Origin of the sequence: Legionella parisiensis (assembly GCF_001467945.1) — a bacterium.
Taxonomy (GTDB): domain Bacteria; phylum Pseudomonadota; class Gammaproteobacteria; order Legionellales; family Legionellaceae; genus Legionella; species Legionella parisiensis.
The window spans coordinates 922,263-979,933 of the sequence record NZ_LNYQ01000013.1; the positions used below are offsets into that span (position 1 = coordinate 922,263).

Sequence of the window (57,671 nt, forward strand, 5' to 3'; positions counted from 1 at the left end):
ACATTCTTACATGAATATGTGAGCCTACATATTGTTCATCCCCAAATAGCGACTCAGTTATTTTTAGCAGGAGGAAATTTTTTCAAAAAAAATCATCGTGGGGAGATGCCATTTGATCGAATGGCTGAACACGAAGTTAGATTTATTCATAATTTAATCCAGATGAATGATAAGGAACATCATGCCGCGTCAATAATTCAACGCAAGTGGCGCTCACACATTTCAAAAAAACAGTCCCCTGTTACTATTTCCCCCTTTGATCACCCATTTTTGAAAAAACCTGTCAAACTCCCTTTTTTTAACCCCCCTCAAGTTGAGAGGATGGAGGCATGGGTCGAACACCACCATGTAATGGATAGAGTCGTTGCCCGAGAGGTAATAGACTCGATACAGCATATTTCTCATCGTCACTTTATGTTTGGATTAAAACAGGCCATCCAAAAATTAAATGAATATCTTTCTTCTCTTCCAGAATCAAAAAGAAATTATGTGTTGCTTATGGATGACAGGCTAGATAAAAGTAATCTATGGGTTACTAAGTTAGCAGAACCGTATCTTGCTTTTGCACCGAAAGATTTTGTAACAATGTCTGAGCTTAATTCATTTAATCCTGGGCTGGATGTACTTCATCTTATTGCAATTGATGATGCAAGCTACACCGGAAATTTTTTCGTTCATTTTTTCATGGATTATTACAATAAGACATTGATTCAAAATAATAGATTAATGAATTTAAAATGCCATTTGGTTCTTCCTTTCACTACCAATGAATCCCGTTTAAGATTAAAAAAATATGATGTTCTAGTCCACACTCAAGAAACATTGCCTATTTTTTCAGTGAAAAATACAAAATTTAGCGGAAAAACAGCTACTTTTTTTGATCATAAAGTTCCTTGCCCTCAATCCACAATTGAATGTATCTCAAAAGGAACATTAATCACAGGAGAAAGAGGTCCAATGTTCATTGAGTCTATTGTGCCACCCTATAAATAATAGTGACAGATTTTACTTCTGTATCAGCGGTATGCTTGAATTAATACTGAAATAATGAAAATGATAAGAGCAAGTTCTAGCAGTTGAAAAGCGACCAGATGGTCTATATGTGACTCCAGATAATGCTTGTATGACGTGTTTCGACACTCCGAAATGAGGTCGTTTTGGTTTAAGATCATGAAATGGCAACAGACTTTAAGTGATTCCGGGTTTTGCTAAAAGGGGGATACGTGTTAAAATCCGCTTTTTTTGATTTCAATTATTCCTATGTGGAAATTATTATACCAACTGGCTTCACCTAAGCTTTTTTATAATTTTACTGGACGCTTTACTCCGGGTTTGGCTGTGGGCGCTTTAGTCACTTTAGCTGTTGGTATAATTTGGGGATTGGCATTTACCCCGCCTGACTATCAACAAGGAGACGCATTCCGCATTATTTACGTGCATGTACCCAGTGCTTTTCTGTCCATGATGCTCTATGGCTGGATGGGATTTTTAGCAGTATTGCTTTTGGTTTGGCGTATTAAAATAGCAGGTCTTTTAATTAATATTGTTGCCCAAGTTGGCCTTAGTATGGCTTTTCTTGCGTTGGTAACTGGAAGTATTTGGGGTAAACCCATGTGGGGTACCTGGTGGGTTTGGGATGCGCGTTTGACTTCAGAACTAATTCTTTTCTTGCTTTACGCTGGGATTTTAGCAACCCATTACGCGATAAAAAATAAAGATAATGGAGATAAAATTATTGCTATCTTAACTTTGGTAGGAATTATTGATCTACCGATTATTCATTATTCTGTCTATTGGTGGAATACTTTGCATCAAGGCTCTACATTGTCCGTCTTTGCCAAGCCCAAGATTGATGGAAGTATGTTATATCCTTTACTGTTGACCATATCTGGATTTTTTTTATACTGTTTGTGGATTATTGTAGAGAAAGCACGCCAAGAATTATTGCTTAGGGAAAAGAGGCAAGCTTGGGTCAAGATTCAATTTGAAGGGGAATTTAAATGAATCAATTTTTAGAGTGGCTGGCAATGGGGGGATACTCGATTTATGTCTGGCCGGCTTATGGTTTAGTTTGTGTTGTTTTAGTAATGAATTTATTAGGTATGAAATGGAAAGGAAAACAGACACGTCAAAAATTACAACAATGGTTTAAGCGATAAAAATGATTCCAGCACGCCGACGCAAGATAATGATTTTAGTATTTACCCTGTCTATTTTGTCCATTGCTGCAGCGTTGGTTTTATATGCGTTGAGACAAAATATAAGCTTGTTTTATACTCCCACCCAGGCTGTGGCAGGTGAGGCACCACAACATCATAATATTCGTATGGGGGGGATGGTTGAAAAGGGTTCCATTATCCGCTCGAAAAAGGGCTTGGATGTAGTGTTTAAAATCACCGATTATAATCAGACCATTACCGTAAAATATACGGGTATTCTTCCAGACTTGTTCAGAGAGGGGCAGGGAATAGTTGCTGAAGGGCAGCTGCTTGATAATCAGTATTTTCGTGCCTCCCAGGTATTGGCAAAACATGATGCGAATTATATGCCGCCGGAAGTGAAAGCAGCTTTATCTCAAAGGGTACGTTCATGATTGCAGAATTAGGGCTTTTTTCTTTGATTTTGGCTTTGCTTTCCTCCATAATGCTCGCATTAATTCCACTCGCTGGATTGCAATTAAAACGAAATAGTTGGATAGATGCAGCGGGTACTTATACAGCCTGCCAGTTCTTCTTTATCGCCTTATCCTATCTTTTCCTCACCTTTTGTTTTTTAAATGATGATTTTTCGGTAATTTATGTACTAAGTAATTCCAGCATTAACTTACCTTGGTTCTATAAACTCTGTGCTGTTTGGGGGGGGCATGAAGGATCAATGCTGTTATGGGTTTGTATTCTGAGCTTTTGGACGTTGCTGGTGGCTTTTTGCAGTACGGGTTTAGATAAGGAAATGCGTACTCGTGTTTTAGTTGTTCTTGGTTGGTTAGGCATTGGATTTATTCTTTTTTTGTTGACTACATCCAATCCCTTTTTACGCCAATTTCAAGTGTTAGATACCCAAGGTCGTGATTTGAATCCCTTATTGCAAGATCCGGGCTTTTTATTTCATCCGCCCATGTTGTATATGGGTTATGTAGGTTTTTCAGTAGCTTTTGCCTTTGCTATTGCAGCACTATGGGCTGGTAGAGTAGAAGCCAGTTGGTCAAAGTGGACAAGACCTTGGACATTGGCTGCCTGGTGTTGTTTAACGGCGGGGATCACTTTGGGAAGCTGGTGGGCTTATCGCGAATTAGGTTGGGGAGGATGGTGGTTTTGGGATCCAGTTGAAAATGCCTCTTTTATGCCTTGGTTAGTAGGTACTGCTTTATTGCATTCTTTGGCGGTAACTGAGCAGCGCCAGCAATTTAAAGCATGGACCATGTTGCTTGCCATCGCAGCTTTTTCTTTAAGCTTAATAGGTACTTTTCTTGTGCGCTCCGGTGTTTTGACTTCAGTTCATGCATTTGCTGTAGATCCACAGCGTGGATTATATATCTTAGGATTTTTAATATTTGTTATTGGCGGCTCTTTATTATTATTTCTTTTTAGAGCTCAAACTTTACATTCAGGCAGCAATCCCAGTCCTTTTTCCAGGGAGAGTGCTTTATTATTAAACAATGTATTTTTAGTAGTAATTATGCTCACTGTTTTGATGGGAACGGTGTATCCATTACTTGTTGAAGGTTTAGGCCTAGGAAAACTATCTGTGGGAGCCCCTTATTTTAATTCTGTTTTTGTTCCTTTAATGATTCCTCTGTTGTTATTAATGGGAATTGGTATTCATTTAAGATGGAACAGAGATCATTGGCAAAATGTATTAAAGAAGCTTTGGAAAACAATTATTCTTAGTTTTTTAATTCCTTTGGTTTTATTAATTACTACTTCTAAAGAATTTAATAGTACAGCCTTTATGGGGTTAAGCTTGGCTTTTTGGGTAATTTTAAGTACATTGCAAGCTGCTTATAGAAGAATTTTTGATCGTGGTTTATACAAAGTAGGGCAAGCTTTTTGGGGAATGATTCTCGCACATTTGGGTGTGGCAACTACGGTAATTGGTATTGCAGTTTCTACCGCATATGGTGTGCAAGATGATGTACAAATGGAGGCGGGAAAAAAAGTATTTTTACTTGGCTATTCTATTGAATTTATGCACCAGGAACCGCTAATCGGACCAAACTATAAAGGAACTAAGGCACAGTTTAAAATAAATTATCAAGGAAAGAGCAAGCTGATTTATCCAGAAAAAAGACTTTATACAGTGGGTCAAATGGCAATGACTGAGTCCGCAATTGATGTAACGCCCTTTAGAGATATTTATGTCGCTTTAGGTGAGCCATTAACAGATAACTCGTGGTCAGTAAGACTCTATTACAAACCCTTGATTCGTTGGATATGGGGTGGTGGGTTTATGATTTTGGCAGGTGGTTTTTTTGCACTGACAGATAGACGCTATTATCAAAAAAGACAGCAGGCACTAATTGCGGCCCGGGAGTTGAAAGCATGAAAAAAATAGGATGGAAAGTAATTCCAATTACTCTTTTTTTGCTGCTCTGTGTTTTTCTTTGGCGTGGTTTGTCCTTAAATCCACATGAATTACCTTCTGTGCAAATTGGAAAGTTATTACCTCACTTTAGTTTACCTGAATTACATCATCCGCGCTCTTTCTTTAGTTCCACAGAATTGCAGGGGCAGGTGGTTTTATTAAATGTTTGGGCTAGTTGGTGTGCGGCTTGTGTCGATGAGCAGGTTTTTATGTTGCAATTGGCGCGTGAAGGAGTTCCAATTTATGGGTTGAATTATAAAGACAAATCCAATGATGCCCTCCGATGGCTGAAACAATGGGGGAATCCTTATAAGCGCGTCATCCAAGATAAGGACGGAAAAGTTGCTATCGATTTGGGGGTTTATGGTGCACCAGAGACTTTTGTAATTGATAAGAAAGGAATAATCCGTTACCGACATGCTGGAATTATTACTCAAGAGATGTGGTTAAAAGAGATTGCACCTTTAATGAAAGAGTTGGAGACTGCATGAGAATAGACTTCTTCCGAAACGATACTACCAGGACTTGCTTCATCAATGCGGTGCTCGAATCCTCATACTTCACTCCTTCTCGTTTTGCAGCAAGTATCGGATGGGGACTATCCTTTTTTATTTTTTTTTGGGTTTTGCTTTTTTTAGGTTCACCAGTTTGGGCAAACAGTACTTATCCTTTGGATTCTGCTCAAAAGGAAGCTCAATTTAATCATCTGCTCAAAGATTTGCGCTGCCTGGTATGTCAAAATCAAGATTTGGCAGATTCTAACGCTGAATTAGCGAAAGATTTGCGTAATCAGGTGTATCAGATGGTGAAAGCGGGTAAGAGCGATAGTGAAATTAGCGATTATCTGACTGTTCGTTACGGAGATTTTATCCTGTTTAATCCTCCGGTTAAAGCGGTAACTCTTTTATTGTGGTTTGGACCTATTTTATTTTTACTTTTAGGGTTTGTTATTTTCTGGCGGACTTGTTTTGGAACGCGAGAGAAGGAGCATGCATAATTAGTGAGTTTCTTATGAACGAATGGTGGTTACTGGCATTATTAGCAGGTCTGACTGGATTAGCCTGCATATTCATGGTTTATCCATTCAGACGACGTTTTACCGCTAGTCTGTTGGTGGTTCCTATTGCTTTTTTAGGAGCATTTGCCGGATATTTTTATTGGGGTGGTTTTGGAGGATGGCAAGAATATGTACATCGCCTTAATTCCCATGAGCAAGCTAAAAAAATGTTGGAGTCGATTAAAAGTCCAAAAGAATTAATCGAAAAATTGCGAGCGAAGTTGGATGAGACCCCCAAAAGTGCTAAAGGTTGGTATCTCTTGGGACGTTTGTACAGTAGCCAAAATGAAAAACAAAATGCTGTAAATGCTTTTGCAAAAGCATATCAGTTTAATCCAAATGATGAACAATATGCAGTGAACTATGCACACAGTTTGTGGGTACTGAATAATCAGCAATTTACTGAACAGATCACCGAAATATTTAGCCGATTATTAAAAAGTAATCCAAATCAGCCAGATGCATTGGCGATGCTTGCGATGGATGCTTTTGTAAGCCATGCATATGAGGATGCAATAGTCTATTGGCAACGTTTGTTAAACCTGGCTCCAGAGCAATCAGAAGAAGCTCAAGCAATTCGGAAAGCAATCGCAAAAGCTGAAGAGCGTATTAAACTAAGAAATAAAAATCGAAATTGATATATGTCGATTAGCGTAGCGTAATCTCTCAAATGCTACTTGGGAATTTTTGTTCTTTTAACGAAAATGCATTTTGAACACAACCCATTCTTTTTATTGTTGCCAATTATTTTGTCCCTAAATTCTTTATATTCATGATGCGAAACAATAATTTTTTGTAATGCAATTAATTTTAAATCTGCTAGTCTATAAGTAGGCATCAGAATTATAAGGAGAAAATGATGTATAAGAGGGTATTGTTTGCTACTGACTTTGATGAAGTTGGCATTATAGCAGCGCATAAGGCGAAAAAAATTGCGGATGAGAACGGCGCTGATCTGATATTAGTTCATGTCGTAGAACCTATTCCTGCTTATGCTTACCCTGGATTTGCCGGATTTGCCGAAGTCGAATTATCTATTCGCGAACAAGCAGAAAAAGAACTCAGCGAATTAGGTGATAAGTTGGGGGTAGATGCAAAACATCGTTTTATAGAATTTGGCTCTACCAAAAATGAAATTTTAAGGGTTGCACACGAGCGCCATATCGATTTGATTGTTACAGGGAGCCATGGCAAGCATGGACTTTCCTTATTATTAGGTTCAACAGCAAATTCCATTTTGCATGGTGCTGAATGCGATGTTTTAATTGTCCGCTCTATACCTTCTGAGAAGAGTTCTAAAGAGTAAGAATTAAGTATAAAAGTTTAACCTGGGTACCCGCAAAGCGTACCCGGGGTCTATATTAATTCTGTTTCTCCAGGTTTTGCTTGAGTTCGTTGGCATAATACATGATGGTCATAGTTTGTGTCGACTCGCTTACTATTTCTCAACAGAGCAGAAAACAAGTATACTATTATGTTTCGAGTTACACGATTGAATTACTTATGAAATTGTTGCGCGGCATTCAGCATTTTTCTGCGTTTGATAAAGGCGTGGTCGCTACTATTGGTAATTTTGATGGCGTGCATTTGGGGCATCAAAATCTTATTAGAACTTTAGAAAAAAAAGCAAATGATTTAAAGTTGCCTTTAGTCCTCATCCTATTTGAACCTCAGCCTAGAGAGTATTTCCAACGGGAAAAAGCTCCGGCAAGACTCTCCAGTTTAAGAGAAAAATTGGATGTATTAGGTTCATGCCAGATTGATTATGTATACTGTTTTAAATTTAATAATACATTAGCTCAAACTTATGCGGCTGATTTCGCCCGCACTTATTTGTTTTTTACGCTCAATGTGAAATATCTGCTGGTAGGAGAGGATTTCCGTTTTGGCAAAGACAGAGAAGGTGATGTGAATTTGTTGAAAAAGCTTGGTTCGGAATATGCCTGCGATGTCAGCATTTATTCAAACTTTTGTATTAACGAAAATAGAATCAGCTCAACACGAATTAGAACGGCATTGCAGCATGGTGATCTCAATACGGCAGCAAAATATCTAGGTAGACCTTATAGTATTTGTGGTCGTATATTACATGGAGATGGGCGTGGACGACAGTGGGGGATCCCTACGGCAAATCTTGCCCTTCATCGCTATTCTTTGCCTTTGCAGGGAGTATTTGTAGTTCGAGCGCGAGTTGCCTCCCAAATGGTGTATGGAGTAGCAAATATTGGACGTCGTCCTACAGTAGATGGTAGCAAGAATATTTTGGAAGTGCATTTATTTGATTTTGATCTGTCAATATATGGTGAATTAATGCAGGTGTTTTTCTTGCACAAATTGCGTGATGAGGTTAAATTCACTTCGGTGGATGCTTTAATCGCACAGATTTATGATGATATTGTGGCGGCAAAAGAATTCCTCAGGAATTGTAATGAAAAGACCTCCATATCAACGTTGGGAGTAGATTTGAGTGCAGGTTGAATGAAAAAAAGTTTTGAAAATAGGGCAGTGATTATACTGTGTTATTTTTCCAAATTGTTATTCATTCAAAATACACATTAGATAGGGACAGCATCAGGGTGAATAATCACCAAACAATTTAACGATTTCGCAGAGTAAACTCTTATGGCAGAATACAAAGATACATTAAATCTCCCTAATACTTCATTTCCAATGAAGGCAAGCTTGGCTACTCGAGAACCAGAGGTTTTAGCTGACTGGCAAGCAAAAAAAATTTATGAAAAAATTCGTAATGCTCGTGCCGGAAGTAAACACTTTATTCTGCACGATGGCCCTCCTTATGCGAATGGCCATTTGCACTGCGGACATGCCTTAAACAAGATTCTTAAAGACATTATTATTAAATCCAAATCACTCAGCGGGTATGATGCGCCATTTGTTCCTGGTTGGGATTGTCATGGGTTGCCTATTGAACTCAATGTAGAGAAAAAAATAGGGCGAGTTGGTGATAAGGTATCTGCACGAGAGTTTCGTGCCAAATGCCGTGAGTATGCTGCCAGTCAAATCGATATTCAGCGAGATGAGTTCCAACGACTTGGGGTTTTTGGAGATTGGTATAATCCCTATGTCACTATGGATTTTCGTTATGAAGCCAATATCGTTCGTGCATTGGGAATGATGATCAAAAATGGCCATTTGCAGCAAGGTTTTAAACCAGTACATTGGTGTATTGATTGTGGTTCTGCTTTGGCTGAAGCAGAAGTTGATTATGATGAGAAAACCTCGCCTTCTATTGATGTTGCTTTTTTTGCAGTGAACCCCGAAGAGTTTATCCAGTTGTTTAAAAAGAATTCGGTAATAAAGCCAGTTAGCCTTCCTATTTGGACTACTACTCCCTGGACATTACCTGCTAATGAAGCAGTGTGCTTAAATCCTGCGATTGATTATTCTTTAGTCGACACAGATGATTCTTATTTAATAGTTGCCACCGAGTTAGTTGAATCTACCATGGCTCGTTACGGAGTGAGCCAATATACAATTTTGAGTTCGGCAAAAGGAAAAGTTTTTGAGTCTTTGAAATTAAAACATCCTTTCTATAATCGGGTTGTTCCAGTAGTGTTAGGTGAGCATGTAACTACTGAATCCGGTACTGGAAGCGTTCATACTGCTCCTGCACATGGACCAGATGATTATCTGGTTGGCCAAACTTATAATCTGCCTTTAATTAATCCCGTTAAAGCAAATGGTTGTTTTGCTGATGATGTTGAATTATTTGCTGGACTTTCCGTATTAAAAGCTAATGAGACAATCTTGGGTGTTTTGGCTGAAAAAGGAGTCCTTTTAGCAAAGGAGAATATTAGACATAGCTATCCTCATTGTTGGCGACATAAATCCCCGATGATTTTTTTAGCGACGCCTCAATGGTTTATTTCGATGGATAAGGGGCGGTTAAGAGAACATATTGTTAAAGAAATTGATAAAGTGACTTGGGTGCCTGACTGGGGTAAGGCTCGTATTAGCAATATGGTTGAAAACAGACCTGATTGGTGCATATCAAGACAAAGAGCTTGGGGCACTCCTATGCCCTTATTTGTACATAGTACGACTCGTGAATTGCATCCTAATACACTGGAGCTTATTGAAAAAGTTGCGTTACTTATTGAGAAATCTGGCATTGATGCCTGGTTCGAGATGGATGCGAGAGAGCTTCTGGGAGATGATGCTGAATTATATGACAAAATTAACGATACTATGGACGTTTGGTTTGACTCTGGTGTTACCCATTTCTGTGTTTTACAACAAAATAAAGACTTATATTTCCCTGCAGATATTTATTTTGAAGGTTCAGATCAGCATCGCGGCTGGTTTAACTCTTCATTGACCACTTCTGTCGCCATGTATGGTATTGCTCCCTATAAAACAGTATTGACTCATGGCTATACTGTGGATGCTGATGGTAAAAAACTTTCTAAATCTAAAGGGAATTATGTAGCTTTGGATAAGTTGGTTAACCAACACGGTGCCGATATTTTACGTTTATGGGTTGCCTCTACTGATTACCGACATGAAGTGAGTATTTCGGATGAAATTATCAAGCGAAATGCAGACGCTTATCGAAGAATTCGAAATACAGCCCGTTTTTTATTAGCAAACCTATTTGATTTTGATCCAGCAGTTGATAGTGTTCATGACAAAGAGCTGTTGGAATTGGATAAATGGGCATTAAAGCGAAGCCAGCTTCTACAAAAAGAAATTATCGAAGCTTATGACAGTTATCAATTTCATATTATTTACCAGAAGCTTCATAATTTCTGTGCTGTAGATATGGGGAGTTTTTATCTTGATTTGATTAAGGACAGACAATATACCTCTGCAAAAGAAAGCAAAGCCAGACGTTCTTGCCAAACTGCAATGTATCACATCATTAGGGCATTTACTCTTTGGTTGGCGCCTATTTTGTCTTTTACAGCGGAAGAGATAGGGCGCTATATACCTGGTTATAACCAGGGGTCAGTCTTTACTGAACTTTGGTATGATGTTTGGCCAAAGATTGATGATGTTACTATGGAAGATTGGGATGAGTTGCATTTAATCCGTGATGAAGTGAATAAGGCTTTGGAAGAAACACGTCAAAAAGGCGAAATTGGCTCTGCCTTGGCTGCAGAAGTCACTTTATATGCGGATAACAAAGTATTACCTAAACTAACTCGATTGGGTGAAGAATTGCGCTTTCTATTAATCACATCAGATGCCGCAGTACATCCTATGAATTCAGCTCCCACAGGCATAACGCCGACAGCATTCGGAGTTGCTATTGAGGTTTCGGCAAGTTCACATGAAAAATGTGCTCGCTGTTGGCACAGGCGGCCTGATGTTGGTCAAAATACCCAGTATCCTGAGCTCTGCCTGCGGTGTGTCGGCAATATAAGCGGCCAAGAGGAAATGAGGCAATTTATATGAAAAAATGGCCATGGTTTATGCTTAGTCTTATAGTGATTATTTTTGATCAGGCAAGTAAGTACTTGGTGAGTGTTTTTTTAACTCCATATAAACCATTACCTGTTTTTCCTATGTTTAACCTTACTTTGGCTTATAATTCTGGCGCTGCTTTTAGTTTTTTAAGCGGTGCCGGAGATTGGCATAGATGGTTTTTTGCTGGTTTTAGTTTAATTGTGAGCATAATGCTTGCTGTCTGGTTGTATCGTACTGAAGGCCACGCTCGATTACTTTCGGCTGGAATTAGTCTTATTTTAGGTGGTGCAGTTGGTAATTTGATCGATAGAGCCTTTGATGGTTATGTGATTGATTTTATTGATGTTTATTATAGACATCATCATTTTGCTACGTTTAATCTAGCGGATAGTGCGATTTGCATTGGTGCTGGATTTTTTCTTCTGGATTTATTGCTTAATAGACAATAACTCCAGTGCGAACTGGAGTTATTGATCTATCCTATATTGCAGGCCCTCGGAAGGACTGTCCTCAGGTTTTTCAGCCGATGTTTTTAATGTTTGTAATTCCTTTGCCTCATCAAACCACATTGCTACAGTACGTGTCTGAGCATATTCCTCTGCTTTTCCTACTAAAATACTTGCTATCTGGGTAGTGTCTTTATGCGCTACAGCATCTTTTAAAGACTCAAACATTTCTTTATAGGTTTTAGAGAAAAAGCATAACACCTGATGAAGAAAATTACTTTCATGTTTCTTAATGAATCGATCAGTGGCGTTAAGAATATCATTGCTGGAATCGCTATCTACCAGTTTGCGTATTTTAGCTACGTCTATATGGATTTTTTCTCCTAGCTCTTGTGCCTCTGTTATAGTTTCTTTTATTCCGCTAAGCAAAGCTTCTATTTTTTCTTCTGGTGATTTTCTATCTATTTGTTTATCTTCATGAGGAACTGTTTTAACTGCATGATCAAGCATTATTAGAAAATGTGTACGTAATTCATCAGTTACAACTCCAAGCTCATTTAACTTTGATATATTATCGTAAATTCTTTTAAGATGAGAGACATATTGCTCCTGAGCATTTAAATGTTGTATAAAAGCACCAATATCACTGACTACAACATCAATAGTATTTGCTTTAATACCTTTAGTTGATTGAATCTGTGACTGATGCGCTTTTAATGTTTGTATATCTTTTTTTTCTATATCTTTAAGTTTGTTAAATGCAGTTTCAATCTCTTGAATCAGCGGCATAGGAGTTTGGTATTTTTCCACGTCTACATTTAACTTTCCTAAGGCTGTATAGGCATTTCTAGCGAGTATATTTTGAGAGAACGTAACATTACTAACATATATCTTGAGATCGCCCCAAATTTTTGTCACGCCCTCGCTATGTTCTGCGTCAAAATAAGATTGCCATTGTTTTCTTTGAGCAGGTTCCAGCCCAAGATCGTCCATGAGCTGGTTAAACTCCTCCTGAGTGTTATATTTTTTCCAAAAGCCTTTCATGGGGTCGTCTATGCCTAGCTTAGAAATACTGAGTAAAGTCCAATGTAATTGCATCAGCCGTTCGACTTTAGCTTCGTGTTCTTTTATAGAGGCCAAATTTATCTTAAATTTCTCATATGCGACTTTTTCAGGAGCCAATTTTTGTAAAGCATCGTGTGATGATACGTTGCTATTCAACGAATTGCCATGGTTCCGTGCTAACTGGGTAAAATTTTCACCTATATTTTCCTTCATCATTTTTATGCGATCTAATGCATCGTCAGGGAGAAAGGCGGAGAATTGAGATAATTGACTTTCAAAAAAACAAGTGATGCAATAAAAGGCAAGCAAGACATTATGGCTCATTTCAGGATCATGGGGTTCATATGCTTTGAGCCAGTTGTAGAAACTTCCAATAATCTTCGTCATCAGATCGACTTTAGGAATCCCTAATCTAGTAAAACCATTGGTAAACCCTTCAGTTAAATGCCCCAATAGTTTATTAATAGGTGTTTGTTCCTGATGAGTATTTGGTAGTCTTGCATTACGTGCAGTTGCAATTGCAGCCAGAAAAAAAAGAAAGTGTTCTTTTTTATCAAGTGGAAGATTTTCTTTCAAATGTTCCTCAATGAATTTTAACTGCTTCTCAAGAGGTAGTTGTTTAGTTGAGCTAATAAAAACATTAAAGGTATCTTCCATCGACTTTTTATATTCATCTGCTTTCTTCTTCTGGCCGCTAATATTTACTTTGCCTGCTGTTGCATCTAAATCATCTTTTGAAAACATAATGGACCCACAATAAAACAAAGTGTATAAATTCATTATAACATGGTTATATTAAGGCAATATGAAATGCAAACAGGGATAAAACTAAAATCCTATTGAGTAGTATTTACAGGAAATAATTAGAATTAAGCCAAAATACTCGTTGTAAGTGCACTAAGCTGTATTGTATCAGGATTATGGATACTTACTGCTGCTACAGCGGGTAAATTGAGGAAGTGCTCTGCTTCTTCCCATTCAATTTCAGCAGGGAGCAATTTTAAATGTGGAAGACATTTATTTAAAAGAGTACAAAAAGCCAAGTCAGCTGGAAATGGACGAACATGCATATAGCCTATACTCATTACAGCCATTGCTTCTGAAATTGTTGCAACTCCAGGGAGGTAATTAAGCGAGTAAACATTTGCTGTTTGGGCAATGGCAGGTAAATAACCAGGGCTTGTGGCGAAATGCACATTAGCCTGATAACAATTTTCAAGTTGTTGTGTATCAATTACTCCGCCGGCACCGATTTTGAGGGAGGGGTAGCGAGTAATTGCCTGATTTAATAATTTTTGATCCGTTGAATTAATTTCAACCAGGTCAAAACCGGCTGACTTAATTTGATCTAACCGTTCAAACAAAAAATTGTCTACATCAAGGGATATAATTACAGATTGATTGCCCAGTAACTTATCTAAGATCATAGTGAGTCCTATGGTGATGTGTAGATCCACTCACCAAGTTCTAAATATCATTGCAAGCTGGTTTGGCTCAGTTATGTACTTCTTGAGTACGCTCCTTTCACTTTACTTGCGCGCCTTGTCTAGAACTTAGTGGATGACGCTCTATATATTTTTTAGTAAATTTTGTTTCAAATAGGTTAAATCACAAAACTTAATGTTAGAAGAGTTGGCTTGTGTTGGCAAGTATATTAGTTATTCTTATTGGAAATAAATTAGGGATATTGATTAGTTTGAAAAAAGGAAATTATAGAGTTTAAAAGCATGCACCGAGCATTCTCTGGATATGCTCGGATATAGGTGAGCTGCTTTGTTATCTAGGTGCAGATGGAGTGCTGACTTGCTCCTCTCGTTTTTCTACGGGACTCAATTCGGAAGTGACGTTATTTTTATAGGAATCTTCCCCAAATTTTGGCATATTTTTCAAGAGATCATTCATCGTTGTTGGAGGAACAGGTGCCATCTCTAACATACGTTTGATTTTTTCTTTTAATGTTTCCGGATTTTTATCCAATTCAGCTTGTTGGTCTTTTGATAAGGTTTTTTTTGCCTTATCTGTAACAAATTCATCCATTTGATCACGTGATTTTGGATCTTGTATTGTTTTAACTGTAGTAAATAGTGATCCCCATGTGACTGGTTTTTGTCCATTGTTCACAGTTTGAACGAATGCAGCAGCAGTTAAAATTTGTTGTGGTGATGGCATTGAAGGTGAAGTTCCTTTAGATTGTGTCGGTGTCGGAACGGATATTGCATTCAAGCCAAAGTTATTACTTGGAGTAATCGTGGATTGCGGGGGCTGCATAGACAAATCAGGGTTTAAAGAGTGTTCTGCCTTTGAGCGAGCAGAATGCATTAAATTAAGTTGGTTCTGTGCCATTATTTTTTCAGCTTTGGCTAGAGTGCTGCGTGCGGTATTGAGATTCAGCTCTTCTTTCTCCACATCATTAACTACATCTTTTACAATTTTGAGATCGTTTTTTTTATGCTGGAAGTCGTTCTTTGCCTGCTTTTTATCACTATCATTCATAGTTTCTAAATTTTGACCTTCTTTTAAAAGGTAGTAATTCCCTTCCTTATCTTTCGCAATTTTTTGACCTTTAGAAAGAACAAAAGCAGCTTTGTCGTACGTAATGGCATTTCCCTCGGGATCCTTAACATTTCCCTCAGCATCAGCGAATACTTTTACTGTGAGATCTTTCTTTTTATTTTGGAAATCCCATTTGGCCTGAGCTATTTCCTCTGGCGCCATATTTTTTAATTCTTGACCTTGTTTTAGAAGGTAATAATTTCCATCTTTATCTTTCTCAATTTTTTGATCTTTTGAAAGCACAAATGCAGCATCTTCTTTAGTAATGTCATTCCCTGCAGAATCTTTAATATTTCCATTAATGTCAGCATAGATTTTTTCAGGATCTTTGTTTTGTCGTTTAGCAGCAAGGATGTCTTCCAAGCTAGCAATTTTTAGACCGACTGTATTGAGCTCATTTCCTAATCGATAAATATCTTCATCTTTTAGACCAGGCTGCATCATCTTATCTGAGATTAAATCGGCTTCTTTTTGGAGGTCTTCAATTTGTTGCTTAATTTGCTCTTCTGATTGTGCTTCAAACTGAGGTGCATTAAAATCTTCTAAACCCTTCTTGTAAGTACTATGTTTTTCAGTAAGCATGGCTCGTTCAGTTTTTAACTTTTCTTCACGCTGCTCAATTGTTTTTATATCTTGCTGTAGCTTTTCTATTGCTTCAGTATAATTTTTAATGGCCTCCTTGGTCTCTAATTTTGGTTCAGGAGTTGAGCTTTTCAATGGAACTTGATCATTTTTTAAGATCTTATCCTGTTGCATTTGGATTAACTCATTTTGCGCTTTTTGCGCTTCAGCTTCTTCTGCGAGCAGCCACTGGAATATAAAGCCTCTTCTCCGCTCTTGCATTATGATTTCTTCTTGTATTTCCAGTTGCCGCTCTTCTTCAATGGCTCGCTCAGTAGCTAATTCAGCACCAATTTCATGGACCACCGTTTCCCCTGCCGGGGACAATAGGAAGATCTTTATGTCCTCTGGATTACGTAAGCCAAAATGACTTAGATCAATTGTAGTAGGGTTAGGATCTGCTCCGTCCTTAGGTGAAGAAAAACTAAGTTCACCAGTGCTTACCTTTGATTGTATGGCAGCATCAAGTTTTTCGTTCATAAAAGCTAATTCATCTGAGTTAAGATGTTCTAGTAAGTTTTCTTTTGCAATCGACATAGAGCTGTATCCTCTTACACCATATTATAATTATATACAACATTGTTCAATAAATCATCAGAAGCATATAGCTCGGAATGGGTACGCTAAATACTATAGCTGATTGTTTCCTTTTGAAAAGGAGATTTAGGGTTACTTTTCGAACTTTTTACTGTAAATAAGGTTTGATGATGAGAAATAGGGTTATATTTTTTTTCTAACTCATGTGATTCAGTGTCATTATCCAGGAGGGTTCGTAACAAACAGTGGCTGCTTGAATGTGGAATGAGCTCATAACGTCTGGGGTCTTTAGCGTAGTATTCCGTATCATCTAAAGCTGCATGCAGCTTTAGATCATCTTTTGCAAATGCCCAATAATACAAATGACCGCGTTGACTTTCTATGAAGGATAGTAAAGTGTGTTTCATCGCACTGGCTTGATTATCGATCCGGTTACTGATTGTTGTAAGTCCTTTTGCAGTGGTTGCAAATAAGATGCCAAAAGAATTATCCCAGACTTCACCTAAAGTATATATTACACTGCCTAAAGCATAGGCAAAAATGCGGCTTATAGGGTCTAAAACAGTGAGTCCTACGCGGGTAGAGAAAGAAATAAAATCAAGAAAGGGTAAAACAAGAAGATTTTTTATTAGTTGTACTAGCGGGATTCCTAGGCCTCGAATACTATTAATACAAAAATTAAGTAATGGATGATTGGAAAAGTGTCCGAATGGCCAGGTAAACCCATAAAGCGGTGATAATTTGAAATTGGCTATTAAATTATCTGATGGTGGTCTTGTTGAAAAGAAAAGTAATAATTCACCTATATCACTGATTTTACCAAAGAGGGCAAGTGTTTTAGTGAGTAGATTCGTAATACCTCGAAAGGGTACATGGATAAAAAGAGCGCTTATCTCGATAAATGGAATGGTGAATAAAGCTAAGACAAAGTCACCACAGGTTGCAATAAATTGTTTACTTATATTTTTCGCAAGCAATCCACTTTTTTTCCAGCCCCTGATAAACCCCTCGTTATATCCGTAATAATATCCTTCAAAGAATGGAGCAATGCACAGCTTCCCTAGGGTTACAAAGTTTTTACATAACCATTTACATGTTCCTAGAAACCAATCGTCACCTGGATGCATAATTGTATCATAAATAGCCGCTCCACCTTTTCCACCTAAAGCGGCATAATTGGTATAAGGAAAATCACCCATTTCATGTCCCAATGATGGAATTACTTTAGTTAAACCGTACCCTAAACCAAGCGCGAGTGAGGCAATAATAGCAATTTCTGCGGGGTCTTCTTTAAGGATATTGCATGCATCAACAAAAAACTTATCCAAATTTCCCACTGCTTGGGTACCTTGCCAGTAGGTCATCGATGCAGAAATCGCTTCCGAGACTGTTCCATGGCTCATCCAATGAGCTAATTTTTGTGTCGGTTCAATACCCGAAATTAAACCGTGTAATTGTAATTTAGTTAAGATTGATTTAAGGAACTCGGGCGCAAGTACGGCACCACCTCCGTAAGCATATGCTACCATTGCTAAAGTACCAATCAAGGGATTTTGTTCGCTTACATCAATAAAAAAGCTGGCAATATGACGTATTATTCCTAAGATACGATGAAATGGATTATCATATGCGGGAGGGCTTGGGGGATGATTTGGGCGAGCAATGATGTAAGGGCTGTTGCTAATCTGTTCTTTAATAAACTCTTCCAAGGTTTGTCCATTAGCTAAAAGCCCTTTATTTTCTAAAGCCAATATCAGCGAGTTTCTTACTTTAGTGTAGTGCTTGTGTTTTTCTTTAAGCTCAAGACCATCCTGTTTTGAAATATGCGTATCATGAATATGGCTGAAGAAATCATGATGCACGTTATGGATAATAAAGTGATGCATGCTTTTGTAGAATTTATAGAAAAACCTTGGGATACGTGAAATAAACGCATTGAGTCTAAGGCTAACACGCTCTGGTAAGTAAAGATGGCGTTTGCTGATTTGTCCTAAAGTATATAAATCCTGTCCTTCAGGTAATGGATAAAATAGCTCATCGTGAATAAAATAGCGTAATTGTACTATTTTGTTTTCTTGCCTTATCAGAATGAGTTGTTCATTAGCACTAATTACCCAACTACCGGCCGACAGCCGGCTAATCATTTTTTTCGCCCTTTCTCTATTATTTTCAATTAATGGTTCTTTAGAGCTGTTTATAAGGCTAGCAATCATGGTTTTTAAATCAGTGTAACCTTTTTGTGGAAGTCCTTGCAGTCTGTAATAGGGTGTTATTTGGGTCAGCGTGAGTCCATCAAGACGTTTCAGTATTTCTGTTTTATGTTCTGGCTTGGCATTTATTGCCAGATAATTAATCCAATCATGGCCATCACGCCATAGCTTATTAAAAAAAGCTGCGAGCTGTGCGAATCGATTTGCGGGAACATTGCTCAAATTCGTTGCGGAAGGGAGTTTGTAATAATTACAGATAACTCTTAAAGCATCATCCAATTCTTTGCTGTTATGTCCTATGTGAAGCTCGCTATCCCACACGAGGCATGTTTGGAGTGCTTCATGTTCTTTAAGGATGCGACTAAAATCCATTTGATCTTGCCGCGACACAGAATAGACACGGTTGAAGGTATAATGCTGTGCTGTTTTATGGGCTTCATAAAGAATATTTCCCAGAGAACCTTCAGATACAAGTGGAGAAGCTGCCACCACACGATTCTGATCAGAACTGTGCCCTATAATTTCAATCACTTCTTTTCTTAATTCTTCATGTCCTTCATGATTTTTGCTGGTTAATTGACGTTCTTTTTTTAACAATTTTTTCAAAGAATCAATGCACTTATTAGCAATTTGCAGTTTTTGCTCTTGCTCAGGAGTAAGTGGCTGTCGGTAACTTGCTGAACGTATTCTGTAGCGATGAACTTTACTTATGACATTTGCTACCAATGATGAAGGGCGTTCTCCTGGAAGGAGTTGAATGAGATCCGCCTGATGAGTAAATAATATGAGCTGCACGGTTTTTTTATCATGGTTGGCGATTAAGCGCAGCCTGTCGCCTCCTGGGAAGAGGTATTCCATATCATAATGACCATACAGTACTGTCCCTGCTTCATAGCTGAATGGGCTTCCTGTTATGGTGGGGAATGCTTGATGACTAAAAGGTGTAATAGTTAAGGGAACTATAATTTGCGTGTGACCGTTCGTCGTTACAAAATAAGACATAGGAACCATCCTTTGTTCACATACTGCACAGGATACTTGGTTTTTTAGTCAAATATCAAGTAGGAGTAGATACAAACCTAGAAATTTTATGGCGTCACTGATAAAATGTTTTAAAAATAAACAGGAATCTATTTTAATGACTAGTTATTGTGGTTATATTGCTTTAGTTGGTAGGCCTAATGTAGGAAAATCAACCCTCCTTAATTGTATTTTGCAGCAAAAAGTGAGTATAACATCCAGAAAACCACAAACGACCCGACACAGTATTTTAGGGATACGTACTGAAGATGAGTATCAATTTGTTTATGTAGATACCCCCGGGATTCACCAAGGAAATAAAAAAGCCATGAATCGCATGATGAATAAAACTGCGATTAGTGTATTGCGTGATGTTGATGTAATTGCATTTTTGGTTGATGGAACTCATTGGCAAGAAGAAGATGAGTATGTTTTAAATTTAGTAAAACACGCCAAAGTACCGAGTATTTTGGTAATCAATAAAGTCGATAAAATTGATGACAAAACTCAATTGTTACCTTGGATAGAGCAAATTAGTCAAAAGCATGAATTTAATGCGATTATTCCTATATCAGCAAAAACAGGAGTACAGGTCGATGAATTGCAAGAAAAATTGCAGAATTATTTGCCTGAGGGACCTCATTTATTTCCAGATGATCAATTGACCGATCGCCCCATAAAATTTTTATGTGCGGAATTATTACGTGAAAAAATTTTCCGTTTTTGCGGACAAGAATTACCTTATTCTGTTACTGTAGACATTGAGTCATTTAAAGATGAGGGCACGCTTGTGCGTATTCACGCATTGATTCTTGTGGATAAAGACAATCACAAACGAATGATCATTGGTGATAAAGGACAAAAATTAAAGGAAATGGCAACAGCTGCACGGATTGACATGGAAAAACTGTTAGGTAAAAAAGTATTCTTGCAATGCTGGTGTAAGGTAAAATCCGGCTGGTCAGATGACGAGCGTATGTTAAAACAATTAGGCTATGATTAGGACAATAGAGGCTTGGGTTTTACACAAGCAATGGTCTGGAGATACGAGTGCTCGTGTCAGTTTTTTTACGCGTGAGCTAGGTGTTGTCCAATGTCTTTCCAAAGGTGGACGTACACCTAAAAAGCAAGCTCTTTTACAACCTTTTACTCCTTTATGGATAAATCTTGCTGAACGCCATGAGCGATACTATACGCAATCTATTGAAAGTATTGTGCCCACACTTCAACTTAGAGGCGGCTCACTTTTTGCGAGCTTATATCTAAATGAAATTATTTATTATGCACTAAGTCCCAATTATCCTGACTCAGCATTATTCGATGCTTATTTGTTTACTTTAAATAATCTCGCATCAGCAAAAGAGAGATTCGTGATAGAAGCGTTGTTAAGGCGTTTTGAGTGGACTTTACTGCATGCATGTGGCTATCCCTTTTCATTGACACACGAAGCAAGAACTGCAAATCTGATTGTTGCAGACTCATGCTATGAATTTGTTGCAGGCGAAGGTTTTATTATAAATAGCAGGGGAATACCTGGTGCACATATTCTTGCTTTGGCACAAGATAATTTAAATGAAGCACCTTATCTTAAATCAGCAAAAATAATTATGCGTCAAGCAATTGATCATCTTTTAGGCGGACGCGAGATTAAGACGAGGGCTTTATTTCGTGTAGAAATTTGTAGGCCCTAAACAGTTTTACGGGTGTAAGATAGATCAGTTCTCTGATTTTTCTGTACTTAACGCGCACAACGCATATATATGTTTTCAAGCAACTTGAGTTTAGGTCATGATGGACTTTATACTCTTTATTTTATGTGTAGGGTGTAAAATGAATAAGCCAATACTATTGGGTGTTAATATTGATCATATAGCTACCGTACGGCAGGCAAGAGGAACTCGTTATCCTGATCCTGTTCAGGCTGCAATGGATGCGGAAGCAGCAGGGGCTGACGGTATTACTTTGCATATGAGAGAAGATTTACGACATATCCAGGCTCGTGATGTCCGTTTGATGAAGCAAGTACTACAAACGCGAATGAATCTTGAGTTAGCAGTTACTGATGCAATGCTGGATTTTGCAGAAGAGATAGCACCCGAGCATACTTGCTTAGTTCCGGAAAAACGTGAAGAGCTAACTACTGAAGGTGGCTTGGATGTGATAACACACCAGAAGTCGGTAGAGCATGCAGTAAAGCGTTTACAGGCTATGGGAAGTGAAGTTTCTTTATTTATTGACCCAGAGCATGAACAGATTAAAGCTGCAGCAGATATTGGCGCCCCTGTAATTGAATTGCATACAGGGTGTTATGCTGATGCTATCGATGTGGAACAGCAACAACACGAATTGGCACGGATAAAGCACGCTGCGGAATATGCAGCGAGTTTAAATTTGATTGTCAATGCGGGGCATGGTCTTAATTATCATAACGTACAATCTATAGCGTCTATAAAAGAATTACATGAACTTAACATAGGCCATGCAATTATTGCTCGAGCTTTATTTTGTGGTATGAAAGAGGCAGTAAGACACATGCGTCAACTAATGCAGGAAGCAAGACTTTATGTCAACATCTGACGTGATTGTTATTCGTATTACTGGAGATTCAGGAGACGGTGTCCAATTGGTGGGCGAGCAACTCACCATTAGTGCAGCGCTTACTGGCCGTGATGTACGTACTTTACCCGATTTTCCTGCAGAAATTCGGGCTCCAGCGGGCACTGTGGCTGGGGTTTCTGGTTTTCAACTGGCGATGGCTGAACATGCTATTTTCACCGCAGGTGAATCGCTGGATGTGCTGGTTGCTTTAAATCCAGCGGCATTAAAAAATTCGTTGCAACATCTAAATCAAGGCGGTTTATTAATTATTAATGAAGACAGTTACCAAGAGAAAGATTGGCAAAAGGCAGGAATGGATAAGAGTTTTCTCGATAATTGTGCCGAGCATTACCAAATTGTTTCATTTCCTTTAATTACCCAAACCTTGCAAGCAGTATCTTCACTTGAATTGACTAAACCCCAAGCTACTAAAACCAAAAACTTTTATGTTTTGGGCTTAGTACTCTGGTTATTCGACTTACCAACCGCAGCATGTGAAGGATTCATCGCTAAAAAATTCAAAGCGAATGCTGTTGTTGCCAAAGCCAATCAATTGGCATTATTAGCTGGATACAATTATGCCATGACTTTAGAATTAACACGCCGTGACTATATGTTGGGCGAGGTTAATCGCGATGTAGGGGAGTATCGACAGATTACAGGTGTAGAAGCAGTAGGTTTAGCACTTGCTGCCTTGGCTACTTCACTCCAAATTCCTATGTTGGTTTCGGGCTATCCGATTACGCCTTCTTCAGCCATACTGCATGAATGTGCGCGCTTATCTGATTTTGGAGTGCAATTACTCCAAGCCGAAGATGAGATTGCAGCAATTTGTGCCTGTATTGGCGCTGCATACGGAGGAAGATTGGCTTTAACTACAACTTCAGGACCTGGGCTGGATCTAAAAAGTGAAAGTCTTGGTCTGGCTGTAGTAGCTGAATTACCTTTAGTTTTACTTGATGTTCAACGCGCTGGAGCCTCGACAGGATTACCAACAAAAACAAGCCAAAGTGATTTACGTCAAGCACTTTATGGACGTCATGGCGAAGCACCATTGCCTGTATTAGCGGCACAATCTGCTGCAGATTGTTTTAATACCGTTTTAGAAGCATTTTATTTGGCTGTTAAATATATGACCCCAGTAATTGTTTTGCTGGATGCTTATCTCGCAAATGCTGCAGAACCTTGGAAGATACCCGAAGTAGGCACTTTGAAATTACCTCAAATTGAATTTAACCGTTTTCCCAAACCATTTGCTCGTGACGCGCTTTTAAGTCGAAGCTGGAACAGACCCGGTACTCCAGGGTACATTCATCAATTAGGAGGTCTAGAAAAGCAAGGCGAAGACGGTCGTGTAAGTTACGATGCTGAAAATCATCAAAAAATGGTTCACCTACGTCAGCAAAAAATTGATGGAATTGCACGAGAATATGAACCTTTAGTCATTGAAGGTGATGCGAATGCGTCAATCATTTTAATTGGCTGGGGAAGTACTTATGGCAGCTTAAAATCAGCAGTTTTGCAATGCTTGGAACAAGGATTAGCACTTGCTTATGTGCATTTACGTCATTTAAACCCTTTACCAAATGATTTAGGAACTGTTTTAAAAAAATACGATAGAGTATTGGTTGCAGAATTAAATTCAGGACAATTATGCCAAATTATTCGTGCCAGCTATTTGGTTGATGCACAGGTGATTGGCCAATCGAATGGCCTGCCATTTACTGTCACTCATCTGGTGAATACTATTAAAGCGGAAGCCAATTATGAACAACAATTATAAGCGCGAAGATTTTGCCAATGCTAATGAAGTTCGCTGGTGCCCTGGATGTGGTGATTATGCCATTTTGATGGCACTACAAAAAATGTTGCCTGATTTAGGGTTACCTCCAGAACAGCATGTTTTTATTTCCGGAATAGGGTGTGCTGGACGGTTGCCTTATTATATGAATACTTATGGTTTTCATACCATTCATGGTCGAGCTACTGCAGTTGCCACTGGTTTAAAAGCGCTTCGTGAGGATCTGTGTGTTTGGATAATTACTGGAGATGGTGATGCTTTAAGCATTGGTGGAAATCATCTGATTCATATTTTGCGTCGTAATGTGAATGTTAATATTTTGTTATTTAATAATCAGGTATATGGTTTAACTAAAGGACAATTTTCACCAACCTCACAAAAAGGTCAAGTAACAAAAACATCTCCTAAGGGAGTAGCGAATGAACCTGTGAATCCACTTATTTTAGCTTTAGCTGCAGGGGCTAGTTTTGTAGCTCGGGCTGTGGACAAGGATCCCGTTCATTTGGCAACGATATTAAAGAAAGCGCAAGAACATCAAGGCTGTTCTTTTGTAGAAATTTATCAGGATTGTAATATTTTTAACCATGGCGCCTTTGATGAGTTTGCACTTAAAAGCAATCGCGCTGCGAATACAGTGATATTGGAAGAAGGCCAACCTTTACTCTACGGTCAACTAAAAGAGAAAGCATTGCATATAAAAGAAGGGCGGTTTGCCACTGTTTCAGCAGAAGAACAAGATATTTATCGTCATAGCCCAAGTGATTTTGTTGCTGCGATGCGCCTTGCATCTTTATCTTTTCCTGCATACCCAGTTCCTTTGGGTGTTTATTATCAAAAAACGCGGGACTTGTTTGCTTTGCCGCAAGAGGTAAAAAAGACCGTCAATGACTTACCCGAACTATTCAAGGCAAAAGCATCTTGGCAACAAAGTTAAGTCTCGTAACTTATAGCCGCATCTTTCCATCCCGCTGAAAAACCAGTCCAAATCTATTCCCACATCCTATGGCTTGTCTGCGGGATGTAAGTAGAAATGTCATCAAGGGGCAGGGTGATGCGAAGCGTAACTCAAGCTTTTCTGCCCTGATTTTCCCAAGTTACGGCATTCGTTTTCACCCAGACAATTCTTGGTTTCTTTAAACCAGTATCATGCAAGGTTATTTTAATAACAGCCAACACTCTGTAAGCAACTCGGTCTCAGCTACTTCATGGTCAAAGTTGTAATAGCAAAAGATACAGGGTAAATCACCCAACTGTTCACCAGAATTAGGTAACCAATCACGATATAAACCATAGACTGCGTCCCCAATGGTATCGCGTGAGCCTTTATGTAATGCTACCGCATAACGTCCTGCAGGTAGGTATTTTTCAATGATATTACCTTCAAGTTTTATTTGCTCTGGGACCGTAATCCCTAAGTCAAACCGAAAATCAGCGGGGTCGGTTGTCTTTGGATCGTCACAAGCAAAGCCAAAAGCTTCTCCTGCTTTCGGTTTTAAGTTTATCGATTGCGATTTTGCCCAATGAATTAACTTATTGACACTGTCACCCACTTTTTCAGGTGCGCCTCGATGTTCCAGTACCGCCAAACGTCTGGCTGGTATCTCTTTGATCAATACATTCATGATGATGTTACCTTGTTTTGGCAAATAATACGGTGGGTTTTCCCAAAAACTCCAATTTGAGTGCACTCTAAATTCACTTGGATTCATACCACAAGCTTGTTTAAATACACGTGTAAAGGCCTCATGAGATTCAAATCCCGCATTTATTGCAATTTCGATAATGGTTTTATCTTTATCAACAATTAATTGATGGGCCGCTCGTTTTAAACGAAGCCAACGAATATATTGTTGCAACGATAGCCCTGTATAAGCAGTAAATAAGCGATGAAAATGGTATTTTGAAAAGCAGGCAATATTACTTAACTGGGTTAAATCAAGATTCTCATCAAGATGTTTGCCGATAAACTCTATTACTTTTTCTAATTGGTACTTATAACTCATGCTTTCCTCAATTTAAGGCCATCAATTTATTTACATAAACAATGTTATCGTATTTAGGGAGGAATGCTTTGACCATTTTTGCTAATTTTAATAAGCTATGTTTGCGTGAATATGGCTTTCCGGTGATGCAGTGAATGCTTATCAAAAAAAATCCCGGCATGACTAACCGGGATTTAGGTAGAGGAGAAAGATACTAGTCGCGGCCTGAAAACGCACTTAGTATGTTAAGCAAGCTAACGAACAAGTTATAAATCGATACAAAAAGTCCTACCGTCGCTGAGATATAATTCGTTTCGCCTTCATGGATGATTGCACTTGTTTGCATGAGAATTAATCCTGAAGAAATAAGTATAAAAGCAGCTGAAATAGCTAATTGCAACGCAGGGATGTGAATGAAAATTCCTGCTATCATGGCTAGTAATGCAACCATAACACCAACAAAAAGAAATCCGCCTAGGAAGCTGAAGTCTTTTTTGGTGGTTAATGCATAACCTGATAAGGCAAAGAAGATGATACCAGTACCACCTAGAGCAGTTGCAATTAATTGCGGGCCATTAGTAAAGTGACTGATATAGAAACTAAGCACAGGGCCTAAGGTATACCCCAGGAATCCAGTGAAAGCAAAAACGCTCACTAATCCCCAGACACTGTTTCGTAACGCTTGAGTTAAAAACATTAAACCATAAACACCAACTATCATGAGAAGAGGGTTCATGGGTCGTGCGCCGCTCGTAAGAGATAAAACTGCCATAAAGGCACTGAACAAAAATGTCATGCTCAGTAATAGATAGGTATTACGCAGTACCTTGTTGCTTGAAAGCACTGACTCATTACGTCGCGTAAGTATAGTGACATCATTTCGGTTCATTGTTTGGAGCTCCTCTTGTATTTATATTTTCAGTCTAGCATATCTAGGGGCTAGTTTCCTATATTTCAAGTTTAAAACGAATTATTTTTGTTTTGAGGTTCTGCAGTACTATAGTAGTATTATAAATAGTTTCTGCATAGATCCCGTAGCTCAGGGTAAGCAAAAAATTTCGACATTTCTTATGTCATATAGTCTAGGATTAATTATGGCACGAGCAGCTTTGATACAAATGATTTCCTCAGCAAAAGTCGCTGATAATTTACAGCAAGTAGAACAGTTAATGATCCAAGCTCGTGAAGAGCAAGCAGATCTTGTGCTTTTGCCTGAAAATTTTGCGTTTATGGGGATTAAAGAAACAGATAAATTGCAGATTGGGGAAGTTTATGGCGAAGGATCAATACAACAAAAAATCAGTCAGTTGGCAAAAAGATTAGGCTTATGGGTAGTCGCTGGAACTATTCCTCTTAAAAGTACAGGTTCCAAGGTACGTGCCAGTTGCCTGGTGTATGATGTTCGAGGCAAGTGCGCGGCGCGTTATGATAAAATTCATTTATTTGATGTGAATGTTTCTTCAAAAGAAGCATACCAGGAATCGATGTCCGTTGAGCGTGGAAACGATTTGGCCCTTGTTGATACTCCGGTTGGGAAAATAGGATTAACAGTTTGTTATGATTTAAGGTTTCCAGAGCTTTATCAACAACTTATGCTGCAAGGGGCGCAGTTGTTTACAGTTCCATCCGCATTTACAGCAGTTACGGGTCTTGCTCATTGGGAAGTATTATTGCGCGCCAGAGCTATTGAAAATCTATGCTATGTTTTGGCGGCAAATCAGGGTGGCCAGCATGAAAATGGACGTGCTACTTTTGGTTATAGCATGATTGTTGATCCTTGGGGAAAAGTGCTGACACAAAAAGAAACAGGTGCAGGAGTAGTGATAGCAGATATAGATTTACAAAATCAGCAAGAATTACGCCGAAGTTTCCCCTGTTTGGAACATCATGTATTAAACTTATAAGTATAATACTACTTTCTTGATACAACAGAACACATATTATTTTATTTATTTAAAAGGTAATTAAATGACAGAAGCTCTTGCTACAGCAAAAAAAATTTTACTAGCTCCTGCAGCGCTGGACGAAACAGGTATTGAAAAATTATTTAAAACCATTATGAATCGCCATATTGACGATGCGGATCTCTATTTTCAAAGTTGCAGCTATGAATCATGGTATTTGGAAGATTCAGTAGTGAAAAGTGGTAGCTATTCCTTGGATAGAGGTGTAGGTATTCGGGCTGTCAGTGGTGATAAAACAGGTTTTGCCTATTGTGATGATATTTTACTTCCTTCAATGTTACGGGCAGCTGATGCAGCTCGTTCTATCGCACTTACTGGATCTAAACCAATTCAATCCATCCAGGTACAAGGTGCACCAGTAAGTCGCTATCAAGGTCTAAATCCCATCGAAGGAATGAGTAAGCAAGAAAAAATTGCTTTATTAGAAACAATTGATAAAGAAGCTCGCAGTATCGATCCTCGAGTTATCCAAGTCAATGCTTCTTTAAGTGGCTGTTATGAGGTAGTTATGGTGGCTGGGATGCATGGGCAGATGATTGCTGATGTTAGACCTTTAGTGAGCATCAATGTCAGTGTGATTGTAGAAGATAAGAACGGAAGAAGGGAGTCTGCTCGTTCTGGCGGTGGTGGCAGGGTGCCTTATTCTTATTTTTACGAAAAGGATAATGCCTTAAGTTATGCGCGTGAGGCAGTACGTGAAGCACTAATTAATCTAGATGCAAGACCTGCTCCAGCAGGGACAATGCCTGTTGTTCTTGGTCCAGGCTGGCCGGGTGTTTTATTGCATGAAGCAGTAGGACATGGTTTGGAAGGGGATTTTAATCGCAAGGGCTTATCTGCTTTTTCTGGACGTATTGGCCAACAAGTCGCAGCACCGGGCGTTACAGTAGTTGATGATGGTACTTTGAAAGACAGGCGTGGCTCCCTGACAATTGATGATGAAGGGACCCCCTCACAATGCACAACATTGATTGATAACGGTGTTTTGGTGAATTACATGCAAGATAAATTGAATGCCAAATTGATGAGCATGCAATCTACAGGTAATTGCCGACGTGAATCTTATGCGCATGTGCCCATGCCCAGAATGACTAATACGTACATGTTGGCCGGGCAACATGATCCTGAAGAAATTATTCGTTCCGTACAACACGGTTTGTATGCAGTCAATTTTGGTGGTGGACAGGTTGATATCACCTCCGGTCAGTTTGTATTCTCAGCCAGTGAAGCATATCTTATTGAAAATGGAAAAATTACAGCGCCAGTCAAAGGTGCAACACTAATTGGTAATGGACCTGATGTAATGAAAAAAATCAGTATGATTGGAAATGATCTGGGATTGGATCGAGGAATTGGTGTTTGTGGAAAAGAGGGACAATCAGTTCCGGTTGGAGTGGGGCAGCCTACGTTGAAAATAGATGCGTTGACAGTTGGTGGAACCAGTTAAAAGAATAAAATGTTCAAATGTAGCCTGATTTTTTTTACTTTACTGAGGCTACATTTGATGTTCATACGCATTTACTCGCATTTTAACCCTTCAAACCGACAGGCATTCTAATGCTGATGGAATTATTGGATTGAGCTTGTACCGCACCTCCCAAGCCATTAGTAATAGTATAAGTTACAGTAAATCTTGGATCTGCGGGATTATTGCTTTGGTAACTACAAATTATGTTGCCAGTTGCGCTGTTATAGGTAACAGAGTCATTAAAATAGTTGATCAAGTTAGCTGGAACATCTTGCACGGATCCAGTCGAACGAAAATATACTTGTAACGTTTGGGACAATATATTTTCAATACCATAACCACCAATATAACTGCCAAAATTAGTTACAGCATTCGGCCCACCCTGAGCCATAGGACAAAAAAAAGTAGTCTCATATCCAATAGGGTCTGCCTGTGCGACTTCAGGCAGTACAATGAGGCTGGAAAGCATCAATAATGAGCTTAAAAAAATATTTTTAATCATAATTAGGTCCTTCTAGATTTAATTAAATATAAAGATGTAAGTGTATAAGCGAATTAAATTGTTAATGAATAAAAATAGGCTGTCAATGATCTATATCCAAGGGTTTTCTATATTAGAGCTAAGGAAGTAGGGGATTTACAAAACAGAAAATCTGATTTGCGAGGTTTTCGGTGTGGAATCATAATGATACTTTATCGCTATGATAATTAGTTGATTTTATTTGTCCATTAAAAACAAAACATAGATAGAGTCTTATAAAAGACTCTATCTGGAGTATGTATAGGCAGCACTCAAGAATAGTGGCAGCTCAGTTACTCTGAATAGCTTGCCTTGTCTAAAGCTTAGTGGTTACCCTATATGTTTTATGCAAAATCAAAATGGTAAGCAACTGAAGCAACGAATTCATTTAGGTAAAGATGCTTCGTTTCGAAAGGTGTGATTAAGTCTGCATCACCACTAACGACATCGAAGAATGAATTTTTAGTGCGCAACGCACCTGCATCTACAAAGCGATAGCCAAGCCCAATGCTGATTTTTTCGTTAAAAAAGTAATCAGCACCAACACCAGCATCCCAAGCAAAGCTTGTTGCTGAATCGCCAAGTATATGCGTATCATAAGTTATTGGATTACCATTGAATGTATGCTGTACGTTTCTAAGAGTACCCATTTGGTTATAAGCAAAACCAATCCCGCCTTTAACATATGGTACAAAGCCACCCCAATTTACAGTGGGTTTCAAAATCAGATCAAACAGGAACGTTTGAATATCAATATTATCTGCCTCAAAATGATCTTCCAGAAAGAAATTGGGATCAGTAGGAATAACTGCATAGCTTGCATGAAGAAAATAATCATAACCACTTCGGTAATCCCAAGTAAATTGGACAGCTACGTTGGGATTGTATTGATAGCCAATGAATGCGCCTCCAAAACCGCCAATTCCGAAGTCCCTATTCCAATCGGAGTTACTTGGTGCAATGATACGAAGAGGTTCGCTTCCACCCAGATCAGGCGCAAAATTTGTGTTTAAAGAAATAGAGGCCCCACCTTCAGCACCTATATAAAATCTTGGTGGCGAAGCAACAGCACTTCCCATCGCACCCGCAATGGCCATACTATTAAATCCAACACATAAAGCTACTGTAGCAATCGCCTTTAATTTCATATTATCTTTGTCTCCATTCTAATATTATTTTTGTGAGCTGTTTTTTAAGTTAGAAAACACTGGAGTATGGGAGTCTCAAGCATAATACGCGGGACACCTAATCCATGGCACTAAGTTAATGTTATAACAATAATATTTCATTGTTATTTGTTGCATTGATGCATGCTACTACTATGAAAGTTAAATAGCAACTTCGCTATGGAATTTGAATAATAATGCGCGTTATAAATCCTGGATTACTTGCTCTCGATTTATATTAGGTTCTTTTCTCGCCATTTAATTGATTGAGCAAAGAACTGATTTCAAAAATACGCTCTTCTGATGCGGTATTATCTAAGGTAAAACGTAAACGCTGAGGGCCTTCCATTTGGTATCTTTTGGCGTGTACTTGAATTAAATGAATCAGCACTCCAGGATCTATAGAAGGATTTTCACTAAACTCCAGTTTACCGTGTTGCGCACCGGCACTGATTTTTTGAATGCCCATCTTTTCTGCTTTTAATTTTAATTCAGTAATCAATAATAAGTGTTTCACTTGTTGTGGCAGCAAACCAAACCGATCAATCAACTCAATTTGTAAATCATGTAATTGTTCTTTATTTTTAGCATTGGCAATTCGTTTGTACATGATTAGTCGATTGTGAATATCAGGAATGTATTCTTCAGGAATAATGGCACTGATCCGTAAATCAATCTCAGGTCCTTGATGCATAGGAGCAGATAATTCGGGTGTTTTTCCTGCTTTTAAATCATGCACTGCTTTATCAAGCATTTCCATAAATAAATTGAATCCGACTGCCTGCATGTTTCCACTTTGTTCAGCACCTAATAGTTCACCTGCTCCGCGAATTTCCAGATCATGTGTTGCTAGAGTGAATCCTGCACCGAGATCTTCTAATGAGACAATTGCTTCCAGTCGTTTGATGGCATCAGCAGTTAATAATTTTTCATTAGGGGTAAGCAAGTAAGCATATGCTTGATGATGAGAACGACCCACACGCCCACGTAACTGATGCAGCTGCGCTAAACCAAATTTATCGGCACGATCAATAATAATTGTATTGGCTGTGGGAATATCAATACCGGTTTCAATGATTGTGCTGCACACCAGTACATTGAAACGGTGATGGTAAAAGTCAGACATTACCCGTTCCAACTCGCGCTCTCGCATTTGTCCGTGTGCACTGCGGATTTTCGCCTCTGGGACCAAGGTTTGCAAATCTTGGCACACTCGTTCAATTGTTTCTACATTATTATGCAAGAAAAAAACTTGTCCTCCTCTAAGAATCTCTCTCAATATGGCTTCACGGACTGTGGCGTCTTTTTTCTCTTGCCAGAAAGTTTTAATCGCAAGTCGTTTGGCTGGAGGTGTAGTCATTAGAGAAATATCTCTTATTCCCGCCATAGCCATATTCAGTGTTCTAGGAATTGGAGTAGCTGTCATCGATAAAATATCAACATGAGTACGTAGACCTTTTATGTGTTCTTTTTGTTTGACTCCAAAACGATGTTCTTCATCAATAATGAGAAGCCCTAAATTTTTAAAGGCAATATTACTTTGAAATAATTTATGGGTTCCTATGACTATATCAACTGTCCCTGATTTCAAAGCAGTAAGCACTGTTTCAGTTTCTTTAACGGAACGAAAACGCGAAAGCAATTCAATGTTGATAGGAAAATCGGCAAATCGGTCTCGAAATGATTCAAAATGTTGCCCAGCGAGAAGGGTAGTAGGCACCAGGACACACACTTGCTTGTTGCTTTGCACTGCAACAAATGCAGCACGCATGGCTACTTCAGTTTTACCAAATCCCACATCCCCACAAATTAAACGATCCATAGGTCTTGGGGATTCCATGTCTTTTATTATTTGTTCAATTGCGTGTAATTGATCAGGAGTTTCTGTAAAAGGAAAAGCACTGGCAAATTTAACATACTCATTGTGCTCTACTTTATATTGGTATCCAGGTTGTGCTTCTCTTTTCGCATAAAGATCCAGTAATTCAATGGCTACATCATGAATTTTTTCGGCAGCTTTTTTCTTTTCTTTTTGCCATTGATCAGAGCCTAGCTTATGCAAAGGTGCATGTTCACTATCGACACCAGTGTAACGACTAATCAGGTGGAGTGACGTAACAGGTACATAAATTTTGTCTTCGCCGGCATAGGTAAGAACCAAAAATTCATCGGCAATTCCATTGGATTCTATATGTTGTAATCCTTGATAACGACCTACACCAAACTGTAAATGAACTACAGGAGCGCCCACTCGTAGTTCAGCCATATCACGGATAATTAAATCAGGGTCAACTGTCTTTTGTGCACCCCGTCTTTGAGGTGTGCTTTGCTCCCCAAATAATTGAGATTCAACGATGATGACGATGTGGCTTTGCTTTAATTCACAACCATAAATAAGATCCCCGGTACTGATGTTAACCGGAGCAGTATCATTAATAAACTCGTGCCATGAAGAGTGTACTTTGGCGGAAATACCGCTTGGTTTAAGCAGATCAAGTAATACTTCACGGCGTCCGGCACTTTCGACCACAATTAAATAGCGGCGTGAGGAATCCGCACAGTAGTTACGGAGTTGGCTTAAAGGTTCCTGTGTTTTTCTATCAATAGGTAATTGTGGGCCTGGTGCGATATCAAAATTAACCACAGCTCCTTTTTTTTCTGAACGGTTTTGGAACAGCCGAAGTTGTTCATAACCATTGGCCTTAGTTAATAATTCCGTAGGATTAATAAAACATGCTGGGGGTGATAAAATGGGTCTGCTGATATCGTATCGTCTTTGCTCAAAGCGTTCGTTTAACTCTTGCCAGAATTGTTCTGCATTATTTTGGATGTTTTCAACCAAGCAAACTTTGGAATTTTCGGGTAAATAATCAAAAAAAGTAACTGTTTTTTCAAAAAACAAGGGCAGATAATATTCAATTCCTGAAGGAAATTGCCCCTTACTAATTGCTTCATAAATAGGACATTGGCTTGGGTTTCCGGGAAATTGCTCTCTAAATGTACGTCGAAATAGAAGTTGACTTTGTTCATTTAAAGGAAACTCTCGAGCGGGTAATACATTGATTTCTTTAATTTTTTCTATTGTACGTTGAGTTTCGGTATCAAACTCTCTCAAGCTTTCAATTTCATCATCAAAGAGTTCAATACGAAATGGCAAACCCGAACCCATAGGATAGACATCAATAATTGATCCACGTAAAGCAAACTCCCCATGTTCGAGTACTTTATTAACACAATGATAACCGGATTGTTGCAACTGGTTACGAAAGGCAGTTAAGTCCAGCTTTTGTCCTTCTTTAAGCATTAACGCATATTGATTTAAAAACTCAGGTGGGCACAGTCTATGCATTAATGTGCTGGCTGCAGCAATTACAATCGCATCGGTTACCTGTTGGATCCGGCTCAATGTATATAAGCGCTCGGAAATGATGTCTTGATGCGGTGAGAATTGATCGTAAGGGAGTGTTTCCCAATCAGGGAATAACAGTAACTCTTGGGGGGAGACTGAGTTGAGAAAGAAATTCAATTCTGCCTGCAGTTGATTTGCACTAAGGTTGTCCTGGGTAATCAATAACTTGATTCCCGGTGTTTGTTGACAATACTCAGCTAGTGCAAGCGCTAAGCTGCTTCCGTGGAGTTGTCCCCATATTTGTTTGGCTTGGGTTGGCTTATAGAGTAAGGTTTTAATGGACATAGATTATGCAAGGGGATTTAAAAGTTAGCGATTATACCTTATGTAGTGTCTTGGTTCTACAGATCAGTCGCTGTTAGGCCAGTCATTAATTTTTATATCAAAATAATCCAGTAAGGTGATAACATCTGGGAAGGAGAAGCGTGCGTGCTTTATTTTATTTTCATTCGGATCAATCGCATAGTTGATGGCATTTGTAAAATCAGCAGAGTTTAAATTCGTATGGAGAAACAGACTATTCAGTAGATCGGAGCCCACAAAACTTGCATGACTTAAATTTGCTTCCCTGAAATCAACATCATGAGCTTTACATTCCTCAATGATCAGACTGGAAAGTTCCAGTCCATAAAAACTGGAGTGGCTTAAGTTACTGTTGTAAAAATAAAGAGGGCTTGTAAGCTTAACCAAAGGCCAACTTAATTCAGTCCAATTTACTCCTATAATTTTTGAGTTTTTAAATGATACTTCTGAAAATTTACACCCAGGAAATGTTGCCAGCGCAAGATAACAGTTTTCAAAATCACAATCAGTGAATTTTGTATTCCTGAAAACAATGTCAATAAATTTACATTGTTTGAATCGGCAACTTTCAAAATTAACCTGCTCGATTCGAGTCTTTTCAATGGTTAATTGAGTGAATACTTGACTAAGGTAAGTCTGATCATTAAAGGGATTTGTCATATACTTTTTCTCTAATTTGTAATCACTTTGTGTCTGGGGGAAGCGCCTTAGTCTTCTACAATCTCTGGGTAACCAGTCCGACTTCCCGTGGCTTGTCCGCGGGGATAGGCAGCGATGAAGCGGAACCCTGGTTACTAGATAGGGATATAATTGTTTAATCCCGGCTTAGGCTTTGCCTGCAACCCAGGCTGCACATTAGGCTATAACTTGGGTTTCATTTGATGATGTATCGGTTTCAATGAGTTCAAGCTCATCCAACTCAATATCTACAGACTCAATTTTTTGAAACCGAGACGTAATTTTTTTAGCAGATGTATTTACTTCACTGACATCTTGGTGAGCCAAATTGATGTGTTTGGACAGTTTATCCATTCTTTTTTCAAAGCGTTGGAAATCATCAGCAAGAGCTTGTAGGTGTTTTTGAATAATATGAACTTGTTTGCGAGTGGCATCATCTTTGAGCACCGCTTTAGCAGTAGTAAGAACAGCCATTAAAGTACTTGGAGACACAAGCCAGACTTTTAATCTTTGAGAAAGCGAAATTAAATCTGGATAATTCGCATGAATTTCTGCAAAAATGGATTCTGCGGGAATGAACATCATAGCACCATCAGTGGTTTCATTAGGTATGATGTATTTTTCTGCAATGTCTTTAATATGTTTTTGAATGTCTTGACGAAATTGTTGCTGTAAGGATTTCTTCTCAACAGAACCTGCATCAATGCTGATGAGCCGTTGATAGGTTTCCAGAGGAAACTTAGCATCAATAACGACATTACCTGTTGGTTCAGGCAAGAACAAAATACAATCAGCACGCTTTTGATTGCTTAACGTATATTGCATTGCAAAATGATTGGGTGGAATCATATTGCTTATGAGTGTTGCCAATTGTACTTCACCAAAAGCTCCGCGTGCTTTTTTATCGACTAATACATCCTGCAAGCTAACAACATGATTGGATAACTCGGTGATTTTCTTTTGTGCTTCATCAATGATTGTTAACCGTTTTACCACATCAATAAAAGTTGAAGATGTTTTTTCAAAACCTTCGGTTAATTTATGATTGACTTGTTGGGTTAAGCTGTGGAGATGATTGCGAATTTCTTCAGTAAGCAACTGTAAATGAGAGGTCAGTGAACTGGCATGTTGTTTAAAACTATGGCTCATTTGCTCCCTAACATCAGTCATTTGCTTTTGGACGGTATCATGAATCAGTTGTTGCGTCATTAATTGTCCCTGGGCAATTTTTTCACTTACATCCATGCGTACTTGATGTAACTGCGCGGTAAAAGTCTCCAGAATTTTTTCATTAAACTGCCTGCTCAATTTTTTTTGCTGGTTTTGTTTTATCAAAAGCCAAATCAGGAGTATAAATTGTAGGGCAAATGCATATGCTATGCCCTCAAGTAATGTGATTGAAGATAAAAATTGCATTCATTAGTCCAAAAGTTGACTGAGTTTAATCGGTGGATCGTATTGATATACTGTTTTTAATTGCCCGTAATCAGTGAGATGCAAGTAACCCACGGAAAGTTGATCCTCTGCTAAACGGGCTGAATTGTCAAAGCTAAATTTAATTATTTGTTTTCCAGGCTCGAGCCATTGTGCACTTTGAACTGTTTCAATGGGAAGATCTGCTCCTGTGGAATTTTTCGTGTATAAGACGCTTTGTAATACATACCGACTTGCAGTAGCAACTTCTACAGTAGCGGCAAACGTTAGAGGATTAGAGGAGAGCTTTTGGAGGCTCACCAGGCTTGCAGAAGGTATTGAATAGGAAAAAGCAGCCCGTCCACTACGATGTATGGGACTATTTTCACCAGGAGCGCATAATACATCGACATCAATATACCAGTTGCCTCCGTGCGTGTTGTCAATAGAAGATAACAGTGCGTTGGCTTGGAATTGGTTGCGCTTTATTTCTTTTATTTTGAGAGGAATCGTTTGATTATCGGGACCAACCAATGTTGCACTAACATCATCTACAGGATAAGAAGTAATATTGTCTTTTAGGGTAATGAGGGCATTAAATTCATCACCGTATTGATACTGCAATGCCGAAGGTTCAATTTGCAAATAAATTAAAGAGTATTTTTCAAACACATGAATGAGATAGGAGTCGGCATTTGAGGAGTCTGTGGATTTGCTTTTGAGTATGAAATGACTCATACCCAATTCCGGCTTGATTTGCAGCATAATCTGATGCGAGCCTACTCTTAGCGATTCATCAATTGCCTCATCCTGACTGTACAATGATGAGGCATCTTTCAAGCTGATGAATTCCTTAGTCTTAGAGCTTTTTAACTCCAGCGCAGGTATCGATTTATTTTTTTGTAAAGGGATAATGCGTACTACTGCTTCTGGTGCATGAATCGCTAAGTGAATTCCTTGCTGTAATTGGGTAGCAGATACTTGCTGATTATAACTGTAACTTTTTTGAATGTTGCTTTCTGTTTTACTTAAAGGAAACTCTCCAATTTTCCAGCGATCTTGCATGTTTTCATGAGATAAAGAATTACAAATATCACAATCATAAGATTTGACTGGATTTTGTGGTAAAGTAAATGCATTGACTTGCGCGCAACAAAATAAAGACAAAAAGGTAAGCATGGTTCTCATTTTGCAGCTCCTTCTGAATCTAGGATAGAAATCAGTATCCTATCCAGTCCAAAACATGAATGACGACTTTGATTATGACTAAGCGTCGTATTATCATCCATTCTTTCCTTGTCATAAAACCAAATCGTACCTGCAGCAGCTTGGGACGTACAATTTAAAAAACCATCAGCACAATAATCCAGATAGATTTTGGCAATCTTTAAACCACTATTGAGCAAATAACCATTACAGTAACTGGATGAAGAGAGAGGTGAAGCAATAACATCGCTTCCTATGACTGCATTAAAAGGCACTGGCAATGCAGGTCGGTTTTTAGTGCCAAACAAGAGCTCTTCGTTGTAAATGTACATGTCACCAACACGTTGCTGTTTGACAGCATCTCCCGTATAGCCTAACAACCAACTCAGGCTTGCTTCAAAAACACCTCCATTGAAAAGCATATCAGCAAGTGGGGTACCTCCACTTGAAGGAGCTAAAGCTACAACTTGTTTGATTTTGCTTTTCAATCGCATATATCGATTATCATAGGTTGGATTCGATAGGATCCAGCGCATTACGTTTGCCCCATTGGAATGGGTGTAAAGAATCAGAGAGTCAATTTTTTTACGATCTATGAAATCCAATAGCTGATTTGCAGTACATCCTGCAGCATTTTCATCCCACATGTATTTGCTGTAATCACAATGAACTACGTAGTAATTTTCAGGATTTGGAAGCCCTTGAGCAATATCCTGAATAAAATCTGTTTTCCAATAACCTCCTTCCGCATCCTCTCGGTGATCATTTGTCCCATGAACAAATGCAATGCCTAAATTTCTGTATCCATGATTCTCTGGAAATGCATACAATAATGTCCAAGATACAAGCAAAAAACCTGTTATTAAGATACGTTTAAAATCCATTTTTTTCACGCCTCGGTTCATGTTGAATCGATATGTATCTATAGCATATTTTTTAATGATAAACTAATGTTTTTAGGATCATGTAAGGTATGAATTTTTCGTAAGCCTGAGTACCGAAGTGAAAATTTTTGAGATATTAGTTTTGTCGCGTTACACCTGGGCTCCATTGCATGGCGATGACACCCTGGTTTTTGAATTATGGATGGAAAATGAATGAGTATTGATGAGATAAAGGGGCAAGTTGCTGAATTAAAAAATAGAATAAGGCAATACGATTATCACTATTATGTCCTTGATGAGCCACTAGTCCCTGATGTGGAATACGATCGGTGTTTTCGTGCATTACAGGATTTGGAAGCTAAATATCCGGAATTATTGACAGCAGACTCACCTACCCAACGTGTAAGTGGTACTCCCGCAGATGCCTTTATGCCAGTAACTCATCGGCAACCCATGTTGTCCTTATCGAATGTGTTTACTGAGGAAGAGCTCCAGGCATTTATTAAGCGCGTCACCGAAAAACTGGATGAACCAGTTCAGCAATTGGTTTTTACCTGTGAACCTAAATTGGATGGGCTTGCGGTAAATCTTAGCTACGAAAATGGCGTATTGATTTCTGCAGCAACACGGGGTGATGGAACTACAGGTGAAAACATTACTGCCAATATTAAAACCATCTCTGCAATTCCTTTAGTTTTAAGAGTGCCAAAACCTCCGCGTTTTATTGAAATTCGTGGTGAGGTATACATGCCAAAAATAGGTTTTGAAGAGTACAATAGGAAGGCTCAAGAGTCTGGGGAAAAAGTTTTTGCCAATCCTCGCAATGCTGCAGCAGGAAGCTTAAGGCAATTGAATCCTGCAGTGACTGCAAATAGGCCTTTAGCTATCTATTGCTATGGTATAGGAGCTTGCGAAGGATATGGTTTACCAAATAGCCATTGGGAGCAGTTGCAACTACTCAAAGAGTTTGGTTTTAGGGTCTCTTTAGATACCAAAAAGGAAGTGGGTATTAAAGGTTGCTTAAGGTATTATAATGATATGTTAGCCAAGCGTGATCAACTTCCTTTTGAGATTGATGGGGTTGTTTATAAAGTGGATAGTATACCTTTACAACAGCAACTTGGTTTTATTTCACGAGCACCTCGATTCGCCTGTGCCCATAAATTTCCTGCTACCGAAGAGATGACTGAGGTGTTAGCTGTTGATTTCCAAGTAGGAAGAACTGGGGCTTTAACTCCAGTAGCTCGTTTGGCGCCGGTCAATGTTGCGGGAGTTACTGTAAGCAATGCGACTTTACATAACATGGATGAAATTGCTAGAAAGGATATCCGTATTGGTGATATGGTTATTATCCGTCGTGCGGGTGATGTTATTCCCGAAGTAGTTTCTGTTGTTCTCGAGCGACGTCCTGCACATACCAAAGCGATCCATTTACCTAATCAATGCCCTGTTTGCGGCTCTGATGTAGTGCGTGAGGAAGGGGAGGCAGTTGCGCGTTGTGTAGGAGGTTTATTTTGCAAGGCTCAATTAAAAAGAATGATGTGGCATTTTGCTTCACGCAAAGCGATGTATATTGAGGGATTGGGAGCGGGTCTTATTGAACTGCTGGTTGATGAAGGGATTGTGCGTCATTTACCCGATCTTTATACGCTTGATCTCACTACTTTGGCTAAGCTTCCCCGTATGGGAGAGAAGTCGGCAAAAAATTTATTGCACGCTTTAGAACAAAGTAAAAGTACAACATTTACGCGTTTTCTTTATGCACTGGGAATTCGTGAAATTGGAGAATCCGGTGCCCGAATGCTGGCCGAACATTTCGGAGATATTGACGCTATTTCCAAAGCAACAGAAGAAGAGTTAATGAGCTTGCAAGATATGGGGCCGGTAGGGGCCTTTAATGTCATGCATTTTTTTGCACAAGAACATAATCGTCAAGTCATTGAACGTTTATTAGCCTTTGGCATTCATTGGCCAAAAGTTGAGAAGAAGAAAGTAAATAAAGAGCATTCTTTATTTGGTAAAACAGTGGTTCTAACAGGAACTTTAAGTACTATGGGACGTGAAGAGGCCAAAGCAAAACTATTGGCTGTGGGGGCAAAAGTGACAGGTAGCGTCTCAGCAAAAACAGATTATGTCATTGCTGGAAGTGAAGCGGGGTCCAAACTGGATAAAGCAAATGATCTGGGTGTAGCAGTTTTGGATGAAGAACAGTTTCTTAAGGTATTATGAAAGGTCTATTTTCATTACTATGATCTTAGCTAAACTGTCCTGATTTTCTGTACATTTATGTTTATATGCTCCGTGTATGTTGCACTTCGGTGCTAGAAATTAGGTCATTTTGACTCAAGTGAGTGAATGGAAAAGACCCTATTGATGATTAGATAAGGATTTATTTTTGAATCGTATACAGCGAATAGTTCTGGCAGCTCTTCTTTTTAAGAATTTGAGCTGCTTTGCTTATGCATGGCCTTGGATTTTAAACAATCCACATCCCCACGCACAATCAAACAAAAATATTTATTACTCATCATTTTCTGAACAGCCTAAAACTCTGGATCCGGCACTTTCTTATTCGTCGAATGAGTCGCTTTTTATTGCTCAAATATATGAACCTTTGCTGCAGTATGATTATTTGAAAAGGCCGTATCAATTAGCTCCTTTGATCGCATTGCAAATACCTCAGTTAAGATATCTTGATGCCCAAGGTAAATTATTGCCTGAAAACAGTCAGGAAACGCCTGCTTACAGTGTTTATACTATAAATATTAAAAAAGGAGTTTATTATCAGCCCCACCCAGCTTTTGCTAAGGATGCAAAGGGTTCATATTATTATCATCATGTCACATCGGATTATTTAGATGAGGAAGATATTAACCAATTATCGGATTTTAAGCATATTGGCACGCGAGAGCTGATAGTTGATGATTACATTTATCAAATAAAGCGTTTGGCTAATCCTGCATTGAGCTCGCCGATTTATGGTCTAATGAGTGACTATATCGTCGGTTTTGCAGAATATGGAAAAACACTTCCTAAAAGTAGTAAATATATTGATCTGCGTCAGTATCCTTTAACAGGGCTAAAAAAACTGGATGATTATTCTTTTGAAATCACTTTAAAGGGAAAATATATCCAGTTTTTATTTTGGCTGGGTATGAGTTTTTTTTCGCCAGTTCCTTGGGAGGCTGATTACTTTTATTCTCAACCAGGGATGTTGGACAATAACATCTCTTTGAGTTGGTTCCCTGTAGGCACAGGAGCTTTTATGTTGGTTAAGAATAATCCCAATAGAAGTATGGTGCTCCAAAAAAATCCTAATTTTCGTGAAGAATATTATCCAAGTATCGGTTCTGCCGAGGATAAAAAATTGGGATATTTGGATAATGCAGGTAAACGAATACCCTTTATTGATAAGGCAATTTTTACCCTGGAAAAGGAATCCATTCCTCGTTGGAATAAATTTTTACAAGGTTTTTATGATAGCTCAGTAATTGGTGCGGACAGTTTTGATCAGGCAATCCATACGAATCGATATGGCAAAGCTGAGCTAACACCAGAGATGCAAAAAAAACAAATGTACCTCACTGTGGAATTACAGCCTACTACTTACTACATGGGATTTAACATGCTTGATAAAGTAGTAGGGGGAGCTAGTGAACGAGCGCGCAAGTTAAGAAGAGCAATTTCAATTGCGGTAAATTATGATGAAAACATAGCCATTTTTCATAATGGTCGAGGTATTGCAGCTCAAGGACCAATTCCACCTGGTATTTTTGGTTATAAAGAAGGTAAAGAGGGAATTAATCCTTATGTATATGAATGGAAAAATAATGAGGCAGTGCGTCGTCCCATTAGTAATGCCAAACAACTTATGGCTGAGGCAGGATATCCTGATGGAATTGATCCCGCTACTGGAAAACACTTAATTTTAAATTATGATGTCACAACATCTGGGGGACCTCAGGATAAATCTTTATTTGATTGGATGCGTAAACAATTTGCTCAAATAGGTATTGATTTGAATGTCCAGGCAACCTTATATAATCGTTTTCAAGAAAAAATGCGTACAGGAGATACACAAATATTTAGTTGGGGTTGGGTCGCAGATTATCCGGATCCTGAAAACTTTTTGTTTCAGTTGTATGGCGCCAATGGCAAGGTAAAATTTAGTGGTGAAAATGCTGCCAATTATCAAAATCCTGAATTTGATCGCCTTTTTAATTTAATGAAAAATAGACAAAATGATACCCAAAGGCAGCAGATCATTGATGAGATGATCTCTATTGTTCGTAGGGATGCACCATGGATTTGGGGAATACATCCCGAGGAATTTATTTTATCTCAGAGTTGGGTCTCTCGCATTAAACCAAATACAATGTTTTCTTCTACTTTAAAGTACATCGCAATCAATGTACCCGAACGAAACAAATTGAGATTCGCTTGGAATCAGCCAGTTTTTTGGCCATTGGGTTTATTGTTTTTGCTTATTCTAATTCTCATTCTTCCTTTGGTTATTGCCTACCATAAGAAAGAAAGAAAACCAGCAGAAAGGACATTTATCCCATGATCAAGTATTTACTTCGTCGAGTTATGTATTCAATACCCATTCTTTTTGGAATTAATCTTATCACTTTTATTTTATTTTTTACGGTGAATACTCCAGACGATATAGCACGCATGCATTTAGGGCAGAAACATGTGGAACAGCAGGTAATTGATGATTGGAAAGAGGCACATGGTTATAATTTACCCTTATTTTATAATGACCAAAAAACTGGAATAGGAAAAATTCAATCGACTTTGTTTTTCCAAAAGTCATTGAAGCTCTTTACTTTTAATTTTGGTGTGTCTGATTCTGGACGGGATATTAGCGAAGACATTACCTACAGAATGTGGCCAAGTCTTTCCATTGCATTACCCGTTTTATTATTGGATGTTATTGCAAACATTATTGTAGCTATGGCAATGGCTTTTTTTCGGGGGACTTATCTTGATTTAACTGGCGTAGTGCTTTGTATTATATTAATGTCGATTTCCAGCTTGTTTTATATTATTGGTGGTCAATATCTTTTTGGTAAATTATTACGTCTCGTACCTATTTCAGGTTATGACGGTGGCTTTGATGCGTTAAAGTTCGTTATTCTGCCAATTACTGTGGCTGTACTTAGCGGTCTGGGGGCAGGAAGTCGCTGGTATCGCACTTTATTTTTGGAAGAAATGCATAAAGATTATGTGAAAACTGCCAGAGCTAAAGGGCTATCGGAACAAAGGGTGATGTTCAAGCATGTATTGAAAAATGCAATGCTTCCTATACTAACCGGAATTGTAGTGATTATTCCTTCCTTATTTATGGGCAGTTTGATATTGGAATCTTTTTTTGGAGTGCCAGGCTTAGGCAGCTATACGATTGATGCAATTCAACAGCAGGATTTTGCTATTGTGAGGGCTATGGTGTTCTTGGGTTCAATTCTTTACATTGTAGGATTGGTATTAACGGATATCTCTTATATGTTGGTCGATCCCCGGGTGAGATTATCTTAAGCAAGTAGTTTATTGTTAAACAATGAATTTTTACTGTTATATAATGAATCTTTATACTCACCATCCAGATTTCGTGTAGTACAAAGATGATGAGATTAGTTGAGAAGAACAAATGATGATTGAGTTTCTATGGACTGATAAATGCTTTCTCACTTTATTAGCTTTAAGTGGGATAGTTATTTTATTGAGCTTACGCAAGTATCATATAAGGCGTTCCTTTTCCATAATATTACACAGACCTATTGCTGTAAGTGCAGGCATCATCCTGTTGTTTTTTATTACTGTTGGAGTTTTGGATTCGATTCATATTAAATCGGTAAATAAAGAAACAGAAATAGAAACTGCAGCTACTGTATTAGATAAAATTTTGGCTCCTATAGATGAAATTTTAGAAAAAACCTATTCGGCACCGTTGGCTTTAACTCAATTTATTAGTGAAACTACCTTGGTGAATGGTGTTTTTGAACAATCTTTTCCATTATTGATTTATCCAGGTAAATGGGTAAAAACAGAAGCAGAGAAAAACGAGATTATAAAGAGTGCTTTTTGGTTTGCTTTGAAATGCAGTGTATCTGCGGCATTTTCTATAGGAATAGTTCTGATTTGTGTTCGGCTTTGCCGACAGGGAAGACCTTTTTTTGCTTTAAGTACGACGAGTATAAGCACCTTGATCACCGTAAGTGTACTTACATTTTTTGTAGTGCTTGGATATGAGCTTTCAAGAACGTTTCATGTGTTGGGGACAGGACAAATCGGGCAAGATATTTTTTATTTTACAATTAAGAGCATACGCACTGGCTTGGTGATTGGCCTTTTAACTACTTTATTTATGTTACCTTTGGCTTTGTTTTTGGGGATAGTGGCAGGTTATTTTGGTGGTTTGGCAGATGATCTGATTCAGTATACCTATACCACTTTAAGTTCCATCCCTGGAGTTTTATTAATTACAGCCTCAGTTTTGTCTTTGCAAGTTTATATAGCCAATCATCCTGAGCAGTTTACTACTTTGGCTCAAAGTGCAGATGCACGTTTATTGGCACTTTGTTTTATCCTCGGGGTAACAAGTTGGACTAGCTTATGTAGGCTTTTGCGTGCTGAAACCTTGAAGCTGCGTGAAGTAGATTACGTTCAAGCAGCGCGAGCCTTAGGATCGAATTGGGTTACTATTATTCGCAAACACTTATTGCCCAACGTGATGCATATTGTAGTAATCACCCTAGTTTTGGATTTTAGTTTTTTGGTTATGGCTGAGGCATTGCTTTCTTATGTGGGAGTAGGGGTTTCGCCGATGACCATTAGTTGGGGAAATATGATTAATAGTGCACGTTTTGAGTTGGCACGTAATCCTGTGATTTGGTGGCCTATATTGGCCGCATTTGTTTTTATGTTTTTGCTGGTTTTAGCAATTAACTTATTTGCAGATGCGGTCCGGGACGCTTTTGATCCCCACCAGTCACAAGGGTGATATAGAAAACAAAAATGTGCTTTGGGTTCTTGGTTGATGCCGGTATGCAAAACCTTTGATTTAGGTTAAAGTTCATCAATTAAGCTTAATGAGTTAATTTCTTTATGCAACAACGTTTTGTTCATTTACGTGTCCACACGGAGTTTTCTTTGGTTGATGGCTTGACTCGTGTTAAGCCTTTAATGAAGGTTTTACCATCCCGAGGGATGTGTGCTGTTGCAGTGACCGATTATTGCAATTTGTTTGCGGCTGTGAAGCACTATAAGAATGCTGTGGATATGGGAATCAAGCCTATAATTGGAAGTGATTTACCTTGTCATGATCCTGAACAGCCCGAGCGAGTTTCTTCTATGGTTCTTTTATGCCTTAACTCGCAGGGGTATAAAAATTTAACTTGTCTTGTTTCCAAAGCATATCAGGAAGGACAATATCAAGGACAACCAAGAGTACATAACCAATGGATACAAGAGTACTCATCAGGACTTATTGCATTGTCTGGCGGAAAATTCGGCGATATTGGACAAGCTTTATTAGCCAATGACGATGCTTTAGCTAAAAGCCGAGCACTATATTGGCAATCACTTTTTCCCAATCGTTTTTATTTAGAAATTCAACGGACAGGAAGACCTGATGAAACCGACTATAATGAAAAGTTGATAGCTTTAGCCGATGAACTGAAATTGCCCTTAGTAGCAACCAATGATGTGCGTTTTCTTGATCAAGAAGATTTTGAGGCCCATGAGGCGCGTGTTTGCATTCATGAAGGGTATACCTTAGCTGATCCTAGAAGACTGCAAAAGTATAGTGCACAACAGTACTTGCGCTCGGCTGATGAAATGATTGCTTTATTTTCTGATTTGCCATCTGCAATAGAAAATACAGTTGAAATCAGTAAACGATGCACAGTAAAACTGGATCTAGGAAATAATTATTTACCTAATTTTCCCATACCGGATGGATCTACTGTTGAAGAGTATTTATCTCATTTATCACAAGTAGGTCTAGAAGAGCGTTTACTGCAAATATTTAAAAGCAAATCACCTAAAGAGCTGCAAGAATCGCGAGAAGAATACGACAAACGTTTGCAGGTTGAATTAAACGTAATTAATAACATGGGCTTTGCCGGTTATTTTCTGATTGTTGCTGATTTCATCCAATGGGCAAAAAAAAATGGTGTGCCAGTTGGCCCAGGACGTGGTTCAGGAGCGGGCTCATTAGTTGCTTATGCATTAAAAATTACCGATTTGGATCCCTTGGAGTATGAATTACTTTTTGAGCGTTTCTTGAACCCAGAGCGGGTATCCATGCCTGATTTTGATATCGATTTTTGTATGGAAGGTCGTGATCGGGTTATTGATTATGTGGCCGAAAAATATGGCAGGCAAAGCGTCTCACAAATTATTACCTTTGGTACTATGGCTGCCAAAGCAGTGGTACGCGATGTTGGGCGTGTATTAGGACATCCCTATGGTTTTGTTGATAAGCTAGCAAAATTAATCCCTTTTGAGATAGGTATTACATTAAGTAAGGCTTTGGAGCAGGAGGAAGAACTAAAGCGTCGTTATGAAGAAGAAGAGGAAGTAAAAGAACTCATTGATTTGGCATTAAAACTCGAAGGGATTACCCGTAATGCGGGGAAACATGCTGGGGGAGTAGTGATTGCACCATCCCAGCTTACAGATTTTACTGCGATATATTGTGAAGAGGGATCTACCCAAATTGTATGTCAGTTTGATAAAGATGATGTCGAAGCAGCAGGTTTGGTCAAATTTGACTTTTTGGGATTACGTACACTGACGATTATCGATTGGGCATTGGCTACGGTAAATAAAAAAAGAGCTCTTGAAGGTTTGCCCGCGGTGGATATCAGTCAAATCCCAACAGATGATGCTGAGACTTTTGATTTATTAAAGGCATGTAAAACCACAGCGGTGTTTCAGCTCGAATCTCGGGGTATGAAGGAGTTAATTAGCCGTTTACAGCCTGATTGCTTTGAAGATATTATCGCTTTAGTGGCTTTATTCAGACCAGGCCCTTTGCAATCTGGAATGGTGGATGATTTTATTGATCGTAAGCATGGACGTGCTGCTGTTGATTATCCCCATCCGGATTTGGAGCCCATTTTAAAACCAACTTACGGTGTTATTTTATATCAAGAACAAGTGATGCAAATTGCACAGGTATTGGCAAATTATACTTTGGGCGCTGCTGATTTGTTACGTCGTGCGATGGGAAAGAAAAAGCCTGAGGAAATGGCGAAACAACGAGAAATTTTTACCCAAGGAGCGACTGCTCGAGGCGTTGATGAAAAGGTTGCAACCCATATTTTTGACTTGATGGAAAAATTTGCAGGTTATGGTTTTAATAAGTCGCACTCAGCTGCATATGCATTGGTAGCTTATCAAACTGCTTGGCTTAAAGCACACTTTCCCGCGGCATTTATGGCTGCGGTCATGTCATCGGATATGGATAATACGGATAAGGTAGTTACTTTTATTGATGAATGTGCTCATATGAAATTGAAGATTTTACCTTCCTCAATCAATCATTCGATGTATCCTTTTACTGTAGTTGATGATGCCACTATTATTTATGGCCTTGGTGCTATAAAAGGGGTGGGGGAGTCTGCTATTGATTGCATTACTGAGGAGCGTGAAGCAGGAGGAAAATATACGGACTTATTCAGTTTCTGCCAACGATTGGATTTACGCAAGGTAAATCGACGCGTACTGGAAGCGCTAATTAAAAGTGGTGCTTTTGATGATTGGAATGTCGAGCGAGCAATATTAACTGCATCGTTGGAAAAAGCTCTAAAAGTGGCTGAAAAAGAGCATCAAAATCAATCCAGTGGTCAATTTGATTTATTTTCATTATTAGAAGACGATACCCATAAGCAAGACTACGTGCAATGCAAACCCTGGTCTGAGGCGCAGCGTCTGGAAGGTGAGCGAGAAGTATTAGGCTTTTATCTTACTGGGCATCCTGCAGATCAATATCGGCGTGAGTTTGGTGACTTTATCGTTTCAATCAGTCAATTAAATCCTTCTATGCATAAAAAAGCCATTATTTGTGCGCAAATTGTTGGAATTCGCAAAATTTTGACGAAACGTGGTAAGAAATTGGTAATTCTTGGCATGGATGATTCTACTGCGCGGCTTGATGTTGTTGTCTTTGGTGAGCTTTTCGAATCTTCTGCCCAAAGTTTGGCAACTGGTGATATGTTGGTTATTGAGGGTGAAGTGGCTCATGATGATTATAATGGCGGTGTGAAAATGACCGCGAATCATCTCTACGATGTCCCTACAGCTCGTACTAAATTTGCTCGATGCTTGGAGTTACGTTTACACTCCGGAAATCAGGGGGTTTTAGGTTCTATTCAGGCGTTATTGAAAGCTCATGTTGGCCGTTGTGCTGTACAACTTTCATACTGTAATGATTATGCCAGAGCACAGTTGAGTCTGGCGCAACAATGGCAAGTAATGCCAAGCGATGAACTACTTGGGCTTTTGATGAATCTTTTAGGGGATGAGCAAGTTGTTATGAAATATTAATAGCAGGGTGAGACGAAGCAAAGCCTGAGTTACGGATTGTGTCTCACCCAGGCTACATTTCATATTGTTTAATCCGCCAGCAATTTATCCATTTTTGCTGCGCAAATAAAATCATTATGACTCAAGCCATTGAGGGCATGGGTCATAAAGCTTACGTGGCAATAGTTATAGCCTAATTCTAAATCAGGATGATGATTTTCAGTGTTTGCAATCCATGCAAGGGCATTAACAAAAGCCATTGTTTCATAAAAATTATTAAAAGATAAACTGCGTTTAATGATTCGGTTATCTGTACTTACTTGCCAATTTTTATTTAACTGAGGCATCAAATTTTTAATTTGTTCTGCATTTAATGCGGCGCCTATACCTTCACATGAATCACAATGTTTGCTGCTTAAGTCACTGGTCATTTTATTTCCTTACTTATCTATTTGGCCAATATGGTGTCACTTTGATGAATGTTTTGGTACTCTAAAATCACACCATTTTGGCTTAATTTAGCGAATTGTCAACAAACCTTCGTAATTACTCAATGTATTAAGAAATCGAACATTTTGCTCCTTGGTTCCTACGGTTACTCGTATGTAATTATTCATCTTATATGGATGTAGAGGTCGTACTATGATCCCTTTATCTAATAAATAATTATAAATCAACATGCCATCTTCCTTACAATCAAAGGTAAGAAAATTGCATGCCGAGGGTAAGTAATCGATATTTAGTTGATTAAATCCATCTTTCATCTGCAGCATTCCTTCGGTATTGGTTTGCAAGCTTAATTGAATAAATTGATCATCATCTAAGGCTGCATGCGCAGTAGTCAGTGCGACTTGGTTGACTGTAAATGGTAATTGGATACGCCGCATGAGATCAATTATTGATGGATGAGCTATTGCATAACCTAAACGAACCCCGGCTAACCCGTATATTTTTGAAAAAGTTCGCGTAATCACTAAATTGGGATGTTGAGCCAACCATTCAATACTATTACAACTTAATTGAGATGCTGCATACTCATAATAAGCCTCATCGATAACCAACAGAGTACTTTCAGGAATATTCTCTAATAGACGCTTTACTTCTTGTGGGCTAATCAGAACACCGGTAGGATTATTCGGGTTCGCTAAAAAAATGATACCGGTTTTTGCATTGCAAGCTTGAATTAATTTATCTACATTGACATGCCAATCTGGATTGATTTCAATGGAGCGAACAGGGATATTCAAGGTATTGGCTTGAATCGCGTAGGTGCTGAATGCATATTCATGTGTGATGATGTGTTTGTCATTATGCAACGCAAAGCAGTTGAGTAGAATGGTATATATATAATCCGAACCATTACTTACGAAAAGTTGATCCACATCGATTGCGAGTTTATTCGCAAGTTTAGGGATTAAAGGATGGTTCATTGGTGAGGGATAAGTAGCTAAAAGGTGGGGCGACATTTCTTTTAATGCGGCATGGGCTAAGGGGCTGCAACCTAAAGGATTTTCGTTACTCGCCATTTTAATAATGTCATTGTCGTTTATCCCTTTTTCACGTGCTAGTTCTTCTATAGATTTTCCTGGTTTATAAGGGACTAAAGATTGTATGCCTGGATGAGGTAATTGTTGAAAGTTAACTGCCATAATTTTCCCTAACTAAAAATTTTCTTCATATTATCCAAGCTTTAGCTTCCTGTCACCAGCTCAGTGAATTAAAAATTCATTTGATTTCTTACCGGGTGATAGCAAAACACCCGATATGCGATTATTTTTTTAAAGTTGCTGGAACTAAGTCATTAAAAGCTTGATTGGGAAGCAAATCTGATTCTGCTAGATATTCATAGTCAATAGGACATTGTTTGTACCCAAAACCGAATGTCTTTCGCACCAGTTCTTTATTATCATTAAATGGATGACCGTGGGAATCAATGAGAGCAGGTGTGCCTTACTCCTAAAGGATCTAATGTAATCGGGTTTATGGAGATGAATCTTCTTTAATGGCGAGGCCCTGTCGGAAGCTGATCTCTTCAAGGGACCCAAAATAAGTTGAGCCCATTACAAAGACTGATGCTTCACTTATCCAAATAAAAATACAACGTATTACTTGAGTTGGCGCGTACCATCTTTTCGTTTCGGTAGGAGGTGTAATCAGGGACCCAAAAAATAGCTAAAATCAGATCGAGGGTATTTTTTTCGGCAGCCGTTTTAAACGTATTAAAGTTTAATAACAATTCGATGGGTTGTTTATAGCTCGCCATGGATTGTATTTGATCTCTATTCGTGTTTGTGTGCAGTCGTAGAGGTCTTGAATTTTTATATCCATGACGTTAACCTTGTCGTGGCAAACCAACCACAGGAAAATGGAATATGAATTGGCAAAAGGGATTTTCCCTTACCGAAGTATTGGTATCTTTATCACTAGTAACAACCTTGGCTCTGGCTTTATTACAACAACAATGGCAGAGTAAACAATTATTAAACCAATTAATTTTTAGAACACAAGGTTCTCAATTTCTTGATCAAATTGAAGAGTCGCTTGTGGCCAAAGTTTCAAAACTTCCACCAACCCCCTCCCCATACCACTTGGATATACAGCTAAAAAATCAACAGTTACTTCTCCATCTTGAATGGTTTGAACAAGTAGGCTCTATCACCCGTCAACATAATTTTATCGGAAGTGTTGAATGAAAAAGCAAATGGGAATTAGTCTGGCAGAAGTATTGATAAGTCTTTTTCTGACAAGTTTAATTATGATTTCATTAATCCATCTTTATTTGGGAAGCAAACGGCAATACCTTGAAACAGAAAAAATTTTAGAAACACATTTTGATTTACGATGGGTGAGTGATTTACTGAGTGATAGTATTCGACGTGCAGGTTTTACGCCGTGCTTGGGCATCGATCACTTGCAAGTTATTGATCGTAGAAATCATCAAAACAGAATTCGGGCACTGCAAACCCGAAATCAACCGAATCAATTCATTCAAATAAATAGGATGAATGAACATTTTGCAAAAATAATCAAAATTCAAGGTGCAACAAAAATAGTGATTCAGGATCCAGTGATATTTCACAAAAAACGTCCTGTACTCATCGCTGATTGTAAACATGCTGAGGTACAAGAACTCTTTGAGATGGAACGACAAAATAATAATTTGCTTATTACTTTGAACAAACCTCTATTTTTTTCTTATGACCGCTCAGCATATATTGGTGAGTATCTTGAAGAGAAATGGTTGATTAAGAGAAATGCGAATGATATGGATACGTTACATTATCACTTGGTACAGACAGAAGAAATAACTCCTTTAATTCATTTCATACATACCCGAAATCGATACATAAAAGAGAAGCAGTTTCTTGAAATTATCATGGGGTTGGATGAGAACAAAACGCATGAGCTGAAGGTTTTGGTGCGTGGCTCATGAGCAGCTCTCTTCGGAAACTCTACTCCAGAGGAGAATTGCTTCGTCGTTACGGTACTCGAATCCTCATATACTGGCTCGTACACTCCGGTTCTGCGTTCCGTGAACCTTTGCACTTCCCATTCTGGAGCGAGTTGCCGAAGAGAGACATTAGAAAAAATCAAGGATTTATTTTATTAGTGACTTTACTGATTACAGGTGTGATTAGTTTGCTTATCTTGACTTCGATGCAGCATGTTTTACTGTATTACAAAACAATTAATAAGCAAGAAGTATTGCACCAGAGTTTTTATCAGCTCGAGAATGTGGCATTGCGATTGCTGCATCAAGATAAAGCATTGAATTCAGACTGTGTGGTACATTCAGATGCTGCAAATCAAGTGGTGCATAATTTACTCGAACTCAAAGGATGTTCTTTAAAAAGCGGCTTAACTCAATACAAATATTATATTGAGGACTTAGGAGAGTTTCCGTGTTTGGTGGTTTACTATAAGGGACGAAAATCAGCATCGCATCATCAACGAGTAACTGTTGTTTCCTTTGAAGAGGAATCTCCTTTGTCTTTATTGCAAATAAGGTTTATTGGGTCGGGAAGGGCGATCCCTTGTCTGGTAAATGAACATGCTATTCCTTTGGGGGTGAGCAGCTGGAGATATTTGCCTTCACTGTAATAGGGTCTTTGCTCCCATTTCGCTAGTTGAGCCAAACTGGTCTGATTTTTAAGTACTGAAGTGCGACATACCCGGGGTCTATATAAATGTGACCAGACTCTAATATTATCTTGAGCTGTCTCAAACCTGGTTGTATTGTAATAGCTATGATAAATAGAGAGGTTTTTAGGTGCGTTTACAAAATATTTCCAGATTTAAGTATTGGCCGCAAATGGCGGTGCTTACTTTATTGTTGGCAGGATATGTTGCCTATCGTTATTTTGCCTTTTATGACACACGCTCAAGTGATGCATATGTTTCAGCTCATGTAGTCAACATGGCCACTATGGTTTCTGGTCCAGTTACGAAAATTTATGTTAAGGACAATCAGCGGGTAAAAAAAGGAGATAAACTTATTGAAATTGATTCTCTTCCTTTTGCTTATGCAGTAGAGCAAGCTAAGTCCAAGTTAGAAATTGCTCAATTGAATTATGAAAACGAAAAGGCAGATGTGGCTAAAGCCAAACTTGAGATCGCACACGCTAATTTTGAATTAGATAAGGAAAATTATCGTCTAAATCATACTATTCTTGTATCTCCTGCAGATGGTTACATCACTAATTTTAATTTACGCGTAGGTCAGTACATTACAGAAGGGGAAGGACTATTTGCTCTTATTGAAACCAAAAAGTGGTGGGTAGTTACGCGTTATAGAGAAACAGCGCTTCGTTTGATTCAACCTGGAGACAAGGCAAAAATTATGATTGATATGTATCCGGGAAAAGTATTTCATGGGCATGTTGACAGCATTGGTTGGGGGATTAATCGAGTACAAAGCGGTGATGTTGCTCCTTCAACACTAGTGTATTTGGAAGCGACCGAAGATTGGATTCGTATGGCACAACGTTTTCCTGTAAAAATTTATATCGATGATTTAACTGATGAATATCCAATGCGCATTGGTGCCAATGCTACTACCATTACATACAGGTGAATCGTGTTTTTCTGGCCTCAAACTGTTGAAAACAGAGCTGCCATAAGAACAGCATTTGCCGCATTGATTGCCGTTTTGATTTCCTTTAAATTTCATCTGGAAACACCATTTTGGTCAGGAATGAGTGTTGTTATCGTTTCGAATTTATACACTGGCAACATCATTGATAAAGCTTCTATGCGTATTATTGGCACTATTGCGGGAGCATTTTTGGGGTTCTACGTTGCAGGACTGGTCGCCAACAGTTTTTTACTTTATTTGCTTTCTTGCTTTTTAATCGTGTGCATGGGCTCCTATTATTACAGTTTCAGTCCTAATGGTTATGCTTATTTATTAGGAGCACTGTGTGCATTTATAATTATTTCGCAAATTGCGATGAATCCGCAAAATGCGTTTTTCGTGGCAATTTGGAGACCTGTTGAGATTGGGATTGGTGTTTTGGTAGCAGCAATAAGCGCCTATTTTATTTTTCCCAATCATTTAAAGGATAATGTTACAGTACAGCTTCATGGTTTTTTTACTGATTTCTCAACTGAATTGGATCAATTACTTACGATGTTGTTTGAAGGTAAGCCCGATTTTGACTTGCTATCACAAAACACTATAAAAATAAAAAGAAAATTACGGAAAGCAGTAGAACTTATTGGGGCTATGACTCATGAATTAGGGGTTACTAAAGCCAGGGTTGATCAGGTGCGTGCTTTATTGGATATTTTTTATGATTTATCACGACAGTTACACTATCTTATTCTCATTTCTCCAAGGCATAGCGATTTAACCATTGTACAATCATTACCTATAAAGCCATTATTGAATGCGGTTCAATCAGATCTGTCCCACCTACAAATCGCACTTTCTAATCACATAGATATTCCTAAAGAATTAAAAACAGGACCTGCAATCGAAGAACTGGAAAAACATGTAAAACAGAGGCAAAGTAATGGAGATATTTCCTCTGTTTTGATCCCTAATGCAAATAGGGGCATTGAAAAGCAGCAATTTGTTGTGAAGAGTACCTTTGTTCACGCATTGATTCATTTCTTGCATCAAGTGAATCACAGTCTTCTTTTGATGCAGTCTTTATTTAGCCCTATTCCTTGTGGCATGACAGCAAAACACCATGTCTTAAAAACACAGGAACGCATTCGTACGGATATCGATGTCATTAAACGCAGTATTAAAGCAGGGCTTTCGGTTATTTTGGCTTTAGGTTTTTGGATGATAAGTAATTGGTCTGGTGGTTTAAATGGAATTATCAGTAGTCTCGTGCTTTCTATTCGTAAACATCTTTTTGAAATGAAAAGTGTGAGCGTTTATCGTTTACTTGGCTGTATCTGGGGTGGAGGGATTGCTATATTTTCTTTGTTTCTAATTGAGATGACACTTTATGATTTCATTTTAATATTCTTTTTTTCAATTTGGGGATTTTCTTATTTTATGTTTAAGTTGCCCAAATATTCTTATATTGGGTTACAGGCAAATATCGCTTTGATTATTTCTCTTGCCCAAGAAGGAGGGCCACCTGTTTATTTAGCACCTCCATTACAGCGTTTGGGCGGAATAGTAATTGGAATTGTTGCGAGTTTTGTTGTCGCAAATCTTATTTGGCGTTCCGATGTTTGGACTATGTTAAATCGTTACCTTAATAAACTCTATGTTTATATGGGACAGAATTTAAAGCAAATTCTCTTGTCATCAGCAAACCAAATAAAATTGCATGATTTGGCAAATTTATTTTGGTCTTCCCGAGGATTGCTTGAGTCGCTCGCTGATGAACCGCTAAGCTCCAAAAAAAAGAACCTGTTAACAGAGCTGACAAAGCGTTTTGAATCTTTAGTAATAATACAGGCCACTATAAGTCATATTTTATTGGCTATTGATAGAGAAAAAGTTAAAAAAACAGCTCAATTATTGGGATATGAATTATCCTCTTGTGAACAGGAGATTTGGATGGCTTTTGAAATACATGATGTGGAGCATGGACTGATGGTAAGCCATCAATTACAGGATTTGTTATCAGAAATGAGTAAAAAAATGATTTCTTTTCAAATTCCCGATGACGATTTAAGAGGCTTTTTAGCTTATCTCAACGCTTTAAATCAATTGGTTTTACACATTCATTAATTTTTTTGTAGTTGCACATTGATACAATTGTTTTATTTGTACGTTCCAAAAAAATTAATTAAAATCATATCATTATTAGAAGCTGCTGTTGCAGATTATGGGTTTTTTGCACGAGCTTAATGTTAAAATTTTGTTATTGTTTGTTGCAAAAAATTCCATAACGTGTAAAAATTGTCCGCCTATGAAAACGAAAATAATCTCTATTATATTTTTTTTAGCCTTAATTGCCTTGAGTATTTCTATATGGTGGTTTTGGCCAGTAAAGCATCCATCAACCATGTTCAGACAAGCTGATTTTAATCGCTTACCTGGTTGGAAATCAGCGAATCTAAAAAAGTCTTTACTGACTTTTCAGACTTCTTGCCGTGCTTTTATCAAGCAAAATCCGGAGCAGATTGTCGGAACGGAAAAGATCGATTTACAAGTAAAAGATTGGCAACCAGCGTGTGAAGTGGCTTTAAAGATTTCTCCCGAAGCTGAAAATGAAGCCAAACAGTTTTTTGAAAAATGGTTCATTCCGGTAGAGTTTACTGATACTGGTGAAAAACCTGGTTTATTTACAGGTTATTATTTGCCTGCAATTAAAGGAAGTTATACTAAATCCAAAGAGTTTCATGTTCCTATTTACGAGACACCAGATGATCTTATAACTACTGATTTAGGTTTGTTTTTTAATGATTTAAAAAGTCGTGGCATCGTAGGAAGGATAGAAGGTAAAAAATTCGTCCCTTATTACACTCGCGAACAAATTAATAATGGTGCACTTAAGGGAAAAGCACGCGTTTTAGTATGGATTAATAGCCCTATAGATCGTTTGTTTTTGGAAATTCAAGGTTCAGGAGTAATTGAGCTTGAAGATGGTAATAACCTTTATGTTGGTTATGATGCACAAAATGGCAAACCTTATACTGCGATTGCCGGAGTGTTGATTAAAAAAGGAGTTATGACTAAAGATAATGCGTCCATGCAGGCAATAAAACGTTATTTGGAAGCTCATCCCAAGCAGATGGATAAAGTGATCAATC

At 38.4% G+C, this 57,671-nt stretch carries 45 protein-coding genes (2 of these 45 cut by a window edge); 30 read left to right on the top strand and 15 right to left on the bottom strand.

All coding sequences use genetic code 11. The features are described 5' to 3' along the window. The 12 genes from Lpar_RS10165 to lspA all read left to right on the top strand — a co-directional run. A protein-coding gene (locus tag Lpar_RS10165) for an ankyrin repeat domain-containing protein (protein WP_058517839.1) crosses the window boundary here: on the top strand, positions 1 to 993 show its 3' portion. The gene continues 363 nt to the left of window position 1, outside the view; the window shows 993 of its 1,356 coding nt (coding positions 364-1,356); its start codon lies off the left edge, out of view; the stop codon is at positions 991 to 993. A gap of 267 nt (positions 994 to 1,260) precedes the next feature. Further along, positions 1,261 to 2,004 (top strand): heme ABC transporter permease, encoded by a 744-nt coding sequence (locus Lpar_RS10170; RefSeq protein WP_058519234.1) that lies wholly within the window; start codon positions 1,261 to 1,263, stop codon positions 2,002 to 2,004. Next, positions 2,001 to 2,159 carry a heme exporter protein CcmD gene (gene ccmD, locus Lpar_RS10175; protein ID WP_058468303.1) on the top strand — a complete coding sequence of 53 codons (159 nt, stop codon included), beginning with the start codon at positions 2,001 to 2,003 and terminating at the stop codon, positions 2,157 to 2,159. The genes Lpar_RS10170 and ccmD overlap by 4 nt, the downstream gene beginning before the upstream one ends. Before the next feature lie 2 nt (positions 2,160 to 2,161). Further along, positions 2,162 to 2,593 (top strand): cytochrome c maturation protein CcmE, encoded by a 432-nt coding sequence (ccmE, locus tag Lpar_RS10180; protein ID WP_058517840.1) that lies wholly within the window; start codon positions 2,162 to 2,164, stop codon positions 2,591 to 2,593. Continuing rightward, a complete protein-coding gene (locus tag Lpar_RS10185) occupies positions 2,590 to 4,542 on the top strand; it encodes a heme lyase CcmF/NrfE family subunit (RefSeq protein WP_058517841.1) in 1,953 nt (650 codons plus the stop codon). The genes ccmE and Lpar_RS10185 overlap by 4 nt, the downstream gene beginning before the upstream one ends. Further along, positions 4,539 to 5,072 (top strand): DsbE family thiol:disulfide interchange protein, encoded by a 534-nt coding sequence (locus tag Lpar_RS10190; protein ID WP_058517842.1) that lies wholly within the window; start codon positions 4,539 to 4,541, stop codon positions 5,070 to 5,072. The genes Lpar_RS10185 and Lpar_RS10190 overlap by 4 nt, the downstream gene beginning before the upstream one ends. 119 nt (positions 5,073 to 5,191) lie before the next feature. After that, positions 5,192 to 5,578 (top strand): cytochrome c-type biogenesis protein, encoded by a 387-nt coding sequence (locus Lpar_RS10195; RefSeq protein WP_115341305.1) that lies wholly within the window; start codon positions 5,192 to 5,194, stop codon positions 5,576 to 5,578. A 14-nt stretch (positions 5,579 to 5,592) separates the two neighbouring features. Next, positions 5,593 to 6,276: a tetratricopeptide repeat protein gene (locus Lpar_RS10200; protein WP_058517843.1), complete on the top strand. Its 684-nt coding sequence runs from the start codon at positions 5,593 to 5,595 to the stop codon at positions 6,274 to 6,276. A 221-nt stretch (positions 6,277 to 6,497) separates the two neighbouring features. After that, positions 6,498 to 6,944, top strand: coding sequence for a universal stress protein (locus Lpar_RS10205; protein WP_058517844.1), 447 nt, complete (start codon positions 6,498 to 6,500; stop codon positions 6,942 to 6,944). Positions 6,945 to 7,141: 197 nt separating this feature from the next. Next, positions 7,142 to 8,116, top strand: a complete 975-nt coding sequence (gene ribF / locus Lpar_RS10210) for a bifunctional riboflavin kinase/FAD synthetase (RefSeq protein WP_058517845.1) — start codon at positions 7,142 to 7,144, stop codon at positions 8,114 to 8,116. Positions 8,117 to 8,260: 144 nt separating this feature from the next. Continuing rightward, a complete protein-coding gene (gene ileS / locus Lpar_RS10215) occupies positions 8,261 to 11,056 on the top strand; it encodes an isoleucine--tRNA ligase (RefSeq protein WP_058517846.1) in 2,796 nt (931 codons plus the stop codon). Further along, on the top strand, positions 11,053 to 11,517 hold the full coding sequence (lspA, locus tag Lpar_RS10220; RefSeq protein WP_058517847.1) for a signal peptidase II: 465 nt from the start codon (positions 11,053 to 11,055) through the stop codon (positions 11,515 to 11,517). Before ileS ends, lspA begins: the two co-directional genes overlap by 4 nt. A gap of 18 nt (positions 11,518 to 11,535) precedes the next feature. Here lspA and Lpar_RS10225 read toward each other — a convergent pair whose 3' ends face one another. From Lpar_RS10225 to Lpar_RS10240, 4 genes are all read right to left on the bottom strand, one after another. After that, positions 11,536 to 13,323, bottom strand: coding sequence for a hypothetical protein (locus Lpar_RS10225; RefSeq protein WP_058517848.1), 1,788 nt, complete (start codon positions 13,321 to 13,323; stop codon positions 11,536 to 11,538). Positions 13,324 to 13,448: 125 nt separating this feature from the next. Then, complete coding sequence (locus Lpar_RS10230; protein ID WP_058517849.1) at positions 13,449 to 14,006, bottom strand: beta/alpha barrel domain-containing protein; 558 nt, start codon at positions 14,004 to 14,006, stop codon at positions 13,449 to 13,451. Between the two features lie 349 nt (positions 14,007 to 14,355). Continuing rightward, positions 14,356 to 16,290 (bottom strand): hypothetical protein, encoded by a 1,935-nt coding sequence (locus Lpar_RS10235; RefSeq protein ID WP_058517850.1) that lies wholly within the window; start codon positions 16,288 to 16,290, stop codon positions 14,356 to 14,358. 86 nt (positions 16,291 to 16,376) lie between these two features. Then, the gene (locus Lpar_RS10240; protein WP_058517851.1) at positions 16,377 to 19,502 is read right to left on the bottom strand and encodes a hypothetical protein; all 3,126 of its coding nucleotides are present in this window, start codon (positions 19,500 to 19,502) and stop codon (positions 16,377 to 16,379) included. A 136-nt stretch (positions 19,503 to 19,638) separates the two neighbouring features. Between Lpar_RS10240 and era the strand changes: the two genes are divergently transcribed. From era to Lpar_RS10265, 5 genes are all read left to right on the top strand, one after another. Continuing rightward, on the top strand, positions 19,639 to 20,523 hold the full coding sequence (gene era, locus Lpar_RS10245) for a GTPase Era (protein ID WP_058519236.1): 885 nt from the start codon (positions 19,639 to 19,641) through the stop codon (positions 20,521 to 20,523). Further along, on the top strand, positions 20,516 to 21,211 hold the full coding sequence (recO, locus tag Lpar_RS10250) for a DNA repair protein RecO (protein WP_058517852.1): 696 nt from the start codon (positions 20,516 to 20,518) through the stop codon (positions 21,209 to 21,211). Before era ends, recO begins: the two co-directional genes overlap by 8 nt. Before the next feature lie 139 nt (positions 21,212 to 21,350). Then, positions 21,351 to 22,097, top strand: coding sequence for a pyridoxine 5'-phosphate synthase (pdxJ, locus tag Lpar_RS10255; RefSeq protein ID WP_058517853.1), 747 nt, complete (start codon positions 21,351 to 21,353; stop codon positions 22,095 to 22,097). Next, a complete protein-coding gene (locus tag Lpar_RS10260) occupies positions 22,084 to 23,901 on the top strand; it encodes a 2-oxoacid:acceptor oxidoreductase subunit alpha (RefSeq protein WP_058517854.1) in 1,818 nt (605 codons plus the stop codon). The genes pdxJ and Lpar_RS10260 overlap by 14 nt, the downstream gene beginning before the upstream one ends. After that, complete coding sequence (locus Lpar_RS10265; protein WP_058517855.1) at positions 23,885 to 24,853, top strand: 2-oxoacid:ferredoxin oxidoreductase subunit beta; 969 nt, start codon at positions 23,885 to 23,887, stop codon at positions 24,851 to 24,853. Before Lpar_RS10260 ends, Lpar_RS10265 begins: the two co-directional genes overlap by 17 nt. Positions 24,854 to 25,073: 220 nt before the next feature. On the opposite strand, the gene Lpar_RS10270 is transcribed toward Lpar_RS10265, so the two are convergent. Further along, positions 25,074 to 25,922, bottom strand: coding sequence for an AraC family transcriptional regulator (locus Lpar_RS10270; RefSeq protein ID WP_058517856.1), 849 nt, complete (start codon positions 25,920 to 25,922; stop codon positions 25,074 to 25,076). Between the two features lie 193 nt (positions 25,923 to 26,115). Further along, a complete protein-coding gene (locus Lpar_RS10275) occupies positions 26,116 to 26,790 on the bottom strand; it encodes a Bax inhibitor-1/YccA family protein (protein ID WP_058517857.1) in 675 nt (224 codons plus the stop codon). Between the two features lie 205 nt (positions 26,791 to 26,995). Between Lpar_RS10275 and Lpar_RS10280 the strand changes: the two genes are divergently transcribed. Then, complete coding sequence (locus Lpar_RS10280) at positions 26,996 to 27,805, top strand: carbon-nitrogen hydrolase family protein (RefSeq protein WP_058517858.1); 810 nt, start codon at positions 26,996 to 26,998, stop codon at positions 27,803 to 27,805. A gap of 64 nt (positions 27,806 to 27,869) precedes the next feature. Beyond that, positions 27,870 to 29,312, top strand: a complete 1,443-nt coding sequence (gene tldD, locus Lpar_RS10285) for a metalloprotease TldD (RefSeq protein ID WP_058517859.1) — start codon at positions 27,870 to 27,872, stop codon at positions 29,310 to 29,312. Between the two features lie 82 nt (positions 29,313 to 29,394). Here tldD and Lpar_RS10290 read toward each other — a convergent pair whose 3' ends face one another. The 7 genes from Lpar_RS10290 to Lpar_RS10320 form a co-directional block, all read right to left on the bottom strand. Then, positions 29,395 to 29,835: a hypothetical protein gene (locus Lpar_RS10290; RefSeq protein WP_058517860.1), complete on the bottom strand. Its 441-nt coding sequence runs from the start codon at positions 29,833 to 29,835 to the stop codon at positions 29,395 to 29,397. A 362-nt stretch (positions 29,836 to 30,197) separates the two neighbouring features. Next, a complete protein-coding gene (locus Lpar_RS10295) occupies positions 30,198 to 31,001 on the bottom strand; it encodes an outer membrane protein (RefSeq protein ID WP_058517861.1) in 804 nt (267 codons plus the stop codon). Positions 31,002 to 31,257: 256 nt separating this feature from the next. Then, positions 31,258 to 34,713, bottom strand: coding sequence for a transcription-repair coupling factor (gene mfd / locus Lpar_RS10300; RefSeq protein ID WP_058517862.1), 3,456 nt, complete (start codon positions 34,711 to 34,713; stop codon positions 31,258 to 31,260). Positions 34,714 to 34,776: 63 nt separating this feature from the next. Next, the gene (locus tag Lpar_RS10305) at positions 34,777 to 35,391 is read right to left on the bottom strand and encodes a pentapeptide repeat-containing protein (protein WP_058517863.1); all 615 of its coding nucleotides are present in this window, start codon (positions 35,389 to 35,391) and stop codon (positions 34,777 to 34,779) included. Between the two features lie 195 nt (positions 35,392 to 35,586). After that, on the bottom strand, positions 35,587 to 36,825 hold the full coding sequence (locus Lpar_RS10310) for a DNA recombination protein RmuC (RefSeq protein WP_058517864.1): 1,239 nt from the start codon (positions 36,823 to 36,825) through the stop codon (positions 35,587 to 35,589). Positions 36,826 to 36,828: 3 nt separating this feature from the next. Further along, positions 36,829 to 38,010, bottom strand: coding sequence for a DUF4785 domain-containing protein (locus Lpar_RS10315; protein WP_058517865.1), 1,182 nt, complete (start codon positions 38,008 to 38,010; stop codon positions 36,829 to 36,831). Beyond that, the gene (locus Lpar_RS10320) at positions 38,007 to 38,912 is read right to left on the bottom strand and encodes a hypothetical protein (RefSeq protein ID WP_058517866.1); all 906 of its coding nucleotides are present in this window, start codon (positions 38,910 to 38,912) and stop codon (positions 38,007 to 38,009) included. Before Lpar_RS10320 ends, Lpar_RS10315 begins: the two co-directional genes overlap by 4 nt. Before the next feature lie 213 nt (positions 38,913 to 39,125). Between Lpar_RS10320 and ligA the strand changes: the two genes are divergently transcribed. From ligA to dnaE, 5 genes are all read left to right on the top strand, one after another. After that, positions 39,126 to 41,141, top strand: coding sequence for an NAD-dependent DNA ligase LigA (gene ligA, locus Lpar_RS10325; RefSeq protein ID WP_058517867.1), 2,016 nt, complete (start codon positions 39,126 to 39,128; stop codon positions 41,139 to 41,141). 166 nt (positions 41,142 to 41,307) lie between these two features. Continuing rightward, positions 41,308 to 43,479, top strand: a complete 2,172-nt coding sequence (locus tag Lpar_RS10330) for an ABC transporter substrate-binding protein (protein ID WP_058517868.1) — start codon at positions 41,308 to 41,310, stop codon at positions 43,477 to 43,479. Then, positions 43,476 to 44,453, top strand: a complete 978-nt coding sequence (locus Lpar_RS10335; protein ID WP_058517869.1) for an ABC transporter permease — start codon at positions 43,476 to 43,478, stop codon at positions 44,451 to 44,453. The genes Lpar_RS10330 and Lpar_RS10335 overlap by 4 nt, the downstream gene beginning before the upstream one ends. 112 nt (positions 44,454 to 44,565) lie before the next feature. Beyond that, positions 44,566 to 45,918, top strand: coding sequence for an ABC transporter permease (locus Lpar_RS10340; RefSeq protein WP_058517870.1), 1,353 nt, complete (start codon positions 44,566 to 44,568; stop codon positions 45,916 to 45,918). A gap of 104 nt (positions 45,919 to 46,022) precedes the next feature. After that, the gene (gene dnaE, locus Lpar_RS10345; protein ID WP_058517871.1) at positions 46,023 to 49,469 is read left to right on the top strand and encodes a DNA polymerase III subunit alpha; all 3,447 of its coding nucleotides are present in this window, start codon (positions 46,023 to 46,025) and stop codon (positions 49,467 to 49,469) included. 68 nt (positions 49,470 to 49,537) lie between these two features. On the opposite strand, the gene Lpar_RS10350 is transcribed toward dnaE, so the two are convergent. Next, positions 49,538 to 49,879, bottom strand: coding sequence for a 4a-hydroxytetrahydrobiopterin dehydratase (locus tag Lpar_RS10350; RefSeq protein WP_058517872.1), 342 nt, complete (start codon positions 49,877 to 49,879; stop codon positions 49,538 to 49,540). Between the two features lie 87 nt (positions 49,880 to 49,966). After that, positions 49,967 to 51,097 (bottom strand): histidinol-phosphate transaminase, encoded by a 1,131-nt coding sequence (gene hisC, locus Lpar_RS10355; protein WP_058517873.1) that lies wholly within the window; start codon positions 51,095 to 51,097, stop codon positions 49,967 to 49,969. Positions 51,098 to 51,820: 723 nt separating this feature from the next. Between hisC and Lpar_RS10365 the strand changes: the two genes are divergently transcribed. The 6 genes from Lpar_RS10365 to mltA form a co-directional block, all read left to right on the top strand. Beyond that, complete coding sequence (locus tag Lpar_RS10365) at positions 51,821 to 52,141, top strand: prepilin-type N-terminal cleavage/methylation domain-containing protein (RefSeq protein ID WP_058517875.1); 321 nt, start codon at positions 51,821 to 51,823, stop codon at positions 52,139 to 52,141. Continuing rightward, on the top strand, positions 52,138 to 52,881 hold the full coding sequence (locus tag Lpar_RS10370; RefSeq protein ID WP_058517876.1) for a PilW family protein: 744 nt from the start codon (positions 52,138 to 52,140) through the stop codon (positions 52,879 to 52,881). The genes Lpar_RS10365 and Lpar_RS10370 overlap by 4 nt, the downstream gene beginning before the upstream one ends. Further along, a complete protein-coding gene (locus tag Lpar_RS10375) occupies positions 52,878 to 53,549 on the top strand; it encodes a type II secretion system protein (RefSeq protein ID WP_237759388.1) in 672 nt (223 codons plus the stop codon). Before Lpar_RS10370 ends, Lpar_RS10375 begins: the two co-directional genes overlap by 4 nt. A 169-nt stretch (positions 53,550 to 53,718) precedes the next feature. Then, the gene (locus Lpar_RS10380; RefSeq protein ID WP_237759389.1) at positions 53,719 to 54,522 is read left to right on the top strand and encodes an efflux RND transporter periplasmic adaptor subunit; all 804 of its coding nucleotides are present in this window, start codon (positions 53,719 to 53,721) and stop codon (positions 54,520 to 54,522) included. Between the two features lie 3 nt (positions 54,523 to 54,525). After that, positions 54,526 to 56,646 (top strand): FUSC family protein, encoded by a 2,121-nt coding sequence (locus Lpar_RS10385; RefSeq protein WP_058517877.1) that lies wholly within the window; start codon positions 54,526 to 54,528, stop codon positions 56,644 to 56,646. Positions 56,647 to 56,827: 181 nt separating this feature from the next. Continuing rightward, positions 56,828 to 57,671, top strand: the 5' portion of a protein-coding gene (gene mltA / locus Lpar_RS10390; RefSeq protein ID WP_058519239.1) for a murein transglycosylase A. 371 nt of this gene lie beyond the right edge of the window; the window shows 844 of its 1,215 coding nt (coding positions 1-844); it begins with the start codon at positions 56,828 to 56,830; its stop codon lies beyond the right edge, outside the window.

Bases quoted from the DNA above. Each gene is read 5' to 3' on its own strand.
- Lpar_RS10170 (WP_058519234.1), top strand. From the start codon at position 1,261: ATGTGGAAATTATTATACCAACTGGCTTCACCTAAGCTTTTTTATAAT.
- ccmD (WP_058468303.1), top strand. From the start codon at position 2,001: ATGAATCAATTTTTAGAGTGGCTGGCAATGGGGGGATACTCGATTTAT.
- ccmE (WP_058517840.1), top strand. From the start codon at position 2,162: ATGATTCCAGCACGCCGACGCAAGATAATGATTTTAGTATTTACCCTG.
- Lpar_RS10185 (WP_058517841.1), top strand. From the start codon at position 2,590: ATGATTGCAGAATTAGGGCTTTTTTCTTTGATTTTGGCTTTGCTTTCC.
- Lpar_RS10190 (WP_058517842.1), top strand. From the start codon at position 4,539: ATGAAAAAAATAGGATGGAAAGTAATTCCAATTACTCTTTTTTTGCTG.
- Lpar_RS10200 (WP_058517843.1), top strand. From the start codon at position 5,593: ATGAACGAATGGTGGTTACTGGCATTATTAGCAGGTCTGACTGGATTA.
- Lpar_RS10205 (WP_058517844.1), top strand. From the start codon at position 6,498: ATGTATAAGAGGGTATTGTTTGCTACTGACTTTGATGAAGTTGGCATT.
- ribF (WP_058517845.1), top strand. From the start codon at position 7,142: ATGAAATTGTTGCGCGGCATTCAGCATTTTTCTGCGTTTGATAAAGGC.
- ileS (WP_058517846.1), top strand. From the start codon at position 8,261: ATGGCAGAATACAAAGATACATTAAATCTCCCTAATACTTCATTTCCA.
- lspA (WP_058517847.1), top strand. From the start codon at position 11,053: ATGAAAAAATGGCCATGGTTTATGCTTAGTCTTATAGTGATTATTTTT.
- Lpar_RS10225 (WP_058517848.1), bottom strand. From the start codon at position 13,323: ATGTTTTCAAAAGATGATTTAGATGCAACAGCAGGCAAAGTAAATATT.
- Lpar_RS10230 (WP_058517849.1), bottom strand. From the start codon at position 14,006: ATGATCTTAGATAAGTTACTGGGCAATCAATCTGTAATTATATCCCTT.
- Lpar_RS10235 (WP_058517850.1), bottom strand. From the start codon at position 16,290: ATGTCGATTGCAAAAGAAAACTTACTAGAACATCTTAACTCAGATGAA.
- Lpar_RS10240 (WP_058517851.1), bottom strand. From the start codon at position 19,502: ATGTCTTATTTTGTAACGACGAACGGTCACACGCAAATTATAGTTCCC.
- era (WP_058519236.1), top strand. From the start codon at position 19,639: ATGACTAGTTATTGTGGTTATATTGCTTTAGTTGGTAGGCCTAATGTA.
- recO (WP_058517852.1), top strand. From the start codon at position 20,516: ATGATTAGGACAATAGAGGCTTGGGTTTTACACAAGCAATGGTCTGGA.
- pdxJ (WP_058517853.1), top strand. From the start codon at position 21,351: ATGAATAAGCCAATACTATTGGGTGTTAATATTGATCATATAGCTACC.
- Lpar_RS10260 (WP_058517854.1), top strand. From the start codon at position 22,084: ATGTCAACATCTGACGTGATTGTTATTCGTATTACTGGAGATTCAGGA.
- Lpar_RS10265 (WP_058517855.1), top strand. From the start codon at position 23,885: ATGAACAACAATTATAAGCGCGAAGATTTTGCCAATGCTAATGAAGTT.
- Lpar_RS10270 (WP_058517856.1), bottom strand. From the start codon at position 25,922: ATGAGTTATAAGTACCAATTAGAAAAAGTAATAGAGTTTATCGGCAAA.
- Lpar_RS10275 (WP_058517857.1), bottom strand. From the start codon at position 26,790: ATGAACCGAAATGATGTCACTATACTTACGCGACGTAATGAGTCAGTG.
- Lpar_RS10280 (WP_058517858.1), top strand. From the start codon at position 26,996: ATGGCACGAGCAGCTTTGATACAAATGATTTCCTCAGCAAAAGTCGCT.
- tldD (WP_058517859.1), top strand. From the start codon at position 27,870: ATGACAGAAGCTCTTGCTACAGCAAAAAAAATTTTACTAGCTCCTGCA.
- Lpar_RS10290 (WP_058517860.1), bottom strand. From the start codon at position 29,835: ATGATTAAAAATATTTTTTTAAGCTCATTATTGATGCTTTCCAGCCTC.
- Lpar_RS10295 (WP_058517861.1), bottom strand. From the start codon at position 31,001: ATGAAATTAAAGGCGATTGCTACAGTAGCTTTATGTGTTGGATTTAAT.
- mfd (WP_058517862.1), bottom strand. From the start codon at position 34,713: ATGTCCATTAAAACCTTACTCTATAAGCCAACCCAAGCCAAACAAATA.
- Lpar_RS10305 (WP_058517863.1), bottom strand. From the start codon at position 35,391: ATGACAAATCCCTTTAATGATCAGACTTACCTTAGTCAAGTATTCACT.
- Lpar_RS10310 (WP_058517864.1), bottom strand. From the start codon at position 36,825: ATGCAATTTTTATCTTCAATCACATTACTTGAGGGCATAGCATATGCA.
- Lpar_RS10315 (WP_058517865.1), bottom strand. From the start codon at position 38,010: ATGAGAACCATGCTTACCTTTTTGTCTTTATTTTGTTGCGCGCAAGTC.
- Lpar_RS10320 (WP_058517866.1), bottom strand. From the start codon at position 38,912: ATGGATTTTAAACGTATCTTAATAACAGGTTTTTTGCTTGTATCTTGG.
- ligA (WP_058517867.1), top strand. From the start codon at position 39,126: ATGAGTATTGATGAGATAAAGGGGCAAGTTGCTGAATTAAAAAATAGA.
- Lpar_RS10335 (WP_058517869.1), top strand. From the start codon at position 43,476: ATGATCAAGTATTTACTTCGTCGAGTTATGTATTCAATACCCATTCTT.
- Lpar_RS10340 (WP_058517870.1), top strand. From the start codon at position 44,566: ATGATGATTGAGTTTCTATGGACTGATAAATGCTTTCTCACTTTATTA.
- dnaE (WP_058517871.1), top strand. From the start codon at position 46,023: ATGCAACAACGTTTTGTTCATTTACGTGTCCACACGGAGTTTTCTTTG.
- Lpar_RS10350 (WP_058517872.1), bottom strand. From the start codon at position 49,879: ATGACCAGTGACTTAAGCAGCAAACATTGTGATTCATGTGAAGGTATA.
- hisC (WP_058517873.1), bottom strand. From the start codon at position 51,097: ATGGCAGTTAACTTTCAACAATTACCTCATCCAGGCATACAATCTTTA.
- Lpar_RS10365 (WP_058517875.1), top strand. From the start codon at position 51,821: ATGAATTGGCAAAAGGGATTTTCCCTTACCGAAGTATTGGTATCTTTA.
- Lpar_RS10370 (WP_058517876.1), top strand. From the start codon at position 52,138: ATGAAAAAGCAAATGGGAATTAGTCTGGCAGAAGTATTGATAAGTCTT.
- Lpar_RS10375 (WP_237759388.1), top strand. From the start codon at position 52,878: ATGAGCAGCTCTCTTCGGAAACTCTACTCCAGAGGAGAATTGCTTCGT.